Genomic DNA, 57,671 nt, shown 5'->3' on the forward strand with positions numbered 1-57,671 from the left:
GCAGCGCCGATCAGCGTCTTGGTATAGGGCTGCTTCGGCGCCTCGAAGATCGCATCGGTCTCGCCTTCCTCGACAATCTTGCCGTTCTTCATGACGATCACATAGTCCGACATCGCCTTCACCACCGAAAGGTCGTGGCTGATGAAGATGTAGGAGAGCCCGTGTGAGCGCTGCAGGTCGCGCAACAGCTCGATCACCTGCCCCTGGACCGAACGGTCGAGCGCCGACGTCGGCTCATCGAGGATGACGACCTTCGGCTTCAGGATCATGGCACGAGCAATGGCGATGCGCTGGCGCTGGCCGCCAGAGAACTCGTGCGGATAGCGGTTGCGGGAGGCGGGATCGAGGCCCACTTCCTTCAACGCTTCCGACGCCCGGCGGTCGCGGTCGGCGCGGGTGAGCTCGGGCTCGTGCACGTGCAGGCCTTCGGTGATGATTTCGCCGACGGTGCGCCGTGGCGAAAGCGAGCCGTAGGGATCCTGGAAGACGAGCTGCAGGGTGCGCCGCAACGGCCGCATCTGCCCGCGGTCGAAGCCGGAGATATCCGTCGTTCCGAAGCGGTAGTGGCCGCTGCTCGGCAGGAGCCGAAGAAGCGCGCGGCCGAGCGTCGACTTGCCCGAACCGGACTCGCCGACGACACCGATCGTCTGACCTTCCTTCAGGCGCAGATTGACGCTGTCGACCGCACGGAAGACGGACTTGCCGCCGCGGAAGAGGCCGCCACCGATCTGGTAATCGACGCAGACGTCGCGACCTTCAAGAATGATCGGCGCACTGTCGGGCGGAGACGCCTTGCGGCCGCTCGGTTCGGCGGCGAGCAGCATCTTCGTATAGTCGGCCTGCGGCCGTTCGAAGATGTCGGTCGTCGTGCCCTTTTCAACCACTTCGCCGCGACGCATCACGGCGACACGGTCGGCGAAGTGTTTGACGATGCCGAGGTCGTGGGTGATCAGCACGATCGCCATGCCGAATCGCTTCTGCAGCGATTTCAGGAGATCGAGGATCTGCGCCTGGATCGTCACGTCGAGCGCCGTCGTCGGCTCGTCCGCAATCAGCAGATCCGGGTCGTTCGCAAGTGCCATCGCGATCATCACGCGCTGGCGCTGGCCGCCCGATAGCTCGTGCGGATAGCTGTCGATGCGGCGTGCCGGTTCCGGAATGCCGACGAGCTCCAGCAGTTCGAGCACGCGCGCCCGCGCCTGCTTGAACGTGCCGCCGCGGTGGTGAACGATCGGCTCGGCGATCTGGCGACCGACTGGATAGAGCGGATCGAGCGAGGTCATCGGCTCCTGGAAGATCATGGTGACCTTCGCGCCGCGGACCTGGTTCAGGGCCTTAGCCGGCAGTCCGACGAGCTCCTGCCCGCGGTAGGTTGCCGAGCCGGTCACGGTGCCGTTCTTGGCAAGCAGGCCCATGATGCCCATCATCGTCTGACTCTTGCCGGAGCCGGACTCGCCGACGACCGCGAGCGTTTCGCCGGTGCGCACATCGAGGTCGATGCCCTTGACCGCTTCGACCGTGCCGTCAGGCGTCGAGAAGTTCACCTTGAGACCGCGAACGGCCAGGATGGTTTCCTTGGTATCTGCCATGTCAACGATCCTTCGGGTCGAGCGCGTCGCGCAGGCCGTCGCCGACGAAGTTCAGCGAGAACAGCGTCAGGACGAAGAAGATGGCCGGGAAGATCAGAAGCCATGGCGCCGACTGGATGTTGTTTGCGCCTTCCGAGATCAGCGCCCCCCAGCTCGTCAGCGGCGCCTGAACGCCGAGGCCGAGGAAGGAGAGGAAGCTCTCGAGCAGGATCACCTTGGGCACGACGACGGTCACGAAAACGATGACCGGGCCAATCGTGTTGGGGATGATGTGCCGACGGATGATCTGCCAGTCCGTCAGGCCGAGCGCCTGCGCGGCGCCGACGAATTCTCGACGTTTCAACGCCAATGTCTGGCCGCGCACGATACGGGCCATGTCAAGCCATTCCACCGCCCCGATCACCAGGAAGATCAGGATGAACGAGCGGCCGAAGAACACGACGAGAACGACGACCAGAAACACGAAGGGCAGAGAATACATGATCTCAACCAGACGCATCATTACGTTGTCGACGCGACCGCCGATGTAGCCCGATGTCGCGCCGTAGACGACGCCGATCCCGAGAGACACGAGGCTCGCAAGCAGGCCGACGGCGATCGAGATCTGGCCGCCGAGCATGACGCGAACCAGGAGGTCGCGGCCGTTGGAATCCGTGCCGAAGGGGAAGTATTCCCGGTCGACCTGACCGGTCACCTTCAGCGTCTTACCGTCGTTTTCCGTTGCCACCACCTGGGTGTCACGGAATTCGTTGGCGCGGTCGAAGTAGCGCGTGGCACGGGAATCGATCGGCTGTTCGGAGGTAATCGTCGCGGTGAAGGTTTCACCCTCGAGATTGAACTCCTTGAGCGTGACGCGTGCCCGTGTGGCGACGCCTTCCATCACGTCCTGAAGCGTCGACGTATCTGGACGCGGCTCCAGGCTCGGGCTGATCGAGACGTAGGACGGAAACACCTGATCGTAGGTGTGCGGGACGAAGAACGGGCCGAGGAACGAGAACAGCGCGATAAGCGCCAGCATGAAGCAGCCGGCCATGGCGGCGCGGTTGCGCTTGAAGCGCATGGCGGCGAGCTGGAAGAGGCTGCGCCCCTTTGTTTCCGGCGTCGCCGCCGGGGTCTGGGCGATATCAGTCATGGCGAACCCTCGGATCGAGCAGGCCGTAGAGAATGTCGACCAGGAGATTGAAAACGATGACGAAGATGGCAACGAGGATAACTGTGCCCATCACCAGCGTGTAGTCACGGTTGATGGCGCCAAGGACGAAGTAGCGACCGACGCCCGGGATGGTGAAGATCGTCTCAACGACGGCCGAGCCGGTCAGAAGGGCCGCAGCACAGGGCGCGAGATAGGACACGACCGGCAGCATCGCACCACGCATCGCATGAGTAACGACAACCGTTCGCGATGGCAGGCCATAAGCCTTGGCCGTTCGGATATGGTCGGTATGCAGCGCCTCGATCATCGAGCCGCGCGTGAGCCGCGCAAAAACTGCAAGCTGCGGCAATGCCAGCGCGATCATCGGCAGGATCAGGAAGCGCAGCGATCCATCCCCCCAACCACCGGCCGGCAGCCATGCGAGCACGATCGCAAAGACCAGTGTCAGCACCGGGCCGACGACGAAGTTGGGCACGGTGACCCCTATCGTCGAAAACGACATGATGGTGAAATCGAGGACGCTGTTTTGCCGAAGCGCGGCGATCGTTCCGGCGGTGACGCCGCCGATCAGCGCAATAAGCAACGCGTAGAAGCCGAGTTCCATCGAATAGGGCAGACCCTTGCCGATCAGTTCAGCGACGTTGTTGTCCTTGTAGACGTAGCTCGGGCCGAAGTCGCCGGTCACCGCATTGCTGAGATAGTGCGTGTATTGGCGCCAAAGAGGCTGGTCGAGCTGGTACGTCTTCATCAGGTTCGCCATCGTTTGTGGCGGAAGAGGACGCTCGAGGTTGAAGGGGCCACCAGGGGCGAACCGCATCAAGAAAAACGAAATGGTGACGACGATAAACAAGGTCGGCACCGCACTCGCCAATCGGCGAAGGATGAAGGAAATCATGGACGTGCTCCGGAGGCGACGCGCGACCTTATGACCGCGCGTCGTCTCTGTTCGTTATTCGGCGATGCTCAGGAACTTGCTGAGGTGCTCGTTCGGAGCATTGTCCGCCCAGCCCTTGACGCGGCTGGCAACCAGCCACAGGTCGGCCTGGGTCAGAAGCGGAGCGATCGGCTGTTCCTTCATCAGCAGCGCTTCGGCTTCATGCATCAGCTTCGAGCGAGCGGCCGGATCCTGCTCGTCGTAGGACTTCTTCATCAGGCCGTCGAACTCGGCGTTTTCGAAATGGCCGTAGTTGAAGGTCTTGTTGGAGCCGACGCTGAGCGCCAGGAAGTTCTCGGCATCCGCGTAGTCAGCCTGCCAGCCGGCGCGGGCAACGTTGAACTTGCCGCCTTCCTGCAGGTAGGCGTAGTGCGAGGACACGTCGAGGTTCACCAGCGACACCTTGGCGCCGAAGGTGTTCTTCCACATGTCGGCGACAGCCGTTGCGACGCGCTCGTGGTTCGGGTTGGTGTTGTAGCGCAGCTCGATGTCGAGCGGCTTGCCACCTTCGCCGTAGCCGGCTTCCTTCATCAGGGCGATGGCCTTGTCTTCGCGGTCGAGCTGCGACAGCGTGCCGAACTCGGCCTTGGACGGCTCACCGTAGCTCTCGATGCCCGGAGGAACCATCGAATAGGCGGGGAGCTGCGAACCGGCGTAGATTTCCTTGGCGAGGAAGTCGCGGTCGACGGCCATGGAGAGAGCCTGGCGGACGCGAACGTCGCTATAGGGCTCCTGGCGGGTGTCGAAGGCGTAGTAATAGGTCGCAAGCGACGGCGAGACATGGACCTGCTCGCCATAGGACGTGCGCAGACGGTCGATCTGGTCAGCCGAGAAGTTGTAGACGAGGTCCATTTCCTTGGCTTCGAAACGACGAACCGAAGCAGCCTGGTCGTCGATCGGGTAGAAGATGACCTTGTCGAGCTTGACGTTGGCCGCATCCCAGTAGTTGGCGTTCTTGACGACGGTCAGGCTGTCGTTCGGAACGTGGGCCTGCAGCGTGAAGGCGCCGTTCGATACCATGACGCCCGGCTTGACGAAGTCCGCGCCGTTCTTTTCGACGCTGGCCTTGCTGACCGGAAGTGCCGTCTGGTGTGCGAGCAGCTCCAGGAAGAACGGGGTCGGACGCTCGAGCGTGATTTCGACGGTCTTTTCGTCGATCGCCTTGATGCCGAGCTGATCGGTCGGCAGGTCGCCCTTGTTGACCTTTTCGGCGTTCTTGATCGGGAAGAGAATGTTGGCGTAGCCGGCAGCCGTCTTCGGATCTTCGACGCGGCGGAAGGAGAAGACGAAGTCTTCAGCCGTTACCGGCGAACCGTCCGACCACTTTGCATCGGCGCGCAGCTTGAAGGTGTAGACCGTGCCATCGTCCGAAAGCTCCCACGTCTCAGCAACACCGGGGACGATCTTGGCAGAGGCGTCATAGATCGTCAGACCTTCGTAGAGGTCCTTGAGGATGAACGCTTCAATGTTGATCGAGGTGTGGTGCTGGTCGAGCGTCTGCGGCTCACCTGCGTTGCCGCGATGCAGGACAGCTTCGGCAAGTGCCGGGCTTGCTCCGATGAGCAGCGAGCCAATCAGCGCGGCAGCGCGGAGGTTGAGTTTCAGTGATGCCATTTTGTTTCTCTCCTTCCCCTTGTTTTGGGTTTGTGATCGCAGGAGAGAAGTGCAAATCGTTCGCGAACGCAAGGCGGATTCTGCGGCTGTCTGCATCTTTATCTATAGGAGGGGAATCGACCTATCCCATAGGTTGTATTTTGTTTGCGATTCTTTTCGTCGCCTTTGCGACGGGCATATGACGTGAACAGGGCATTTTTGCGAAATCTACTGCAACGTTTTAGGTCCGCGCTTTTGTCGGCCGGATTGGGCCTCGAATCATCCGCGATGCAAAGTTTGTGAATTTTAGCGGCAGTTTACGTAATCTGCGCAAAGAAAGAGGGGCGTTGCCGCAATCTTCTTGCGAGACGTTCACCTCCTGTCGACAGACTGTTTCCGAGAGGGCATCCACCGCGGTGGTGTAGCAGACAAAACTAGCGCCCAATGGTTGCATTCACTGCCCTCGACTCCCCCTCCTCTCAGGCACCACCAGAAAGTGAAAACACTTCACACTGAAGGTGTTGCATCCAGTCCACAGTAAAATCGATTGAAGCGAGTTTCGACCTCTGGCAACCTGCCTTTTGCCCGGTTGTCAAACCACTTCGATGAACTATTGTGCGCCTGACTTCGGTGGGCGCGACCAATTCGCGCGCGCCGTCACGCCGCACGAAAAAGCCGGCCATCGACTTTGCCATCGATGCATTTCGTGCGGTTCAACGGCCGGATTGTTTTTGTGGTGCGCCGCATAGGTTGCACCGAGTATCCAAAGGGAGATAGCGAATGGCATTGATCACATTGCGGCAACTGCTCGACCATGCGGCGGAGAACGATTACGCGCTGCCGGCGTTCAATGTGAACAATCTGGAATACATTCAGGCCGTCATGCGCGCCGCCGATGCGACCGACAGCCCGGTCATCCTTCAGGCAAGCCGTGGCGCCCGCTCCTACGCCGGTGACGCGTTCCTGCGCCACCTCATCCTCGGCGCGGCGGAAGAATACCCGCATATCCCGGTCTGTTTGCACCTCGACCACGGCGACCAGCCATCGACCTGCATTTCGGCCATCACCAACGGTTTCACCTCCGTCATGATGGACGGCTCGCTGGAGAAGGACGGCAAGACCGTTGCCAGCTATGAATACAACGTCGCTGTCACCGCAGAAGTCGTGAAGATCGCGCATGCGGCCGGCGTTTCGGTTGAAGGCGAACTCGGCTGCCTCGGCAACCTCGAAACTGGCGCCGGCGACAAGGAAGACGGCCACGGCTTCGAAGGCAAGCTGTCGCGTGAAGAACTGCTGACCGATCCGGAGCAGGCGCTCGACTTCGTCACCAAGACCGGCGTCGACGCACTGGCCGTCGCGATCGGCACCAGCCACGGCGCCTACAAGTTCACCCGCGAGCCCGATGGCGACATCCTGTCGATCGAAACGATCGCCAAGATCAACAAGAAGCTGCCGAACACCCACCTCGTCATGCACGGCTCGTCGTCGGTGCCGAAGGATCTGCAGGATCTCTTCAACACCTATGGCGGCAAGATGAAGCCGACCTGGGGCGTTCCGGTCTCGGAAATCCAGAAGGCGATCCCGCTCGGCGTTCGCAAGGTCAACATCGACACTGACCTGCGCCTCGCCATGACCGGCACGATCCGCAAGAACTTCGCCGAGAACCCGGAAAACTTCGACCCGCGCACCTACCTGAAGCCGGCAACCGCGCTGATGACCGAAGTCTGCAAGGAGCGCTTCGAAGCCTTCCGCACCGCTGGCAAGGCCTCGAAGATCCGCACGCTGCGCCTGCCGGAAATGGCAAAGCGCTACGCGGCCGGCTGATCCGACAATCCCTCCCCGCTCCGGGCCACCGGATCGGGGAGCAGACGGCTTGCCTAGGCTCACAACACCAATCGGCGCGCGGTTCTATTCGGACCGCGCGCCGATTGCGTTCCAAATGGGAAATGCCGCGTGATCGTCCGACGATTAGAACGTCGGCGGCGTGTTGACCCACAGAAGCACGGTTTCGCCGTCATGCCGGTTCGCCCAGGCGTGCCGCCGCTTGCTTTCGAAATAGAGCGAGTCGCCGACGCCGAGGTCGTAGAACTGGTCGCTGTCGAGAATGAACTCGACCCGGCCGGAGAGGACATAGACGAATTCCTCGCCCTCGTGCCCATAGGCGCCTTCACTGGACGCGCCGGGCTCCAGCACGAAGCGGTGGCAATCCATCTGGTTGCGGCCATCGGCCAAAAGCTGCACCGTGACGCCGGGGGTCGTGCGCGGCCATGTGCGCCATTCTCCGGCCCGAACGACGGCACGCGCATCCGCCTCCTCTTCACCGGCGAGGCTGGAAACGGTGGTGCCGAAGAATTCAGCGATGTTGTGCAGCACTGCGACCGAGACGCCCTGCGACGTGCGCTCCAGCGTCGAAAGCACCGAGGCGGCGATGCCGATCTCACCGGCGACCTGCTCCAGCGTCTTGCCGGCGGCGTGCCTGAGGCTGCGCAGCTTGCGCCCGACCTGGTTTTCAGGGCCGTCGCTCGCCGCCGCCGAGGGCTGGTCGTCGGTAGTTCCTTCGGCGTCCAGCGCCTCACGGATCGCAGCCGGATTGAGACCGCGCTCGGCCCGGAACCAGGAGATGCGCTTCAGCCTGGCAAGGTCGGTCTCGGTATATTGCCGATGCCCCGTCGGCGATCGCTCGGGCACGACCAGCCCTTGCGTCTCCCATAACCTCAGCGTCGAGGCGGAAACCCCCGCCAGTCGCGCCGCCTCGGCGACCTTGTAGCGCACTGCGCCCATTCCAATTTCCTTTACCGCCCAGCGGCGCTGCCCGAATCCTTGCAATTCCGGCGTGTCCGCAACCTTAGCCGCCGCGATCGAGATCTGACAAGAACGGCGCATCAGCAACCGTGGTGTCTCGATCACCAAATTTGATTTGCAATCGACTGTGAAAGGTGTACCACTTCCACAATAAACTTGCAGAAAAAATGCAATATATTAACTCCAGACGACAGGAACGCGCCATGACCAGCCTCACCGACCGCAAGAACGCCGCCATCTCGCGCGGCGTCGGCATGACCACCCAGATCTACGCCGATCGCGCGGAAAATTCGGAAATCTGGGACAAGGAAGGCAATCGCTACATCGACTTTGCCTCCGGCATCGCCGTCGTCAACACCGGCCATCGCCACCCGAAGGTCATCGAAGCGGTCAAGGCGCAGATCGATCGCTTCACCCACACCTGCCATCAGGTCGTTCCTTACGAAACCTACGTGCATCTCGCCGAGCGCCTCAATGCGCTGACGCCGGGTGACTTCGCCAAGAAGACGATCTTCGTGACAACAGGCGCCGAGGCTGTCGAAAACGCCGTCAAGATCGCCCGTGCTTCGACCGGCCGCCAGGCCGTCATCGCCTTCTCGGGCGGCTTCCACGGCCGGACGTTCATGGGCATGGCGCTCACCGGTAAGGTCGTTCCCTACAAGGTCGGCTTTGGCGCGATGCCGGGCGACGTCTTCCACGCCCCCTTCCCGATCGAACTGCACGGCATCACCACCGAACAGTCGCTCGCCGCATTGAAGAAGCTCTTTGCTGCCGACGTCGATCCGGGCCGCGTTGCGGCGATCATTCTTGAACCGGTGCAGGGCGAAGGTGGTTTCTACCCGGCGCCCGCCGCCTTCATGAAGGCGCTGCGCGAAATCTGCGACCAGCACGGCATTCTGCTCATTGCCGACGAAGTCCAGACCGGCTTTGCCCGTACCGGCAAGATGTTCGCCATGGACCACCATGATGTCGCACCCGACCTCATCACGATGGCGAAGAGCCTTGCCGGCGGCTTCCCGCTGGCCGCCGTCACCGGCCGTGCCGAAGTCATGGATGCACCGGCTCCGGGCGGTCTTGGCGGCACCTATGGCGGCAACCCGCTCGGCATTGCCGCAGCACACGCCGTGCTTGACGTCATCGCTGAGGAGAAACTCTGCGAACGCGCCGAACAGCTTGGCGGCCGACTGAAACAGCGCCTTGCCGCAATCCGCGAGCAGGCACCTGAAATCGTCGACATCCGTGGCCCCGGCTTCATGAACGCCGTCGAGTTCAACGACGTGAAGACCAACCTGCCGAGCGCCGATTTTGCCAACAAGGTGCGCCTGATCGCACTGGAAAAGGGCCTGATCCTCTTGACCTGCGGCGTGCACGGCAACGTCATTCGTTTCCTGGCGCCGATCACCATTCAGGACGAAGTCTTCGCCGAAGCGCTCGACATTCTCGAAGCCTCGATCCTCGCGGCGCGCGCGTGATCCTCGACCGGGCGCCCGCCAACGCGGTTGCCCGGTGCATAATTCCTCAATCCGGGATCGACTTGAGGGTAAAATTATGCAGCAATTCAAAGTGCTACGGCGACCTTAGCGCGTCTTGAAAGACGCGCGGCGCTGTGGGTGCTGCGCGCCAATTTCAGACGCGCAATGCTCGGGTGCCGGGATAAGTCGGCACCCGCAAGAACAAGCAAAAGCGGGCCTGCCGTCTCGCGGCAGGCCATCGCCGGAGGATGCCCGCCATGACCTTGACCCCCGCCTTGACTAAGCACTTGCGTGACGCCGACCTGTTCGCGTCGCTTCATACCGTTCCGGAGGCCGGCAGGAACTGGGCGGGCGCGACCTTCGACGTCTTCAATCCATCGACCGGCGAAAAGCTGGCGACGCTGCCGGATATGGGCATCGACGAAGCCCATGCGGCAATCGAAGCTGCGGCCAAGGCGCAAGTTCTCTGGGCGGCAAAGCCTGCCAAAGACCGCAGTGCCGTGCTTCGCCGCTGGTACGACCTGATCGTCGCGCATGCCGACGACCTTGCAGCCATCCTGACGGCCGAGATGGGGAAACCGATTGGCGAATCGAAGGGTGAAGTGCTGCATGCCGCGGCCTATGTCGAGTGGTATGCGGAAGAGGCGAAACGCATCTATGGCGAAACCTTCCCCGCCCCGGCCAACGACCGCCGCATGCTTGTGATCAAGCAGCCCGTCGGCGTCGTCGGCACGATCACGCCGTGGAATTTCCCGGCCTCGATGGTCGCCCGCAAGATCTCGCCGGCGCTAGCCGCCGGCTGCACCATCGTGCTGAAACCCGCCGAACAGACACCGCTCGTTGCCGGCGCGATGTTCTTGCTCGCCGAAAAGGCAGGCTTCCCGACCGGTGTCGTCAACCTGCTCTATGCCGCAGAAGGCGCTGCAATCGGCCGCGAACTTTGCAGCAACCCGAAGGTGCGCAAGATCAGCTTCACCGGATCGACCGAGGTCGGTCGGCTTTTGATGCGGCAATGCTCCGACCAGATCAAGAAGGTGAGCCTCGAGCTCGGCGGCAATGCCCCCTTTATCGTCTTCGACGACGCCGACATCGACGAGGCCGTGGATGGCGCCATTCAGGCGAAGTTTCGCAATGCCGGCCAGACCTGCGTCTCGGCCAACCGTATCTATGTGCAATCGGGCGTACACGATGCCTTTGCCGAAAAGTTCGTCAGGCGCGTCGCCGAGTTGACTGTCGGCGATGGCTTCACATCCGATATCACCATCGGCCCGATGATCGACAAGCACGCGATCGAGAAGATCGAAGCCCATGTTGCCGACGCCGTTTCGAAGGGTGCCCAGGTCCGCGCCGGTGGTCACAGGATCGGTACCTCGGGCACCTTCTTCGAACCGACCGTCCTCACCGGCATCTCGACCGACATGCGTGTCGCCCAGGAAGAAACTTTTGGCCCGATCGCCCCGATCATCCGCTTCGAGACAGCCGAGCAGGTGATCGCCGAGGCCAATGACACGATCTACGGTCTTGCCGCCTATTTCTACGCCGAGAACCTGAAGCGCGTCTGGCATGTGGCCGAAGCGCTGGAATACGGCATGGTCGGCATCAACACCGGCCGCATGTCCTCGGAAGCCGCCCCCTTCGGCGGCATCAAGCAGTCCGGCATCGGCCGCGAAGGCTCGCGCCACGGGCTCGAGGACTATCTGGAAATGAAATATCTCTGCATGGGCAACATTTGACCCATGCGGACATCCGGCGGCTAGAGCGCGTCGCGATCTTTCAGGATCGCCCCGGCGCTTTAGCCGTTGATTTTCCGCATGTCGCAACCGCAAAACCGCTGCGCACTTTTGCGCGACGAGCTTAGTCGATGATGTGGTAGCCGCCGTCGACATAGAGCACCTGGCCCGTGATCAACCGTGCTGCGTCATGCGCAAGGAAAGCGGTGGCCGCGCCAACGTCATCGATGTCGATCAGCTCGCGGCTCGGCGATTTGACCTTGGTCTTTTCGAGCAGCGCGTCGAATTCCGGAATGCCGGAAGCGGCGCGTGTCGCCAGCGCCCCCGGCGAAATCGCGTGCACGCGGATCCCTTTCGGGCCGAGTTCGGAGGCAAGGTAGCGCACGGCGCTTTCGAGCGCCGCCTTGGCGACGCCCATGATGTTGTAGTTTTCCACCACCACCTGCGAGCCATGATAGGTCATGGTGAAGAGCGTGCCGCCATTCTTCATGAGCGGCTCGGCGAGATGCGCCATGCGGATGAAGGACCAGCAGGAAATATCCATGGTTTTCAGGAAGCCATCGCGCGGGACATCGACCACGCGGCCGCCGAGCGTGTCCTTCGGCGAAAAAGCGATCGAATGGACGACGAAATCGAGTTCGCCCCAGGTCTTCTCGATCTCCTCGAACACCGCCTCCATCTGACCCGGCACGGCCACGTCGAGCGGCAGGAAGATCGGCGCTTCGATTTCACGTGCCAGGGGTTCGACATGGGGCTTCGCCTTGTCGTTCAGATAGGTGACCGCCACCTCCGCCCCGAAGGCGCGGAAGGCACGGGCGCAGCCCCAGGCGATCGATCGATCATTGGCAATGCCGACGATCAGGCCCTTGCGGCCGTCCAGAAGTTTGGCCTTTGCGACAGGAATGGACATCAATTGTCTCCGATGGATCAGGCTGCGCGGGTTTTAAGCAGTGCAAGCGTGTGGCGGGCGATCATCAGTTCCTCGTCGGTCGGGATGACGTAAAGCGCAACGCGGCTCGAAGGCGTCGAAATCAGCGTCGCGCCGGCCTCGTTGGCGGCTGGGTCGAGTTCGGCCCCGAGCCAGGCGATGTTCTCGGCGATGCGGGCGCGGATCTGTGCGGAGTTCTCCCCGACGCCCGCCGTGAAAACCAAGGCGTCTATGCCACGGAGCGCGGCTGCAAGCATCCCGACATTGAGCCCTGAGCGATAGACGAAGTGGTCGATGGCGAGCTTGGCATGGGGGTCTGCGCTTGCAAGCAGGTCGCGCATGTCGTTCGACACGCCGGAGAGCCCCTTGAGGCCGGCCTCGTGGTAGAGCAGGTCGGAAACGGCCTGGGCGCTCATGCCGCGCTGCAGGATCAGATAGAGCACGACGCCTGGATCGAGCTGACCGGGCCGCGTTCCCATCGGCAGGCCGTCGAGCGCGGTGAAGCCCATGGTGCTCTCGATGCTGTGACCATCGCGCAAGGCGCACATTGAGGCGCCGCTGCCGAGATGGGCGACGATGACGCGACCACCTGCGACCGCAGGCGCCACATCCCGCAGACGCTCTGAAATGTACTCATAGGAAAGGCCGTGGAAGCCGTAGCGCCGCACACCGTCCTCATAGAAGCTGCGCGGCATGGCGTAGCAGTTCACCTCTTCCGGGTGGCCATGATGGAAGGCGGTATCGAAACAGGCGACCTGCGGTACATCCGGATTGATCGCCATCGCCTGACGGATCGGAGCAAGATTGTTGGGCTGGTGCAGCGGTGCCAGATCCTGGTAGCTCGCGAGGCGATCAAGGACGTTCGCATCGATCAGCACCGGCGCCGCATAATCGGGGCCACCATGTACTACGCGATGGCCGACCGCCCGTAAGGTGAAGCCTTCGAGCGTCATCAACCAGTCGCGTGCCGCCGCGATCGCCGCCGGCAGATCGCCAACGACGTCGGCATCATAGCTCTTGTCGATCAGAATGGTGCCGTCGGCCGCTTTCGCCTGCAGGCGGGGACGCGTGCCGATGCCACCGATCTGGCCCTTGATCTGGCGTTCGAGCCCTTGATCCGTGATCCCGAAAACCTGGAACTTCAAGCTCGATGAGCCGGCGTTGACGACGAGAAGCGCATCCATGGTCATACCGCCGCAACTTGCGAGGTCCGCCGGCGCGCCGCATAGAGCGCGGCGACCGCGCAGGAGGCGAGGCGCGTGCGCACGGAGTCCGCCCGCGACGTCAGCACGATGGGCACGCGCGCTCCAAGCACGATGCCGGCAGCGTCGGCATGGGACAGGAACGTCAGGTTCTTGGCGAGCATGTTGCCCGCCTCAAGGTCCGGCACCACCAGAATCTGGGCGCGGCCGGCCACGGGCGACGTGATGCCCTTGATCCTTGCTGCCTCCGGGTCGATCGCGTTGTCGAAGGCAAGCGGACCATCGAGCAGGCCGCCGGTGATCTGGCCGCGTTCGGCCATCTTGCAGAGTGCTGCCGCCTCGATCGTTGACGGGATCTTCGTCGTTACCGTTTCGACCGCAGAAAGAATGGCGACGCGCGGCTCGCCGAGACCGATCGTCACCCAGAGATCGATGGCATTCTGTACGATGTCGCGCTTGGCTTCGAGGTCGGGAAAGATGTTGATGGCGGCGTCCGTGATGAAGAGCGTCTCTGAATGCCCCGGCACGTCCATGATGAAGACGTGGCTGATCCTTCGATCGGTCCTGAGCCCGGTCGCTGACGCCGCGACCTCCTTCATCAGTTCGTCGGTATGCAGGCTGCCTTTCATCAGCAGCTCGCCGCTACCCTCGCGGATCATCGCCACCGCTTTCGCCGCGGCCGCATGGCTATGCGGCGCGTCGACGATCTCGCACCGACCGAGGTCGAGGCCGTGTTCGGCGGCCACGCTGCGGATCTTTGCCTCTGGCCCGACGAGAACGGGCGCGATCAGCCCCATTTGCGCGGCCTCCAACGCACCGCGCAGAGAGGTCTCGTCGCAGGGATGCGCGACAATGGTGACCGCCGGCGTTTCGTCTCGCGCGGTGGCAATCAGGAGATCGTATTTGGACTGCTCAATCGGCAGTTCGGTTACCTCGGACACGTCGATACTCCCCCATCAGGTAGCGGTGCGATTGCGAATGATCTTGCCCGCCGCGATCGGAACCGGCGGCTCGCTGTCCAGGCGGAAGAGCGCGGCAACCTGCTGCAACCGCTCGGCAGCCACGCCCGTCACGGCTCCGGATGCCTCCAGTACCTCACGAAGGGCCGTAAAGGCACTGCGACGCTCCTCGACCGCCTCCGGTAGCAGCTTCGGAAGAGCGGCGAGCGCCGCAGCCTCGTCGATCAGCAGCATGAAATACTGCTCCCGCATAACGGTCTTGAAGTCGGCCAGGCTCAGTTGCTTTGCTTCCGGATGGGAAAGCCGGAGCCGGCGCACAGCCTCGAAGCCGCGTTCGTCCGCGCCTCCGCGCGCCATGCCGACGAAGGTCAGGGCTCTGGCAAGACCTTCACAGGTTCCGCCCACGGCCATTCTGGCCTTGAGTTCGGCGATCCGCGCCTTGACGAGCTCGCGGTGCAAGAGGCTCTTCTCCGCTTTGCGCGGCGGCTGGTCTGAGTTGGTGTCGATGCCGAGTGCCGCTTGCAGGGTCGGAGCGCCGTAGATGGCGTGGAAGCTTTGCTCCGAAAGATATTCAGCCGTCCGTCGCCAGGTCTCTAACCCGTCCACGATCTGCTGCGACAGCGCCTCCTGCCAGCCGATGAACGGGTTGCCGGCGGCAGCAGGTTCGCGGTTTTCACGGACATAGTCCGCGAGCGCCGACGTCCAGGCCATGAAGGGGTTGTCGGGCCCGAAAAGCGCGTATTGCAGACGCAGCGGGTGCATGTTGCGCATCGCCTCCGCCACGGGCGGCGTTGCCGCTGCCTTGACCATCGGCTGCAGATAGGTGCGATAGAGCGCCAGATTGATCTCCGAAAGCTTCGCCGCGGTGGCGAAACGCCTGTCATCCTCGATGTCGTTGCCGCCAAGCGCGCGGATGTCCTCGAGGGTGCGCGGCTCGCAGCGCATCAGCCATTCTCCGGAGACGAGCGCCCTGCCCTCGGCCGCCTCGCTCGCCGGCGTCAGCACCGCCTCGTAAAGCCCAGGCGGCAGCACGTCGATCAACTCGATGTTGGAGGCGAATTCGTCATGTTCCTTCCGCGCGACGCCGGCGGAGACGAAAATGCCGAGATGTCCCACGGTCTCGTGGACGGTGTAGACGATCGTCTGGCCGTAGGCCCGGATTTCGTCGACGCTGTCATAGAGGTCGAGGATCCAGTCGAGCGCCTGCTGCGGCGGGGTGATGTTATCGCCCTTGGAGCAGAAGACCACGATCGGCGAGCGGATGTTGCGAAGGTCGATCGCCGTGCCGTCCGATGTTCGGATTTCGCCCGCGGCAAGCTTGTTGCCCACGAAGAGTTCGTCGACGATGAACTGCATCTCCTCGGCATTGAGCGTGACGTGGCCACCCCACCAGCGTTCGAACCCGAGGTAGCGCGCGGCTTCCGTGTCGATCTTCGAATAGAGATTGTATTGCTTGGTCCAGAGGGTGTTGGCCGGATTCTGGTTCTCGAAATTCTGCACCAGCCAGGCACCGTCGAATATGCCGCCGCCGAGGTCGCCGGTCAGCGCCGTCAGCCAGCTGCCACCGAGAAGCCCGCCGGAATAGCGCATCGGGTTCTGCCCGTGCACGCCTGCCCAATAGGACAGCGGTGCGCCGGCAATGATGATCGGGCCGAAGAGTTCGGGACGCAGCGCGGCGACGATCGTGACCGCCCAACCCGCCTGGCAGTTTCCGATCACACAGGGCTTTCCGTCCGCTTGCGGATGGCGGGTGATGACGGTTTCGAGAAAGCCGGCTTCGGCCAGTGCGATGTCCTCGATCGTCTGTCCAGGAACCGGATCCGGCAAGAAGCCGATGAAGTAGCACGGATGGCCCGCTTTCAGCGCGACACCTATTTCACTGTCGGCCTTGAAGCCGCCAATGCCGGGGCCGTGGCCGGCCCGGGGGTCGACGACGACGAAGGGACGCTTGGTCGGATCGACCGTGACGCCCTCGGGCGGAACGATGCTGACCAGCGCATAGTTCACCGGCCGGGCGAGCGTGCGCCCATCGGTAACAAGCTGGGCCTCGAACTCCAGCACGTTCGGCGCGGTCTGCGTGCGATGTTCCTCGTATTGCGCGCCGCGCTGACGCATGACATCGAGAAAAAGGATCGAACGTTGCCAGGCATCGAGCGAAAAGGAATAGGCATCTGCGAAAGTCGGGATTGTCGGGCTCGTGGAATGCTTGGGCATGATGTCCACTCCTCGGTGCGATTGAAGGTCAGCCCCGTCGCCAAGGCCAATAGAGCAACGCAATTTGTCGCGCATTGACCTTAGTCAAATCGACTGGCGGCAGAGCGCGATATGAACTCGGCATGATGACCCAGGACCATCTGTCCGGGTCGCAGGAACATAACAGCGGAGTGTTACGGCGACTTGTCGCCCTTGCGAATTCCTCGCCTTCGACCCCGTTGAAGAAGCATCGTTTCGCTGGTGTTGAGTGATCTTTCGCAGTGCAGCATTGTCCAGAAATGGGGAGTGCGCAAGTCGGGCCTTGAAATTCAGGACACAGCTTGCCAATTGGGGCGAAACCCAAAGGAGTTGCCAGGCAATGAGCGAAACCGAAATGTCCGTAGAGAAACATGTCTTCGAAGCCGATGTGGCGCGACTGCTCCATTTGATGGTGCATTCGGTCTATTCCGACAAGAACGTCTTCCTCCGCGAACTGATTTCGAACGCGGCGGATGCCTGCGAGAAGCTGCGTTATGAGGCGATCGTCTCGCCGGAGCTTCTGGCGGGCGACCCGACCCCGCGCATCACCCTGACGCTGGACGAGGAAAACAACCGGCTCATCGTCGAGGACAACGGCATCGGCATGGGTCGCGACGAGCTTGTCGAAGCGCTCGGCACCATCGCCCGCTCGGGCACACGCGCCTTCATGGAGCGCATTGAAGCCGCCCAGGGCAAGGAGGGCGCGCAGCTCATCGGCCAGTTCGGCGTCGGCTTCTATTCCGCCTTCATGGTCGCCGACAAGGTCGATGTGGTTTCGCGCCGCGCCGGCTCGGAGCATGCCTTCCTGTGGTCGTCCGACGGCAAGGGCAGCTACACCGTTTCCGCAGCCGAACTTGCGGACGCCCCGGCGCGCGGCACACGCATCACGCTGCACCTGATGGAAGACGCCAAGACCTACACGTCGCGCTGGACCGTCGAGCGCATCGTCAAGGACCAGTCCGGCCACGTGCCGGTGCCTATCTCGATTCTCGAAAAGCCCGATGCCGAGCCTGTCCAGGTCGGGGACGGCACCGCGCTCTGGACCAAGCAGAAGAGCGAGATCAGCAAGGAAGACTATGCCGATTTCTACCGCGGCGTCGCCGGCCAGTATGACGACCCAGCGCTGACCGTGCATTTCCGCGCCGAAGGCCGCCATGAATATACGGCCCTTGCCTTCGTGCCCGGCTCCAAGCCATTCGATCTGTTCGACCCGGACCGCAAGGGCCGGATGAAGCTCTACGTCAAGCGCGTCTTCATCACCGACGAAGCGGAATTGCTGCCGCGTTACCTGCGTTTCGTGCGCGGCCTCGTCGACACGTCGGACCTGCCGCTCAACGTTTCGCGCGAGATGATCCAGGAAAGCCCGCTGCTCGCCAGCATCCGCAAGGGCGTCACCAATCGCGTGCTGACGGCGATCGAGAAGCTTGCGGAAAACGAGACAGAGACCTTCGACAAGCTCTGGGAAAACTTCGGCAGCGTGCTGAAGGAAGGCATCTATGAGGATTACGAGCGCCGCGAGCAGCTGGTGGCGCTGTCGCGCTTCCGCACCACTACTTCGGATGAGAGCCAGCGCAGCCTTGCCGATTACGTCAAGGACATGAAGGACGGCCAGTCGGCGATCTATTACTTGACCGGTGACAACCTCGCCCAGCTCAAGGCCTCACCACAGCTCGAAGGTTTTCGCGCCCGCGGGATCGAGGTGTTGCTGTTGACCGATCCGGTCGATAGCTTCTGGGTCACATCCGCGCCCGATTTCGACGGAAAGCCGTGGAAGTCGATCACGCAGGGTGCGGCCGATCTCAGCGCCATCGCCAAGACCGAGGGGGCCAAGGAAGAAGCGCCGCAGGCCAGCCAGCTGGTCATCGACTTCGTCGCTTTCGCCAAGGAGACGCTCGGTGCGTCCGTCTCGGACGTGCGCACCTCCGACCGCCTGACGGAAAGCGCCGTTTGCCTGGTGGCACCCGAACACGGCCCCGACCGCCAGCTCGAAAAGATGCTGCAAGGTGCTGGCCGTCTCGACGACGCCCCCAAGCCGATCCTTGAGATCAACCCGAGCCACGCTCTGATCACCGCCATGGCAGCGAGCCCCGCCGGCGATACGGCGTTCCGCACGGACGCCGTCCAACTCCTGCTCGACCAGGCGCGCGTGCTCGATGGCGACAAGCCGCAGGACCCACGCGGCTTCGCCGAACGGCTGTCGCGCGTCTTTGATCGCGCCCTCAAGGCTTAACAAGGAAGCCCTGGAAATCTCTCCGATTTCCAGGGCTTTCGCTATTTTCTTCAGGTCACGCCTCAACGTGACACTCAGCGTCTCACGTTGCGTTAATCGCTCGTCGACGCGTCCATCCCGATTTCGGCCAACACCTCGTCCGTATGCTCTCCAAGCCGCGGCACGCCACGCTCGAGCGCAAGCTCGGCGGCCGAAAACCGGATCGGCGTCCGGACCCCGGGCGACGTACCGGCAGCGGCCCCCGAATGCGGCGTATCCACCCGCATTTGCCGATGCTCGATCTGCGGATCGGCAAAGACGTCGGCAACGGTGTTGATCGGTCCGCCGGGCACGCCTGCATCTTCCAGCAACTTCAACAGCGTGTCGCGCTCGATCTTCGCGGTTTCGGCGGCGAGCTCCGGCGTCAACGTGTCCCGGTTCTGCACGCGAAGCGCGTTGGTCAGATAACGCTCGTCGGTCGCAAGATCCGAACACCCGAGCAAGGTGCAGAACTTCACGAACTGCCGGTCGTTACCAACAGCGACGATCAGGTGACCGTCCGAGGTCGGGAAGACCTGATAGGGCGCGATGTTCGGGTGCGCATTGCCGAGCCGGCGCGGCGCCTTGCCCGAGACGAGGAAGTTGAGCGCCTGGTTGGCAAGCACGCCCGTCATGCAGTCAAGCAGGGCCATGTCGATCTGCTGGCCCTCGCCGGTGCGCTCGCGCTGGGCAAGGGCTGCCTGCACGGCAATCACGCCGTAAAGACCGGTGAAGATATCGGCGAAGGCGACGCCGATTTTCTGTGGCTCGCGATCGGGCTCACCGGTCAGGTCCATGATGCCGCTCATGCCCTGGACGATGTAGTCGTAGCCGGCGCGGTGCGCATAGGGACCATCCTGGCCGAAGCCAGTGACCGAGCAGTAGATTAGCCGCGGATTGATCTTCTTCAGACTCTCGTAGTCGAGCCCGTATTTCGTAAGCCCGCCGACCTTGAAGTTCTCAAGCAGCACGTCCGACTGGGCGGCAAGGCGGCGCACGGCCTCCTGCCCCTCCTCGGTCGTGAAGTCGAGCACCACCGAGCGCTTGCCGCGGTTGCAGGCGTGGAAATAGGCGGCGTCGAGCTTCTCGCCTTCCTCGCCCGCGACGAAGGGCGGGCCCCAGGTGCGGGTGTCGTCGCCGGCCGGGCTTTCCACCTTGATGACGTCGGCACCGAGATCGGCCAGCGTCTGGCCGATCCATGGGCCTGCCAGAATGCGGGCCAGTTCCAGGACACGAATGCCCTTCAGCGGCGTTTCCATGACGGCACCGCTCAGAAGAAGGCCTGAAGGCCGGTCTGGGCGCGACCGAGGATCAGCGCATGGACGTCATGCGTGCCCTCGTAGGTGTTGACGGTCTCGAGGTTCACCATGTGGCGCATGACCTGGTATTCCTCCGAGATGCCGTTGCCGCCGTGCATGTCGCGGGCCATGCGGGCGATGTCGAGCGCCTTGCCGCAATTGTTGCGCTTGACGATCGAGATCATTTCCGGGGCCATACGGCCTTCGTCCATCAGGCGGCCGACGCGCAGCGACCCCTGCAGGCCGAGCGTGATCTCCGTCTGCATATCGGCAAGCTTCTTCTGGAAGAGCTGCGTCTGCGCCAGCGGCCGATTGAACTGCTTGCGATCGAGACCGTACTGACGTGCCGCATGCCAGCAGAACTCGGCAGCGCCGAGCGCGCCCCAGGAGATGCCGTAGCGGGCACGGTTGAGGCAGCCGAACGGGCCCTTGAGACCCTCGACGTTCGGCAGCAGCGCTTCTTCGCCGACCTCGACATTGTCCATGACGATTTCGCCGGTGATCGAAGCCCGCAGCGACAGCTTGCCGGCGATCTTCGGGGCGGACAGACCCTTCATGCCCTTTTCGAGCACGAAACCGCGGATGGCGCCTCCGTGCGCTTCCGACTTTGCCCAGACAACGAAGACATCGGCGATCGGTGCGTTAGAGATCCACATCTTCGAGCCGACGAGGCGGTAGCCGCTCTCGGTCTTGATGGCGCGCGTCTTCATGCCGGCCGGGTCAGATCCGGCGTCCGGCTCGGTCAGGCCGAAGCAGCCGATCCACTCGCCGCTGATGAGCTTCGGCAGGTACTTCTGCTTCTGCTCCTCGGAGCCATAGGCATAGATCGGATAGATCACCAGCGACGACTGCACGCTCATCATCGAGCGGTAGCCCGAATCGACGCGCTCGACTTCGCGAGCGACGAGGCCGTAGGCGACGTAGGAAGCGCCGACGCCGCCATAGGTTTCGGAAACGGTGACGCCGAGCAGACCGAGCTCGCCCATCTCGCGGAAGATCTCCGGATCGGTCGATTCTTCGCGGTAGGCGTCGATGACGCGCGGCTGCAGCCGGTCCTGCGCATAGGCCCGCGCGGTGTCGCGGATCATACGCTCGTCCTCGGTCAACTGATCGTCGAGGAGGAACGGATCATCCCATTGAAATTGCGTCTTGCCGGCCATGTTTCTCTCCCATCGGATTATTCGGCTCACGTTATCGCAAGGGGTGCATGCCGTTTCAAACGAAATTGAGGCACCGCCTCATGCGTCCGGGGAATGGCCCCTCGTTCGCCATCGAGCAGCCCATGTTGCAAATTCGCTGGAATATGACGACAAGAACGGACGTCCTTCGCTCCGCTTCCCTCCTTGCAGAACAAAGGGCCAGTTCAACGCCAGAGATCAGAAGCAAGCCACGACCATGGCCAATGACCGCCTCGAACGCTTCGCCCACAATCTCGACTGGAATCTGCTGCGCACCTTCGTCGTGCTCGTCGAGGAAGGCAGCATCACGGCCGCCGCCAACCGGTTGCTCCTGCAACAGCCGGCCGTCAGCATGGCGTTGAAGCGGTTGGAGCAAACCGTCGGCCAGAAACTCATCGACCGGCGTCCCGGGCGTTTCAACCTGACCGACGCCGGTGCGCGCCTGCATGCGCAGTGCCGCGATATCTTCGCAGCCGTCATCCGCCTGCCGAATGTTCTTGAAACCGCCGGCGAGGAGATCACCGGCCATCTCAACATCCACTCGGTCAGCCACGCGCATAATCCCGCCTGGGACCGCAAGCTCGAAAGCTTCTTTCGCCTGCACCCCAAGGTCACGCTGTCGGTCACGGTCGCAACTACCGTGGATGTGTTGAGCGCCGTCGAGCGCAATGTTGCGACCATGGGCCTATGCGACGGCAACATTCCCGACTGGCTGAACAGGCGGTTTCACGTGCGCGAGCGCTATGCGCTCTATTGCGGCAGAAGCCATCCGCTTTTCGGGGTCGAAGGCGTCGACTTCAACGACCTCAGGGGCAATCCCTATATCGCTTTCATCGCCGACGTTTTGGGCGGCCAGCACATGAACTCGGTAACCGCCGTGCGCGCGATCGGGTCTTTTGGCCAGCAGGTCCGCGCCGTCTCCTGCAATGTCGAGGAAGTGATGCGGCTGATCGCCTCCAATGTCGGCATCGGCATGCTGCCGGATCACTTGGCATCGCCAGCCGTCGCGGCGGGCCAACTGTGGCAGCTGCCGCCCTATAGCGATCTGCCCACCACCGATGTCTTCCGCATCTCCAATCCGAATGCGATTCTCAATCCGGCAGAAGCCGCATTTCTTGCCCATGTGGCCGATACGGAGCCGCTGGACCACTGCCTCGACGATCGGGCTGACCATCAGCAGAATTGATAGCCACCTTTCCAGTTATAAATTTGAACACAGATGACGCCTTGCCTATGGTCCGGCCGACAACCAACGGAGGCGGACATGCAAGACTACGACGTGGCGATCATTGGCGGTGGAATCGCCGGCCTGTCGCTTGCCTATTTCCTGGCACCGCATCGCTCCGTCGTGGTGATCGAGCGGGAAGAAGGGCTCGGCTATCACAGCACCGGCCGCTCGGCGGCAGAGTTCGTGCTGCGCTATAACGCGCCGGAGGTCTGTGCGCTGGCGGCGATATCCAAGAGCTTTTTCGATAATCCGCCCGAAGGCTTCTCGGACGTCGCGCTGCTAAAGCAGCGCGGTGGCGTCATGATCGCCAATGCCGAGAAAGTTGCCCGGTTCGAAGAGGTGTTTGCCGCGGAGAGCCGTGCCAACGCCGCAATTGAACGGCTGACCGTCGACGAGGCGATCGCGCGTGTGCCGATCCTGCGCCGCGACTATGTGGCTGCGGCCTATTACGATCCGCAGTTCTGGGACATCGAAGTCGAGAACCTGCTGCAGGGTTACGTCCGGGGCGCGCGCCGCCATGGCGCGGTAATTATCGAGCGCTCGGACGTGCTGGCGCCGCGCCGGGACGGCGACCGCTGGGTGCTGGCGACGAGTGCCGGCGAAGTCAGTGCAAAAACGATCGTCAATGCTGCCGGCGGCTGGGCCGATCCCGTCGCACAATCGTTCGGCGTCGCCCCCATCGGCATCGTGCCGCATCGCCGTACGGCGATCACCGTCGACCTGCCCGAAGGCATCGACGCGCTGACGCTGCCCGAAATCAACGAGATCGATGAAGACTTCTACATGAAGCCCGAAGGAGGGCGGCTGCTTTCCTCGCCCGCTGACGCAACGCCGTGCGATCCGGCCGACGTCCAGCCGGAGGAGATCGACGTCGCCTGGGCTGCGCACTACGTCGAGGAGGCAACGACCGTGCCGGTGCGCCGTATCTTCAAGAGTTGGGCCGGCATGCGCAGCTTCTCGCCGGACAAGCTTCCGGTGATCGGCCTTGCCCGCGAGCGACCGGATTTCTTCTGGCTCGCCGGCCAGGGCGGCTACGGCATCCTCACCTCACCGGCGCTCGGCGCATTCGCCGCAAGCCTCCTCGTGGGCGCACCAGCGCCCGAGGCCTTCGAAGCGATCGGCCTCGATGCCGTAAAGTTCAGCCCGGCTCGATTGGAACGCTAGCCCGAGCAGAGTTGGCCGCAGGCGAGGAAGGCCACGCCCAGCACGATACTGCGGGCCGCTCCGGGGTCGAAATACGACTGTGACGAGGTCTTCGGCAATGCCGCGATCGATGAAGGCCTTCGCGCGCTCAGCCGAAGATATCCACCCGGGCGCGAAGTTGCCCGCTCGCTCGCCCGCGGCTTCGTCTGGAGGGCCCGCGACGCAGCAGCCCGCGGCGAGATCAAGCGCCGTTCTCGGATTGCCAGGCAGGCCTGTCGCTGGGCAGCGGCGGCCTGGGGCTGATCCGCTGAACACGCGCCCCACTCCGGCTGCACGCTCGGTGACGCCGTCCGCACGACGAGGCGTTGATGCGGCCGGCGAAACCTGACAGGAATACGCGCGGGAGGACGGTTCATGTATTACGCAATCTTGGCCTACCATACAGCAGGCGTCGTCGAATCCTGGACCGAGGAGGAGGACGAAGCGCTGATGTCCGACCTGCTTGAAGTTCATGACCGGTTCGTCCAGCAGAAGGCCTTTGGCCCGGCCGCACGGCTCGGGCCTACCGAAGGTGCTGTGACGCTGAGGGGCAAGGGCGAAGGCATTGTCACCGATGGCCCCTTCGCCGAAACCAAGGAGCAATTGCTCGGCCTCTACGTCGTCGACTTCCCGGCCATCGACGCGGCAGTTGACGCCGCGCGCGAATTGCGCCGCTCCAATCCGACCGCGATCTACGAGATCCGGCCGATTGCGCTCTATATTCCCGGCGCGACGCTGGGCCCCGGTCCACAGAGCTAGCAACTGCGCCGGTCCTGCGCCGCGACGGCGGCTCCGACCACAGATATCCGCTCGATGTTGATGCGCGCGCCTTGAAGTTGACGGGGAGCGCAGGCGCCTGCGCGCAGCCATTCAAATTTTGTTAACCAAACATGCGGGGCTGTGAACTGTAACAGAACTTACAACAAACTGACATTCCGGCTTCATGAAGCGCCGATATGGCAGGGTCATACCGATGACCGGTCTCCCCGGAAGAGGACCTGCTAGACATGTTTCAGTTGAAGAATGTAACCCGCCAGTTCGGCAAGAAGACAGCCGTGAGTTCGGTTACCTTCGACATACCGCAAGGGCAGATGGTCGGCGTGATCGGCCGCTCGGGCGCCGGCAAGTCGACGCTTCTGCGTATGATCAACCGCCTCGTCGATCTGTCGTCCGGCGCGATCGTCTTCGATGGCACGGAAGTTTCGTCGCTGCGCGGTGCTGCCCTTCGCACCTGGCAGCGCGACTGCGCGATGATCTTCCAGCAGTTCAACCTGGTGCCGCGCCTCGACGTGCTCACCAACGTGCTTCTCGGGCGTCTCAACCACCGCTCGACCGTCTTGAGCATCCTCAACATGTTTACCCGCGAAGAACGCATCATGGCGATCGGCGCACTTGAGCGCCTCGGCATCGAGCAGACCGCGCTCCAGCCGGCCGGCACGCTTTCCGGTGGCCAGCAACAGCGCGTCGCGATCGCCCGTGCGCTGATGCAGCAGCCGAAGGTTCTGCTTGCCGACGAGCCGATCGCCTCGCTCGACCCGCTGAACGCCAAGATCGTCATGGATGCGCTGCGCGATATCAACGAGCGCGATGGCATAACGGTGATCACCAACCTCCACACGCTCGATACCGCCCGCAACTATTGCGAACGCATCATCGGCATGGCGCATGGCCGCGTCGTCTTCGACGGCCAACCCAAGGATCTGACCGCGGCAGCGGTTACCGAGATCTACGGCGCCGACACAGGCATCGAGGAATCGATGACCTCCACCAGCATCAACATTCCGGCGGCAGTACCGCAGGAAGAAACGGCATCGGCCGGCCTCAAGCCGCTGGCACTGGCCGGCATCTGACGCCCGCCATGATCGAAAGCCCGCGTCAAGGGCACCTCTTTGAAACCCAATAGGATCCGGCCAAGCCGGACACGGGAGAACCTTATGCTGAAGAAAGCTCTTCTGGGCGCCGTAGCGCTCCTCGCCCTCGCCGGCCACGCCCAGGCTGAAGACCTGAAGGAATTCCGCATCGGCATCCTCGGCGGCGAAAACGAAGCCGACCGCCTGCGCAACTTCCAGTGCCTGGTCGACAAGCTGCCGGCCGCCATTGGCGTCGAGAAGGTCTCGCTGTTCCCGGCCGCCGACTATGACGGCGTCATCCAGGGCCTGCTCGGCGGCACGCTCGACTACGCCGAACTCGGCGCTTCCGGCTACGCCAAGATCTACCTCGCCAAGGCTGACGCCGTCGAGCCGATCCTGACGACCGTTCAGACCGACGGTTCGACCGGCTACCACTCGATCATGGTTGCCCGCAAGGATTCCGGCATCACCAAGATCGAAGACCTGAAGGGCAAGAAGCTCGGCTTCGCCGACCCGGACTCGACCTCGGGCTACCTCGTCCCGCTCGTCACACTCCCGGAAGCGATCGGCGCCCCGGTCAAGGAATTCTTCGGTGAAACCGGCTTCGGCGGCGGTCACGAAAACCTCGTTCTCGAAGTCGTCAAGGGCACGTTTGATGCCGGCACGACCTTCGGCTCGGGCGTCGGCGAATTCAAGGACGGCTACACCTCGGGCAACCTGAAGAAGATGGTCGACAAGGGCATCCTCGACATGAACGACCTGGTCGAGCTCTGGAAGTCGCCGCTGATCCCGAACGGCCCGATCGTCGTGCGCAACACGATGAACGACGACATGAAGGCGAAGTTCAAGCAGTTCATGCTGGACCTGCCGAAGACCGACGCGGCCTGCTTCTCGGCCATCCAGGGCGGCGACTTCACCGGCTACACCGAAGTCAACGCCGACTTCTACAAGCCGATCATCGACGCCCGCAAGGCGACGATCGGCGGCTGATAGACCCGCACCACTCGGGAACGCTGGCCGCCCAAACGGCCAGCGTTTCACTGTTTGAAGGGGTGCTTTCGCATCCTTCGCCGCATTGTTTTCACGCATTTCCGGGGCGGAAAACCGCTTCGCACTTTACCTGGAAATGCTCAAGAGGCCGGCGAAAGCCGGAACGGTCATGGCAACTTCCCTGCTCCCGCGACATCTGAGCGACAACGGCGCCGTCATCGAGCGTCACTGGCAGGAACTCAGTTCCCGCCGCCGGCTCTATTCCTGGCTTGGCTTCGGCGTTCTCCTCCTGGCGCTATCGGGCTCGCTCTGGTTCGCCAACGATTCCAATGCCGGCAAGTTCTTCGACCGTTTGCCGCATTTCTTCGATTTCGTCGGCGATCTCGCGCCGCGCGACGGGCTAGAAATTTTCCGCGCCATGTTCGACCTGCCCTCGCCCTATGACGATGGCAGCTTCAAGTACAACTACCCTGAGGGCCGGCTGTACCTGACCGAAAGCTTCTACATCCCCGAATACGTGCACAAGATGCTGGAGACCGTGAACATCGCGATCTTTTCGACGGTGATCGGTACGGCCTTCGGCTTCGTGCTCTGCTTCCTTGCCGCGCGCAACCTGATGCCCAATCCGTGGATCCGAGGCATCGTTCGCCGCATCATGGAAGTTCTCCGGGCCTTTCCGGAGGTGGTGATCGCCGGCTTCTTCCTCGCGATCCTCTCGCTCGGCCCCATTCCGGCGATCGCCGCGGTCTCGATCCACACGATCGGCGCGCTCGGCAAGCTCTTTTATGAAGTGGTCGAAAACGCCGACATGAAGCCGGACGAGGGCCTGCGGGCTGCCGGCGGCAACTGGATCGAGCGCGTCTGGTTTGGCATGGTGCCGCAGGTGCTGCCCAATTTCACCAGCTATTTCCTGCTGCGCCTCGAGATCAACGTGCGCGCCTCGACGATCATCGGCGCCGTCGGTGGCGGCGGCATCGGCGAATTGCTGCGCCTTTCGATCGGCCAGGGACACCAGGCCAAGACCCTTGCAATCGTCCTCCTGCTGTTTGCGACCATTTTTGCCGTCGACCAGTTTTCCGCCTGGCTTCGCCGCCGCCTCGTTGGCGAGCAGGCCTTCCAGCTTGCCCAGTAGGTGCGTACCATGACCACGACCACACGATTGAACCCGATGGAAATGGACGCGATCGCGAGCCGCCATCCCGACCTCCTCAAATCCTCGACCTCCAGCCGCGTGCGCACCGCAGCCATCGCCGGCGGCGTCGTCGTCTACCTCATCTTCAGCTGGTGGTTCTTCTCGATCGGCCACGTGCTCGGCAATGCCAATTGGGGCATCGCTGGCACCTACCTCGCCGACTGGGTTTCCTATGAGGTACGCCCGGAAATCCACGTCGCCCCCGACCGTACGATGCGTCTCAACTATCAGCGCAATTCGCCGCTCGGGCCCAATCCCAATCCGGATTGGGTGGAGCTCGACAGGCAGACGGTGACGCGCCAGGTCGAGATACCGGCCTCCACCGCGCAGGCGGTCAAGCCGAAGGCAAGCTCGTCGTTCAGCTTCATGGCGCCCGGCTCCGCGCTCGGTGGCACAGCCGCTGCCGAAACGCAGAACCGTATCGAAACCCGGACGGAAGACGTGCTGACGCGCGTCGTCGTAACCTACGACCGCTCGACCAGGATCGAGATCGCCGATGGCCTGGTGAAGGCTACCCATGGCGGTGACACGTTTGTGATGACCGTAGACGGCGTCGACACGGTGAGGCCGCAGGGCCAACTGCCCGCCTGGGCGACACAGAAGCGGCCAGGCGAAAAGATCGTGCTTGCCTTTGGCGCCACCGGGTGGGCTGAAGTGGAAGGCGACGAGGTTTCCGTCCGCAACCGCTTCTTCGGTTGGGCGAACTTCCTGTTCGACACCAACTCGCCCTTCTTCGGCAAAAGCTATGGCGAGGTCGTCGCGCTCATCACATCCGGCGAACAGATCGACCCGACGCGTTCGAACCTTTCGCTCGCCTGGAACAACATCCTCTATAACGCCGAATGGCAGCATCTGGACGTCTGGACGAAGCTGTTGCAGACGGTTGTCATGGCTTTCGTCGGCACGCTCTTTGCGTCGCTGATCGCCTTCCCGCTCTGTTTCCTTGCCGCCAGAAACATCACGCCGAGCTTCCTGACCAACCAGGTGGTCAAGCGCTTCTTCGACTTCCTGCGGTCGGTGGACATGTTCATCTGGGCACTGTTCTTCACCCGCGCCTTCGGCCCCGGACCGCTTGCCGGCATCTCCGCGATCTTCTTCACCGACACCGGTACGCTCGGCAAACTCTATTCCGAGGCGCTGGAAAACATCGATGACAAGCAGCGCGAGGGCGTGAAGTCGGTCGGAGCGACGCCGCTTGCCGTGCAGCGCTTCGGCGTGCTTCCGCAGGTGCTGCCGGTTTTTGCCAGCCAGGCGCTCTACTTCTGGGAATCGAACACTCGCTCGGCGACGATCATCGGCGCCGTCGGCGCCGGCGGTATCGGCCTCAAACTCTGGGAAGCGATGCGTACCAATTCCGATTGGGAAAATGTCGCCTATATGGTGCTTCTGATCTTGCTGGTTGTCTTTATTTTCGACAGCATCTCGAACGCGTGCCGTTCGCGGCTGATGGGCAGCAAGGCACATTGACGACAGCCAAGCATTTGCGTGTCCGCCATCATGATGTTGTCATGGAAATCGGCTAGCTGCGCATCGCATCCCCGCAAACAATCGACCCGCCGCCCTGGCGGGCCGGTCGCTACAAGAAAGTGAAGACCGTGCGTTATGCCATCTATTTCGCGCCGCCGGCGGACGACCGGCTGTCGCAGGTCGCGTCCCGTTGGCTGGGACGCGACGCCTTTACCGGTGAGGACCTCACGCTTCCGACGATCGCCGGGATTGACGAAGAGACGCAACGCACATTGACGGCTGACCCGCGGCGCTACGGTTTCCACGGTACGCTGAAGGCTCCCTTCGAGCTTGCCGAAGGCCGGGACGAAGACGAGCTCCTAAGTATTTTCGAGTGCTTTGCCGCCGACCTCGACCCGTTCGAGATCCCCGAAATCGTGCTGCACCAGTTGGGCCCGTTCTTCGCACTCGTGCCGTCCGCGCCTTGCGTCGACCTGCTGGATTTGGCCGAAGACGCCGTTCACCGCTTCGACCCGTTCCGCGCGCCGCTGTCGGACGCCGACTTTGCCCGCCGCAAGCCAAACAGCCTGCCGGAGCGCCAGAGGCGCTACCTCAAAGAATGGGGCTATCCCTATGTTTTCGAAGAGTTCCAGTTCCACCTGACCTTGACTGGCCCGGTGCCCACGGAAACCAGCGGCGTGATGCGTACCGCGCTCGAAACCACCTTTGCCGAGCATATCGGCAAGCCACTTCACGTCACGTCAGTCGCGCTCTTCGTCGAACCGGAGCGCGGCGCACCCTTTACTGTCCGCTCCCTGCTGCCGCTCGGCAGCGACACCCAACGAAAGATCGCATGAGATGAGCAAAGAACAGGTTTTGACCAACGCCCGCATCGTCCTCGAGGATAGTATCCTCGACGGTTCGGTGCTGATCCGCGACGGCAAGATTGCCGACATTTCCGAGGGCACGGTTGCCAGCGGCGAGGACTTTGAAGGCGACTATCTGATCCCCGGCCTCATCGAGCTGCACACCGACCACCTCGAAGCCCACTACTCGCCGCGCCCGGGCGTGCGCTGGCTGAAGATCGCGGCAATCCAGGCCCATGACGCACAGGTGGTCACCTCCGGCATCACCACGGTCTTCGACTGCCTGCGTCTCGGCTCCGACGAGGATGGCGGCTTCCAGAAGGGCGAGATGCGCAGCATGGCCGACGCGCTGGCCCAGGCCAAGGAAGAGGGCCGCCTTCGCGCCGATCACCTGATCCACCTGCGCTGCGAAGTTTCAACGTCCGACGTGCTCGATCACTACGAGGACTTCCAGAACGATCCGCAGGTCAAGCTCGTCTCGCTTATGGACCATGCGCCGGGCCAGCGCCAGTTCCGGACGATGGACCAGTACACGCTCTACTATAAAGCCAAGCGCGGCTTCTCGGACGAGGAATTCGCGCGCTTCGTCGAGCGGCAGCAGGCGTTGTCGGCCAAGTATGCCGGTCCGCACCGCACCGCGCTCGCCGAGGCCTGTGCGGCCCGCGGCATCACGATCGCCAGCCATGACGACGCGACCGTCGACCACGTCGAGGAATCGATCGGCTTCGGCATCAAGCTTGCGGAGTTCCCGACGAGCTTCGAGGCCGCCGAGGCGTCGCACCGCGCGGGCCTCAGCGTTCTGATGGGCGCGCCGAACATCGTGCGCGGCAAGTCGCACTCCGGCAACATCGCCGCCCGCGATCTCGCCGAGCGCGGCGTGCTCGACGTGCTGTCGTCGGACTATGTGCCCTTCAGCCTGATCCACGCCCCCTTCGTGCTCTCCGACGAACTCGACGCCGTCGACCTGCCAAAGGCAATCGCCATGGTGACGTCGACGCCGGCGCGTACCGTCGGTCTCGATGACCGCGGCCGCATCGGCGTCGGCCTTCGCGCCGATATCGCTCGCGTCCATCGCAAGGAAGGCATCCCGGTCGTGCGCTCCGTCTGGCGCGAAGGACGGCGTGTCGCATGAGCGCGAACAACCAGGGCGGCGCGCTTGTCGTCGTCGTTGGACCAAGCGGCGCCGGCAAGGACAGCGTCATGGGCTTTGCCGCCCGGCATTTTGCGGATTGTCATGACGTGCATTTCGTCCGCCGCGTCATCACCCGTCCGTCGGATGCCGGCAGTGAGGTGCATGAAAGCGTCTCGGAAGACGAGTTCGTCGAGATGCAGAAGGACGGCGCCTTCGCCGTTTTCTGGGATGCGCATGGGCTGAAATACGGCATCCCCGCCGTCGTGCTCAGGAATGTCAGGGACGGCATGACGGCGATCGTCAATGGCAGCCGTGGTGCCCTGCCGGCGTTCCGCGAAGCCTTCGGCGAGATCGCCGTCGTCGTTGTTACAGCCGAGACGCCGGTGCTTGCAAAGCGGCTTGCCGAACGCGGCCGCGAAAGTGAAGAGGAAGTTTTGCGGCGCCTCAGCCGCCAGGCTCCTGACGTGACCTCAGGCCCGGATGTCAGCGTGATCGACAACAGCGGTCGCCTCGACATTGCCGGAAATCGCTTCGTCGAGGTGGTTGAACGGCTGCGCACTAAGGCGGATCACGCGGTTTAGCGTGATCTGTTTTCGCGGCCAGGCAGGGTTCCGGGTCGCGGGCACGCGCCGCGATCCCCATTCCAAGGACACAGACAAAGGTTCCGAACCTCAGGGCTCGGGGCCTTTTCTTTTTGCCTGCCGTGATGACGAACCCGGGGAGAGAAATTCCCGAGAAATCAGAGTTCTACGGCCATCTCCTCAAAGCCCCCGCTCTGTTTCACTCGGCCGATCACCCTTTCCTTTTCCGCAGGCTCCATAAATTTCCCCTTGTGGAGCGGATTAATATGTATATACATTATATTCAGTGGAGGCGACCTGATGAAAGAACTCTCGACCCGCAGGCAGACATCCGGCATCTGGCGCAATGTGCGTCTCGTGACGCTTGGCGAAACCGTTGACGGTCTTGGCCTCGTCGAGAATGCGGCCGTTGCGGTCGTCGATGGGCGTATCGCCTATGCCGGGCCGGAGAACGGACTGCCCGCCGACCTCGCACGCAGCCTTGAAGCGACGGACTACGAGGGCCGCGTAGTGACGCCCGCTCTCATCGACTGCCACACCCATCTCGTTCATGGCGGCAACCGCGCCCGCGAATTCCGGATGCGCCTCGAAGGCGCCACCTATGAAGAGATTGCGCGCGCCGGTGGCGGCATCGTTTCCTCGGTCAAGGCGACCAATGCGCTGACCGTCGACCAGCTTGTCGAAAGCGCCCTGCCGCGGCTCGACACGCTTCTTGCCGAAGGCGTCTCGACCGTCGAAATCAAATCCGGCTACGGACTGAACGTCACGGCCGAGCTCAACATGCTGCGTGCCGCCCGCAAACTCGAAACGCTGCGGCCGGTGCGCGTTATGACGAGCTATCTCGCCGCACACGCAACGCCTGCGGACTACAAGGGCCGCAACGATGACTACGTCACCGATGTCGTGCTGCCCGGCCTCGACGCCGCCCATGCCGAAGGCCTGGTCGATGCGGTCGACGGTTTCTGCGAGGGCATCGCGTTTTCGACTGCCGAGATCGCCCGCGTCTTTGAGCGCGCCAAGGCACTCGGCCTGCCGGTCAAGCTGCACGCAGAACAGCTCTCCAACCTTGGCGGCGCAAAGCTCGCGGCCTCCTACGGCGCGCTTTCGGCCGACCACCTCGAATATCTCGACGCCGAAGGGGCTGCGGCCCTGGCCAAATCAGGTACGGTCGCCGTGCTTTTGCCCGGCGCCTTCTATGCACTGCGCGAAGAGCGCCTGCCGCCGGTCCAGGCTTTGCGTGATGCCGGCGCGCGGATCGCGATCGCCACCGACTGCAATCCCGGCACCTCGCCGCTGACCTCGCTGCTTCTCACCATGAACATGTCGGCGACTTTCTTCCGGCTGACGGTTGCCGAATGCCTTGCCGGTGCGACGCGCGAAGCCGCCCGCGCGCTTGGCCTGCTGGCCGAAACAGGCACGATCGAAGTCGGAAAATCCGCCGATCTGGCAATCTGGAACATCGAGGATCCGGCCGAGCTCGTCTACCGCATCGGCTTCAATCCGCTTCATGAACGCATCTTTAGAGGGCAAAGGATCGGTCAATGACCATCACTCTACACCCGGGCTCCGTGCCCCTCCGCGACCTCGAAACCATTTATTGGACCGGCGAGCCGGCCCGCCTCGATCCGTCCTTTGACGCCGGCATCAACAAGGCTGCCGCCCGCATTGCCGAGATCGTCGCCGGTAACGCGCCGGTCTACGGCATCAACACCGGCTTCGGCAAACTCGCCTCGATCAAGATCGACAGCGCCGACGTTGCAACGCTGCAGCGCAACCTGATCCTGTCGCATTGCTGCGGAGTCGGCGAGCCGCTCGCCGAGAACGTCGTTCGCCTCATCCTGTCGCTGAAGCTCGTCTCCCTCGGTCGCGGCGCCTCCGGCGTCCGCCTCGAACTCGTGCGGCTGATCGAAGCCATGCTCGAAAAGGGCGTCATCCCTGTCATTCCCGAAAAGGGCTCGGTCGGCGCCTCCGGCGACCTCGCCCCGCTCGCCCATATGGCCGCAGTCATGATGGGCCACGGCGAAGCTTATTTCGAAGGCCGTCGCATGTCCGGCGGCGAAGCGCTGTCCGCCGCCGGCCTCAAACCGGTGGTGCTGGCCGCCAAGGAAGGCCTTGCGCTGATCAACGGCACCCAGACGTCGACGGCGCTGGCACTCGCCGGTCTCTTCCGCGCCCATCGTGCCGCACAGGCGGCACTCATCACCGGCGCCATGTCGACCGATGCGGCCATGGGCTCGTCAGCGCCCTTCCATCCGGATATCCATACGTTGCGCGGTCATCGCGGCCAGATCGATACGGCCGCGGCTCTCCGCGCGCTGCTTGCCGGCTCGGCAATCCGCGAAAGCCACATCGAAGGCGATGAGCGCGTGCAGGATCCCTATTGCATCCGCTGCCAGCCGCAGGTCGACGGCGCCTGCCTCGATCTGCTGCGCTCGGTCGCCCGCGTGCTTGAAACCGAAGCCAACGCCGTCACCGACAACCCGCTCGTTCTTTCGGACAACTCGGTCGTCTCCGGCGGCAACTTCCACGCCGAGCCGGTTGCCTTTGCCGCCGACCAGATCGCCCTTGCCGTCTGCGAGATCGGCGCGATCTCGCAGCGCCGCATCGCGCTGCTCGTAGACCCGGCTCTCTCCTACGGCCTGCCGGCCTTCCTCGCCAAGAAGCCGGGCCTGAACTCTGGTCTGATGATCGCGGAAGTCACCTCGGCGGCGCTGATGTCGGAGAACAAGCAGCTCTCGCATCCGGCGTCTGTTGACTCGACGCCGACGTCGGCGAATCAGGAAGACCACGTTTCCATGGCCTGCCACGGCGCGCGCCGCCTGCTGCTGATGACCGAGAACCTGTTCTCGATCGTCGGCATCGAAGCACTGACCGCCGTCCAGGGCGTCGAATTCCGAGCGCCGCTCGCCACGAGCCCTGAATTGCAGAAAGCCGCTGCCGCCCTTCGCGCCGTCTCGCCGACGATCGAAGAGGACCGCTACCTGGCCAACGACCTCAAGGCCGCCGGCGACCTCATCGCCTCGGGCCGTCTGAACGCCGCCGTCTCCGCCGGCATCCTGCCAAGCCTGGAGGCCTGAAATGGCGGTCGTCGAAGTCAGACAAGGCAACTCGCCGGTCATTCTCGGCTTTCCGCATACCGGCACCGACGTGCCGGCTGCGATCTGGGATCGGCTGAACGATAACGGCCGGATCCTCGCCGATACCGACTGGCACATCCATCAACTTTATGATGGCCTGCTGCCGGAGGTGACCGTCGTTCGCGCCACCTTCCACCGCTACGTGATCGACGCCAACCGCGATCCCGAGGGCGTCAGCCTCTATCCCGGTCAGAACACGACCGGATTGATCCCGGAAACGGATTTCGACGGCAAGCCGATCTGGAAGGACGGAGAGGCACCGACCGAAGCGGATATCGCCGAACGGCTCCGGTCATTCCATGCGCCCTATCACGCGGCCCTTGCCGCCGAGATCGAGCGGGTCAAGGCGATCCATGGCGTGGTCGTGCTTTATGACTGCCACTCGATCCGCTCGCGCATTCCGTTCCTGTTCGAAGGCAAGCTGCCGGATCTCAACATCGGCACCGACATGGGCAAGACCTGCGCGCCTGACATCGAGAAGGCGACGGCCGAAATCGCTGCTGCTGCGGAAGGTTACAGCAGCATTCTCAACGGCCGCTTCAAGGGCGGCTGGACGACCCGCCACTATGGCCGCCCGGAAACCGGCGTGCATGCCATACAGATGGAGCTCGCGCAATCGACCCATCTCGCCGCCGAAGAGCCGCCTTTCGCGCTCGACGCCACACGATCCGCCCTGTTGCGAAAGCCGCTGGGTGCGATCCTGAACCGCATCGAAACCATCGCATTTGACCTCAAGACACTGACAGGGAGCGAGGCATGACCATCAACAATCCGCGCCACAATATTCGCGACGTGCGCGCCCCTCAGGGCACCGCGCTCAATGCCAAGAGCTGGCTGACCGAAGCGCCGCTGCGCATGCTGATGAACAATCTGGACCCGAACGTCGCGGAAAACCCGCACGAGCTGGTCGTCTACGGCGGCATCGGTCGTGCCGCCCGCACGTGGGCCGATTTCGACAAGATCGTAGAGACGCTAAAGGACCTCAACGACGACGAAACCTTGATGGTGCAGTCGGGCAAGCCGGTCGGCGTGTTCCGCACCCACAAGGATGCGCCCCGCGTTCTCATCGCCAACTCCAACCTCGTGCCGCACTGGGCGACCTGGGATCACTTCAACGAGCTGGATAAGAAGGGTCTCGCCATGTACGGCCAGATGACCGCCGGCTCGTGGATCTATATCGGCACACAAGGCATCGTTCAGGGCACCTACGAAACCTTCGTTGAAGCCGGCCGTCAGCACTATGGCGACAACCTTAAGGGCAAGTGGGTACTGACCGGCGGTCTCGGCGGCATGGGTGGCGCCCAGCCGCTCGCCGCCGTCATGGCAGGCGCTTCGTGCCTGGCCGTCGAATGCAACCCGGACTCGATCGATTTCCGCCTGCGCACCCGCTACCTCGACGAAAAGGCCGAGACGCTGGACGAAGCGATGGAGATGATCGCCCGCTGGACGAAGAACGGCGAAGCCAAGTCCGTCGGCCTGCTCGGCAACACCGCCGAAATCCTGCCGGAGATGGTCCGCCGCGGCATCCGCCCCGACATGGTCACCGACCAGACCTCGGCGCACGACCCGGTCAACGGTTACCTGCCGAAGGGCTGGACCATGGGCCAGTGGAAGGAGAAGCGCGTCAGCGATCCGAAGGCCGTCGAAAAGGCCGCGCGCGCCTCGATGCGCGACCACGTCGAAGCGATGATCGCCTTTCAGGACATGGGCATCCCGACCTTCGACTACGGCAACAACATCCGCCAGATGGCCAAGGAAGAAGGCCTCGAAAACGCCTTTGCCTTCCCGGGCTTCGTTCCGGCCTATATCCGCCCGCTCTTTTGCCGCGGCGTCGGCCCGTTCCGCTGGGCGGCCCTGTCCGGCGATCCGGAAGACATCTACAAGACCGACGCCAAGGTCAAGGAACTGCTGCCCGACAACAAGCACCTGCACAACTGGCTGGACATGGCACGTGAGCGCATCGCCTTCCAGGGCCTGCCGGCGCGCATCTGCTGGGTCGGCCTCGGCGATCGTCACCGCCTCGGCCTCGCCTTCAACGAAATGGTCAAGAACGGCGAACTGAAGGCGCCGGTCGTCATCGGCCGCGACCACCTCGATTCCGGCTCGGTCGCCTCGCCGAACCGCGAGACCGAAGCGATGAAGGACGGCTCGGACGCCGTTTCGGACTGGCCGCTGCTCAACGCCCTGCTCAACACCGCATCGGGCGCCACCTGGGTGTCGCTGCACCACGGCGGCGGCGTCGGCATGGGCTTCTCGCAGCATTCGGGCGTCGTCATCTGCGCCGATGGTACCGACGATGCGGCCAAGCGCCTCGAACGCGTGCTCTGGAACGACCCGGCAACCGGCGTCATGCGCCATGCCGATGCGGGCTACGACATTGCGCTCGATTGCGCCAAGGAAAAGGGCCTGCGCCTGCCGGGCATTCTCGGCAACTGATCCGCTCTCGACCGACATACTCAAGGACATACTGATTGGGGCGCCGAAAGGCGCCCCAATCACTTTTTGATGAGACTAGCGTCAGGACTGCGTCTTCCTCGCTCCGGCGCCTTGCAGCTGTTGATAGCAATGCTAGAAAAATCGAGATGCCATCGCATTGCTGGCGACGCGTTGCAGAACATCTCTGCTCGCTCACGCGAGCGCTGGTTTTTTATGAGAAGGCTTCATGCGCCAGGGCGGGTACGGGAGAAGAACCATTAGACATCTTATGTTTGCCACCGGGCTTCTTGCGAGCGTCTTTGTTGCCTCGTCTGCGGTCGCTCAAAACGTGAGTTTCTTCGGCCCTGTTCGCAACGGAGAACGGCACTTTACCGCCTTCCCGGAATTTATCGGCGTCGGAATGAGCCAAGGGGAGACCAAGAAGAGGGACGTGGTCTTCTCGACAATTCAAATGATCGCCATGGCCGCCGGAATTGAGACCAAGGCCCAACCGGGCCTCGGAAGAAACACCATCGGCGTGATCTTCAGAAAGGACGTCGTCAAGAATGGCCGGGTCGACGTCAGCAAAATTGAAGATTTTGGCTTCGACCCCTACTACAACAAACTGCTGAACGACACCGCAGGAACCGGTGCAGGGAACTGCGCTTCTGCCGTAAACTATTCTGCCGAAGGACGGTTCGACCGAGCCGTCGTCGTGGCAAACAGCGATGTCCCCGATCAGGAGCTGGCGACCTGCGTGGCGCAGGCCCAGGCGCACGCTTTGGGGATAGCCACGTTTACCTCCAGCAAGGCCGACTTTTCGCGCTTCTTCGCGAGGATCATGATCCTCGCCGATCAAAAGAAGAGATGTCTCCAGGACAACCAGACAAAGTTCACCTGCAGTTTTGTCGATGAGCCTTGGGACTAATTCACGAGCGGCGGACTGTTTTCTTCCCTGTTTTATCGCCGTCGAGCGCGAGCAGCAGCACCAGCCCGGCAAGGCCTGCGGCGCCGCCAAGCAGCGCCGTGCCCGAATAGTCGCTGATCCGCGTGCCGAGCGCAAAAAGCCCGGCGCAAAGGCCGCCGCTCAGGAAGAGGTTCACGGCGAGCAATGAGCTTCCGAGGCCCGGGCGGTCGGCAATCAGGTCCTGGAGGTAGCTGATCGGGATCGTGATCAAAGCAGCGGCACCAAAGGCACTGATCAAGGTGAGCGCGTAGATCTGCCAGGTCGCCGTCGAAAAGCCGAGCAGCACCATGTAGCCGATGTAGATCGCGGTTCCGAGCGCCAGCGCCTTGAATGGAACAAGGCTCAGCTGGATGCGCGCCCAGACGAAGATGAACACGACTTCGAGGAAAGCGACAATCCCAACGATGATGCCAATATCGGTGACGCTGCCGCCGATCTCGTCGGTCATGATCAGGGGCAGCACGGCGGCGTTGACGTGCAGCGACGAGGTGATGATCGCAACGGCGATGACGCGCAGGAAAATCCCCGGCGCCAGGATCTCCCGAAAAGACGTCCAGTAGGAAAGCCGCTTGCCGAGCGATGCGTCGGCCCCATTTTCGTTGGGCAGTTTAAAATAGACGATCAGCAGATTGGCGAGGCAGCCGAGACAGGCGAGCAGATAGGCCGGCAACATGCTGTCGCCGCCGGCGAGTGCAAAGCCGACCAGTCCTGGCACCAGAACCCAGGACACTGATATGGCCGCGCGGGCGCCCGTCGTGAGCGACGCAGCGTCATGGCCGCTCATCCGCCGGGCGATGCTGCGCACATTGGCAAAGAGCAGCGTGTAGACCGCGCCGTAGATTGGCAACAGCAACAAGACGCTAACGACGAAGCTCATCTGATGCGGGAGCACATAGACGATGCCGTAGCCGACAACGCCGAAAAAGATCGCCGTCGACATCAGCAGCCGGTAGTTGCCGACGCGATCGGCCAGAATGCCGATCGAAACACTGACGATGACGTTCACCGTCGAGGCAAGCAGGATCAGCAGCGAATAGACGGCATCGCTGAGCCCCAGCTCGTTGATGCCGACGACGGACTGGTAGGGCGAGGTGGCCGCACCGGCAAACCCGAACAGGAAGATTGCCAGCATGCTGATCCGCATGGCCGGGTTGCGCATGGCGCTGAGAATGGTGGAGGTCATGCTAGAATGTGTCCGCGAAGCGGGTGGAGGATATCGCACAGTCGCTTAAATTGTGATCGATTTAAGGACGGTGTTATGCGGAAGGCTAAGGCGTTTCAGCGCCCATGCGCGTCGAACGACGCGCGGTGCTTTGAGGGAAGCCCCTACCCGAAACTCGGGTAGGAAATGTGCGAAGCATGTCTCAGGCGCCGCTCGACCAACGCGCCGAAAAGCGGGCGACGGGTTCAAAGGAAAAGTCCTGATCGAAGGGGTAGGCCGGGCGCTGACGGCGCAGGCTCGTGAGCCCTTGGATGTCCTGATTGACGACCCCTTCAGTCAGGGCCATCAGGTTGGGGTTGGCGATCGGCGCCAGTTCGGGCGACAGGTAGCCCGATTTGACGACGAGCAGCCGCACCGCCTCAGGGTCGAGGCCCAGCCGCCGGAAGTCCTCGATGTTGTGGTAGGGCCTGCGCCGTGCCGCGATGACGACATCGATCGCGCCGACCCGCACCACCGCCTGCCGCTCTTTCGCAGGCCCGGGATCATAGAGCGTGACGACCTCGGCCAGCATCTCCGCACGGGGGCTTGCCGGATCGAGGCTGCCGCCGATCTTGAGCATCAACGTTTCGCCGACCCCAGCGGCAAAGCAGGCTTCGACCGCCGGCAGGTCCGTGATGCCGGCGATCAACGCGCCCCGCCAGCCGCGGGCGAGCAGCGCCTTCAGCACGTCTGCGCGATCACCAACGCCGCCGCCGGTCGGGTTGTCGCCGGAGTCCGCAAGAATGATCGGCGTCGTCGTCGCCCGCTCGGCGATATCCAGCATTTCGTTGAGCGGTCCGGTGACCGGACCGAAGCGGAAGTTTCGACGTTCCGACCAGTAGCCGGCGGCAATCTCTTCCGCTGCCCGTTTGGCCGCCGCCCTGTCGGTGGCCGTTACGACCGCACAGGCGGTCGCCCGCGGCTCGTCGGCCCAGACGTAGCCCACCATCAGGTTGGCATCGAGAACGCCCGGCCGCTTATCGATCTCGGGCAGTTGCACGTAGAGCGACTTTGCCGGCTCGTCCTCGGTCGAGGTGCATTCGCCGGGAAGCAGGACCGGGACCGGTGCCCAGGCGATGCCCGGGCGCGTCCCGTCTCTCAGCGCAGATACCAGCATCGACCAGGCACGGGTCATGGTCTCCGGCGTATCGATATGCGGCGCGGTGCGGTAGGCGGCAAAAATATCGAGCTGGTCGATGATCTCCTGGCTGACATTGCCATGCAGGTCGTAGCTCGCCGCCACCGGGCAATTGGGACCGACGACAGCGCGGGCGGCGGAGATCCAGTCGCCTTCGGCGTCGTCCATCCCGTCGACCTTGATGGCGCCATGCATGGCGAGATAAAGCCCGTCGATCGGCAGCGCGTCACGCAGCATTTCGAGGAACTCGGCCTTGAAGGCGTCGTAGGTTGGGCGCGACACGGGGCCGCCGGGCACGGCGCGGGCATGCAAAAGCGGCAGATGCTCGACACCCTCGGCCTTCATGAAACTGAAGTACTCGGCGTCCAGCAGCGTTTGGCCGCGCAGAACGCGAAAATCTTCCTCTGTCATCAGAACAGGCGAATAGGTGCTGCATTCGGTATGGATGCCACCAACGGCGATGCGCATGAACGTTCCTCTCAGAGGTTCGGGCTGAGCGGCGCGATGGCCGCAAAGCGCAGCCAGTCCTTCGCCGACTTCGGTGTCCATGCCGCCTCGGCGATCGCCGGAAGCCGCGGGAAGACGAGCCGGTTGAAGTAGCCGCGCGAAAGATAATGCTCGGACCAGATGCACGCCTGCACGCCTCTGAGGCGGGCCTTCAGCTCGTCCGGGAATTCGCCCTCGGCCTCGTAGCCGTAGGTGTGGGCGGGTGTCGCCGTGCCGGCCCAGCTTGCACCTGGCTCCTGCCAGGCATCGGCCTGCGCCATGTCGAGGTAATAGGCCTGGCCGGGGGTCATCACCACGTCATAGCCTTCGCGGGCGAGCTCGATGCCGACCTCCGGCCGCTCCCAGGCCATCAGCAGCGTATCTTCGGTCGAGACACCGCCGCCATGCGCCACTTCGTTCCAGCCGGCGAGCTTGCGGCCACGCGCCGTCAACATCTGCTTCACCCGCTTCAGGAAATAGGACTGCAGCGCGAAGGTGCCGGAGATGCCCTCCTGCTCCATCAGCTTCTTGGCCAGCGGCGAAGCGAGCCAAGAACCGTTCGCCACTTCGTCGCCGCCGATATGGATGTAGGCGCTCGGGAAAAGCTCGACCATTTCGTCGAGGACCTTCTCCAGAAACTCGTAGGTAAAGGCAACGGCCGGGTTGAGCGCGTTATTGGGATAGCCCTGAACCGAATGGTAGCTCTCCGGGGCCTCCTGACCGTCTGTCAGATCCGGCAGCGCCACCAAGGTCGCCGTGCTATGGCCAGGGATATCGATCTCCGGCACGACATCGACATGCAGCGCCGTCGCCTGCGCGACGATCGCCCTCACGTCCGCTTGGCTGTAGAAGCCGCCGACAGGCTCAGCGCCATTACCAAGCTGCGGCAGAAGCGGCTCATCCGGCCCGCGCAGGACGCCAAGCGTCGTCAGCTGCGGGTAGGCCTTGATCTCCAGGCGCCAGGCCTCGTCGTCGGTCAGGTGCCAGTGGAAAACGTTGAGCTTGAACCAGGCGAGAATGTCAATCAGCCGCGCCACATCCGCCGTCGGGTAGAACTGGCGGGAGACGTCGAGATGGCAACCGCGCCAGCTGTAACGCGGCGCATCCAAAATTTTGCCGCTCGCCGGAAAGCGGAACTTTTCCGGATGGTTGCGTGCCCCATCCAGAAGCTGAGCCAGACTGGTCAAACCATATTGCCGGCCGGCGCTGCCGCCAAAGCTAAGCCGGATTTCGGTCTCAGAGAAGTCGAGCCGATAGGCCTCAGCCTTAAGACCAGCGTCGGCGGTAAAGACAATCGCCCGCCCCTGCTTCGAGGCTGCCAGGCTGAAGGGGGCGTGGCCCGCAGGGAACAGCCGATGGTACATCGCCAGAACCGTATCGATGGCAGCGACATCCTCGCCCGTCGAGCCGACCGCCGGATAGAGCACCACTGGAAAACCGTCTCCAGGACGAAGCTCAAGCTTCGCTGGCCAGGGCTGCAACGCATAGGGCTGATCGAGCTTGCCGTCCGGTAGCCGCACCGGCGGCGGTTCACTGACGGCATTTTCAAGCAACAGATCGGAGACAGCGACCGGCACGTGACCACCATCGGCAAGCGTCAGATAGGCGGACTTGGCACCGTCGGTGCAGTGGCGCGCGTTGCGGTGCAGGCCGCTGACGGTGAAGGTCCAGCTCCCGCCGTTTTCGATCGTCAGCCCCGCAGGCGGCGCGAATTCGTGAAAATTGGCGTTACGGCGCAGGAACACGGCATTGTCGCAGGCCTTGGGATCGATCACCCGGGTGAGCGAGGTGTAGACGATCCTGAAGCCGGAAAGTGGCGCGCCGGAGAAATTGAACAGCGTGAAGGTAAACCGCCCGAACGGCCCGCCATCCGGCTGCCAGGACGCCTCGAGACGGTAGGAAACCGGGTGCATGCTCTTCCTCCAGAATGCTCTATGTCAGTAGTGGTTTGATTGCGAGAACGTGCGGGCCAACTCAGCCTGTCCGGCGGTCAGGCCGCAATCGACAGGCAGGCAGACGCCCGAAATGGCGGCCGCGAGCGGGCCTGCGAGAAAATGCACGGCATTGGCGACGTCATCCGGATTGACGATGCGCTGCAGCGGATACCAGCGGCGCGCCTCTTCGAAGACATCCGGGTTCGATGCCGCCCTCGCCTCCCAGGCCTGGGTGCGAACCGTGCCGGGTGCCACCGCATTCGAGCGGATGCCGAACTTGCCGTATTCGACCGCAATCAGCCGGGTCAGGTGCAGGAGCCCGGCCTTGGCGGCGCTATAGGCCGGATGGCCGAAGACGTTCATGCCGTTGACCGAGGCGATGTTGACGACCGAGCCGTGGGTCTCTTTCAGCATGTCCTCGACGGCGCGAAAAGTGAGGAAGGCCGCCTCGAGGTTCAGCGCATTGTCCATGCGCCAGATCTCCGGCGTCGTGTCGTGCAGGCTGACGGCACGGGCAGCACCAGCATTGTTGACGAGGGTGCGGACAGCGCCCTTCTCTGCGGCCTTCGCTGCCATCGCCGCCACGCTTTCGGCATTGGTGACGTCACAGGCGACTGCGACGAAGCGCTTGCCGTCGCCAAGCGCCCGCGCTGCCTTTTCGGCGGCCTCCGCATCGATGTCGACGAGCAGAACCACGTCATGGTCGTCGGCAAGCTTGCGGGCGATAGCACGGCCGATATCGCCGGCGGCGCCGGTGACGATCGCGAGAGATTGCGTCATGCGTTGACCTTTCGCGGCACGTCAGTCTCCGAGCAACTGGCGGTCGTCACCGTCGCGGTGGGTCACCAGCTGCTGTTTGATGCGCCGAAGTGTGGCTGTCGCCTGCGGCTGAACCCGATAAGCGACGAGACTGGAGAGGATGTCGAGCAGCGCCAGATAGGCGATGCGGGTGGAGGTGGGGCGGTAGATATTGTTGCCCTCCGGCAGATCGACCGGAACGGTGATGCTGGCAGCGGTGGCCACCGGGCTGCCGCTCTGCGTCAGCGCGATGGTCGGCACTTTCAGTTCGCGCGCAAGCGTGAAGGCGCGCACGAGTTCGGCGTTGCGGCCGGAAAAGGAGGAGCCGATCAGCACGTCCGTCGGCCGGGCCGCCGCCGTCATCATCAACTGCATGCTGTGATCCGAGCTCGATGTGATGCGCAGGCCGAAACGAAAGAGCCGGTTTTGAAGCTCGCCGGCGATCATCGACGAATTGCCGCCGGAACCAAAGGCGTAGATCATTTCCGCTGAGGCAATCCGCTCGACCGCCTGCTCGATCGCGGCGAGATCGAGCGAGCGATGCAGAAGAAACAGCGCGTTCTGCGACTTGGTGATGATGTCCTGGGCGACATCGCCGGTCTCCCGGCTCTTCGGCTCGGGCTTCAGGTAGCGCATGCCGATATAGGCGGTCCGCGCGAGCTGCACCTTGAAGTCGGAGAAGCTGTCACAACCCAACCGCCGACAGAAGCGGGTGACGGTCGGCGGCGAAACGTCCGCCTTGCTCGCGAGCTCGATGATGGAGGCGTTTACCGCGAACTCGAAATCGTTCAGGAGAATATCGGCGATGCGGTTTTCCGACTGGGAGAGCCGCCCCTTTTCTTCCTGCAATGTCGCGAAGATGTCCATCGCCCGCTTATGCCTTGCTTCGGATCACGAGTGAGAGCGGGATGCGGGCAGAAAACCGCTCCCGCTCCAGGATCAGCCTTCTTTCGGCTTATAGGCGACGCAGTCGATCTCGACCTTGCAATCGACCATCATCGACGACTGGACGCAGGCCCGCGCCGGCGGATGAGCACCGAAATACTCCTGGTAGATCTTGTTGAATGTCCAGAAATCCCTGGGATCGTCGAGCCAGACGCCGCAACGAACCACATGCTCCGGACCGTAGCCGGCTTCCGTCAGGATGGCCATCACATTGGCGATCGTCTTGTGGGTCTGGGGGATGATCCCGCCCTCGATGATCTCGCCGTTTTCCATGGCAACCTGACCAGAGACATAGAGCCAGCCGTCCGCCTCGACAGCGCGCGCGAAGGGCAAAGGTTTGCCGCCAGCGCCGACCTGTTCCGCACCATAGCGCTTGATCGTCATCATGAGCCTTCTTGCAAATTATTTTCTTTGATCGTTGACAAGTGACCATAGAAAGCCGAATTTGGCTAGCGAAAAACGCCATTCATGAAAAGAATTTCAATCCAGGGCGCGAATATGCGGGATCCTTTTCTCAATCCATTCCCCTCTTCCGATGCTGCACGCCACTCGATCTGGGAGATGCTGGTCTCCCGCGACATCACTGCCTTTCTGGCAGCCGACTGGTCGATGGTTGCAGACGATTTCGTCGGGGAGAGCTTCATCGGCATCGACGGCCGCCGCGAAACCAATCCGGACAATTGGCGGCTGACCTTCCCGTCGCTGGCCGCCTATCGCGAAGAGTGGCTGCGCCAGGCGCAGGATTTCGCGACACAGAGCTTCGCCGAAGACCCGCGCACGGCGATCTTCACCACGACGACGCTCGAGGACATCGAGATCAACGGTGACCAGGCGTTGGCGCGCAAGAAGTTCGATGGCAGCCTGAAGAAGACGGACGGCAGCGTCGACATCCTGAAATGGCAGACGGTCTATTACTGCCGTCTGCACGAAGGACGCTGGAAGATTGCCGGCTTTACCGGCTACCTGCCGAACCCGATGGGCGCGGCTTCCGCGTAGTTTCCTGGATCGCCATGCATCCGGGAAAAATCATGCGCCAGACTTAGAGCCCGCAGCGACCTTAGCACATCCGGCCGGATGAGCGGCGCTGCAGGCGTGACGCAATAGAAAAGGCAACGGCATTGCGGATCTTCACAGCGGCGCTTGCGACCGAGACCAATACCTTCTCCCCGATCTGCATCGACCGCCGGGCCTTCGAAGCCTCGCTCTACGCCCCGCCGGGAGAACACCCGGAAACACCGACGCTTTGCACGGCGCCGATCACCGTCGGCCGGCGCGTCTGCGTTGAGAAGGGCTGGGAACTGATCGAGGGAACCGCGACCTGGGCGGACCCGGCTGGCCTCGTCAACCGCGAGACCTATGAGGGCCTGCGCGACGAGATCCTCGGCCAGTTGCGCGCCGCCATGCCCGTCGATGCCGTGGTGCTCGGCCTGCACGGCGCCATGGTCGCCGACGGCTACGAAGACCCCGAAGGCGACCTGCTGACGCGCGTCCGTGCGATCGTCGGTCCCGATATCCTCGTCTGCGCCGAGCTTGATCCCCACAGCCACCTGACGGCCAACCGCGCCGCCGCATCGAACTTCTTCGTCTACTTCAAGGAATTCCCGCACACCGACTTCGTCGACCGCGCGGAGGACCTCTGGAAGATCGCTGTCGACACGCTCGAAGGCCGCATCACGCCCGTCATGTCGATCTTCGACTGTCGGATGATCGACGTCTACCCGACATCTCGCGATCCGATGCGCTCCTTCGTCGACAAGCTGATGCGGATCGAGAAGGAAGACGCAGACGTGCTTTCGCTCTCCGTGATCCACGGCTTCATGGCCGGCGACGTCCCGGAAATGGGAACGAAGCTGCTCGCCGTCACCGACGGCAAGCCGGAGAAAGGCGCGAGCCTCGCACGGGAATTGGGTCTGGAACTCTTCTCCCACCGCGGCACCTTCATCATGCCGCAGATCGACGAGAGGCAGGCGGTCGATGAGGCACTCGCAGCAACCAAAGGTCCCGTCGTCATCGCCGATGTCTGGGACAACCCGGGCGGTGGTACGGCCGGCGACGCGACAGTTCTGCTCGAAGAACTGCTGGCTCGCGGCGCAACCGACGTTGCGGTCGGCACGATCTGGGACCCGATGGCGGTGCAGATCTGCATGGCGGCCGGCGAAGGCGCCGACATCCCCTTGCGCTTCGGCGCCAAGTCGGCGCCGGGAACCGGCAATCCGGTCGATGGCACGGTCAAGGTGGTCAAGCTGGTGCGCGACGCCGAGATGCGCTTCGGCGAGAGCTTCGCCCCCTTCGGCGATGCGGCCCACATTCGCTTCAAAGGCATCGACATCATCCTCAACTCGACCCGCGCGCAGAGCTTCGATCCAAGCCTGTTTTCGGTGATGGGCATCGACCCGACAAGCAAGAAGATCCTGGTCATCAAGTCGACCAACCACTTCTACGCCTCGTTCTCCAAGATCGCGTCCGAAATCCTCTATTGTTCGGCCGGCACGCCTTACCCGAACAATCCCGCCAAGACCGACTACAAGCGCGCGCCGAAGAACATCTGGCCGAAGGTCGACAACCCGCACGGAACCGAGAAGGGCGCGGCCTGAGGTTTGCGGCACCGTCGCCGGGCGCAACCGACCCTTCAGCGATCGGCAGCCTCGCGAGCCATCTTGATGTATAGCGCGACTTGTTTCTCATCTATATCCGCCGGGCCCAGGAGCTTGATGTGGCGGCGAAGCTTGCCTGAACCCTCCAGGACGGCATGTGGATCGGGCAAAGCGGCGCCCCGGCTAAACTCCAGCGTCACGTGTTGGGCGTAGGAAAAGACGCCGCAGAAGCTGTCCTTGGACGAAAACAGGATGCCGCCATACTTCACCTCTTCGGTGACTGCGGGGCCCGAGGCGAGCGCGATCTCCCGTAGTCGGGTGACGATCACGAACTGATCGCCGCGATGAAGCTCGATCTCCCGCAGAAGGGTCTGGATCCGGTCATCCATCATGCCGCACCCGAAGCGATGACAAACGGCTTGAACTCCGGCGCGGGTTCGCGATTCGAGTAAATATAGAGCAGGACACCGTTCGGATCCTTTACGGCGAAGCCACGATCTCCCCATGGGTGATCCTCGATCGGCAACGCCGGGGCAAGGCCTGCTGCCCTGATCCGGCTATACTCGCCGTCGACGTCTGCGACGCAGAAATTGTAGGTGAGGCCTTCGGTGTTGCACACAGGCTGCCCCTGTTGCGGTTCCATGAACTGGAGGGACAGGCCTTGGCCGAGTTCCAGGCTGATGTACCAGCTGCAGTCAAACGTCAGCCGTGCGGCGAAATATGTCTGATAGAAGTCTCGCGACGCGCCGATCTGGTTGGTCGTGATGCAGGGCGAGGCAGTGGTCGGGCGCACAGGCGGGCTCCTCCTGAGTCATGGCGTTCGTGCGTTGCGTGGTCGGGCCGGGCGGCTAAGCGGGCGTGGCGGAACAGAGTTCGACAAGGCAGCCGTTGAGATCGCGAACATAGCCCACCACTTGCCCCCACGGCTTTTCTTCCGGCGGCTTCACCGGCGATGCTCCGGCCGAAACAGCCTTTTCATAGGCCTGGTGCGGCGCCGAGCAGACCAGCGCGATTTCGAACCCGGCGGCAAGATCGCTCCTGCGGTTCGCGCGAACAGCAAAACCATTCAGCTCCGCCATGGTTTCGCTGGCAAAGGCCAGAGCCGTCTCACCCGTCTCCATCTCCGCATAGAGGCTGCTTTCGTGTACGAACCTGCGCTTCAGACCAAAGGCAGCCTCATAAAACGAGACCGTTGCCGGCACATCGGGAACATAGAGGATTGTGTATCCGAAACGGACGGCCATGGTTCGTCTCCAAGGGTTGCTCGCCGCCGAAGTCGGCAACGCGCTAAGCGCGCTACCCGAAGCAGCGCGAACGGTTACGGGCGATCATCATTCATTGCCAGGCTCTGATCTTGAACAATTCGGACATCAGTCCGAGATCGTCACCAGTGTGACTTCGGGCAAGCGCGCCGGCGAGAACCCGCCCAGGCGCCGGAAGACCCGGGTCATGTGGGATTGGTCGGCGAAACCGGCTTCGAACGCGGCATCCGCAGGACTGAGATGGTGATCCCGCAACAGCCGCAAGGCGCGATGGAACTGGATGATGGCGGCAAACGCCTTCGGCGTGAGCCCAGTTGCGCGAAGGAGAACGCGTCTGGCGGTGCGCTCGGAGACACCGTGCATCGCGGCAAGCTCGGCGATGCGCAGCCGCCCGCCCGAGGCGTGCAGCGCGCTTATGATGTTGCGGCCGAGCGGCGCCACCTCAAAGTCGCTCTCGGCATCACGCTTGCGGACAAACCGCACCAGGCGGCCGGCAAGCTCCTGCTGGTCCGATGCCGGCACGCAAAGGGCGGCCATGTCGGGCCATTGACCCAGAGCCGCTGCGCCGATCAGGGCGTCACCGTGCAACCGGATCGGCTCCAGGCCCAGAATTTTCTGGAAATGGCCAGGTCGCAGGCGCACGCCGACGAAGGCGGCGCCGGGTTCCAGCGGAACATCGTAATAGCCCGTGGTTGGACCGGTCACGATCGGCGTCAGCTCGCGGAGTGGCAGGGCGTTCAGCGCAAATCGGAGGATGATGTCGCATCGCCCATCCGGCAGGACCCGGTAGCTGCCCTCGTTGCGACTGACAGACGCCCAGACGGCTTCGATCCCGGCATTGGCGTCGGCCAGATGGGGAAGTTCCGTATAGCGGCCAAGCGTCATGATGCTCTATCCAAGTGCGCTTGATCGCCTTTGAATAGAGGGCGTCGGCGACCGGCAATCCTTACAGGTAGAGCTGCCGGATATCCAGCCACAACGGCCAAACACTGGCCGCGCCCTGATTGGCCGCGACCATGATCCTGGCTTCGACGACGTCAGGCAGCCGCGGGGTCGAGCACGCCCATATCGATGTCGGTCAACTCGACGCGACGTTCGAGCGCGAGGCCAGCCTCGTCGAACAGGTGGCAATCGACTGCCTTGATGCCTGTCTGGATGGTCTCCTCCGGTCGCACAGCTGCTGTTCCCGGCAGCATGGCACAGAAGTTCTCGCCCTCACCACCGATAGCCGCATAGGCGACCGTATGGGCGCCGAGCCGTTCGATGACCGTTGGCGTCACCTTGAGGGTCAGGTCGCCGGACCCGAGCATGATGTGCTCCGGCCGCACGCCAAGCGTCAGCGTGCGCCCGGCAAGGCCGCTTTGCGGGGTGACGGGGATGACCGCCGTCTGCCCCTTGTAGTCGACCTCGACGCCGGCATCGCTGACGCCCTTGCAGGTGACCGGCAGGAAGTTCATCTTCGGGTTGCCGATGAAGCCGGCAACGAACGTATTGGCCGGCTTGTGGTAGAGCTCGAGCGGCGCGCCGGTCTGGGCAATCTCACCGGCATTGAGAACGACGATCCGGTCCGCCATCGTCATCGCTTCGACCTGGTCGTGCGTGACGTAGATCATCGTTGCTTTCAGTTGCCGGTGCAGTTTCGCCAGTTCGATGCGCATGTCGGCCCGAAGGGCCGCATCGAGGTTTGAGAGCGGCTCGTCAAAGAGGAAGATCTTCGGCTCGCGCACGATCGCCCGCCCGATCGCGACACGTTGGCGCTGGCCGCCCGAAAGCATGCCCGGCTTCTGCTGCAGCCGCTGGTCCAGGTGCAGGATGCGCGCGGCATGCTCCACCTTGGCTTTCAATTTCTCCTCGGCCATCTTTTCCACGCGAAGCGGAAAGGCGATGTTCTCGAAGACCGACATGTGCGGATAGAGCGCGTAGGACTGGAATACCATGGCGATCCCGCGCTTGACCGGCGGCAGATCGTTGACGCGCTTGTTCTCGATCAGGATGTCCCCCGAGCTGGTCTCGTCGAGACCAGCGATCATCCTGAGCAAGGTCGATTTGCCGCAACCGGAGGGCCCGACGAAAACGACGAACTCACCGTTCCTGACTTCGAGATCGATGCTTTTCAGCACCTCGAACGTCCCGTAGAATTTCTGAATCCGATTGAGATTGAGCTGTCCCAAGAAACTGTCTCCGGCCACCGGCGAGAAGCGGCTCATTTATAGCAGAGTTAGGTGGGGCCGCGAACCGATCTTGTCGGCGCGCGGCCCCGGTGGCCTTACTTGTACTCTTCGAGGCTGGAAGCCGCCTTCTTCAAGGCGTCGGCCGGCTCAGCCTTTCCGGTCACGACCGACTGAACCATCTCGATGATGACGTTCTGGAAGCCCTTGTAGTCGGTAAAGAGCGGCTCGGGACCACCATAGGTGATGCCGTCGATGAACGGCTTCCAATAGGGATCCTTCTTGACGAACTCATCGACCATCGGCGACGGACGCAGCGGCGTCAGGCCAGCGCCGCCCTGAAGCTCGTATTCGCCCTGCGGTCCTGGCGAGGTGATGAACTTGGCGAATTCGATCGCCTTCTCCTCAACGCCCGAGCCCTTGAAGATCGCCAGGCTGTCGGTGATGAGCAGCGTGCCCTCGCCCTTTGCTTCCGGGCCGAGCGGCAGCGGTGCTACGCCCCAGTTGACCTTGGTTTCCTTCAGGCGCGTTGCGGCACCCGAGCCCGCCTGGATCATGCCGACCTTGCCGTCAAGGAAGATGGCGCGGATTTCGTTCTGTTCGTAGGCGGTGGCGCCTTCAACAGAGAAAGGCGTGATGTCCTTGTAGGCCTGCAGCGCTGCGAGCACCTGCGGGCTGTCGATGACGATCTTGTCGCCGTCGATGACCTTGCCGTTGTTGGTGTACACCCAGTGCATGAACTGGTGCATGGTGTTGTCGAAGGTCTTGGCCGGCAGGCCGTAACCGGCAATGCCGGTCTTTTCCTTGATCGTCTTGGCGAATTCGATCTCTTCAGCCCAGGTCTTCGGCGGCGTTTCCGGATCGAGGCCGGCCTGCTTGAACAGGTCCTTGTTCCAGTAGAGCGCCTTGGTCGAGAAGGCGATCGGAACGCCCCACTGGTTGTCGTCGAAGGTCACGGTATCGACGATGTTGGGGTAGTAGGTCTTCTTTTCGTCGTCCGTCATCGGCACCGGAACGATGAGGTCGTTCTGTGCAAATTCCTTCAGCGTGCGCGACCCGACATAGGCCATGGCGACCGGTGTGCCGGCGGCGGCAAGGGTCGTTGCCTTGTCCTGGCACTGGGCCCAGCCGACGACTTCAGGCGTTACCTTCCAGCCCGGGTTCTTCTCTTCCCACTGCTTGATGTACTTCTGGTGGACCGCATCCATGGTGTCGCCGCAGTAGATCCAGCTGATCTCCTGGTCGGCCGCCTTGGCGGTCACGGCGCCCAGCGCGGTCGAGCCGAGCAGGGCAAGGGCGAGCACCCCCGTCTTGAATTGAATAGACACGTTTTTATGCTCCCGTTCTCTGGTGGTTGACTTAAGTCTTATTGTTTCACCGCGCCCGCGGTGAGCCCGCTGACGAGATAGCGTTGCAAGAGGAAGATCACGACGACGGCCGGCGCGATGCCGACGAAGCTTGCCGCCATCAGTTCGTTCCAGACCACTTCCTGGCGTCCGAAATAGGCAAACAGCCCGACGGGAAGCGGCATGTATTCGCTCTTGGAATTGAAGGTCAGCGCGTAGATAAACTGCTGAGCATAGGCGCCGATGAAGGTGGTGATCGCCACCACGGTGATGCCGGGCATGGCGATCGGCAGGATCACCCGGCGCAGCGTATAGAAGTGGCTGGCTCCGTCGACGAAGGCGGCCTCGTCCAGTTCACGCGGGATGCGCATCATGTAGGTGCGCAACAGCCAGATCGCCGACGGGATCAGGAAGGCAACGCCCGGCACGATCATGGCCAGATAGGTGTTGAGGACGCCGAAGGTGCGCATCAGCCGGAAGAGCGGGATCAGCAGCACCGCGCCCGAAAACATGTTGACGGCAAGGAATGCCCCCAAAAGCACGCCGGCGCCACGGAAGTTGAAGCGGGCGAAGGCATAGGCAGCGGGTATGACCAGCACCAGCACGATGGCCGTGACGATGGTGGAGATGAAGAAGGAATTGAAAATGTAGCGGGCAAAGCCCGGCACGCTCTCCCACATGGTAAAGTAGGCGGCGAACGAGCCGTTTTCCGGCCAGAAGCGATAGGGTGACGAGAACAGCAGCCCGAGCGGCTTCAGCGACACCAGAAAGCCCTCGACGAAGGGCGCCAGGATAAAGCACAGGAACACGAAGATACCGGCATAGATTCCGACAAGCTCGTACCAGCGGTAGCGATTGATCAGGGCAGGCTGGCTCATTTCTGTTCCCCCTGAGAAAGGCGGCTCGTCACCCGGAAATAGGCAAAGCAGAAGATCGACAGGAAGATGCAGATCAGCACGGCGCGCGCTGCCCCTTCGCCATACTTCTTCGACCCGATCGCGGTGCGATAGGTGTCGATGATCATCGTCGTCGTCTCACCGTTGGGTCCACCCTGGGTGAGGATCCAGATGATATCGAACGAGTTGAAGGTCGCGATCAGCGACAGCATCGACATGGTGATCAGCGACGGCACGAGCAGAGGCAGCGTGATGCGGCGGAAACGATAGAAACGCCCTGCCCCATCGGTCCACGCGGCCTCATAGAGATCCTGCGGGATCGCCTGCATGGCTGCCAGCATATAGAGCGTCACCAGCGGCACGCCGATCCACACGTCCGTGATGATCGTCGCCCAGAAGGCAGTCTCTCCGCGGGCGAGAAAGGCGATCGGCCCGTTCGACAACCCCATATTCTGCAGCACGCCGGAGATCATCCCGAACTGGCCGTTGTACATCCAGCCCCACATGAAGATGCCGATGGCCATCGGCACGATCCATGGCGGCATGGTGAGCAGGCGGAAAAGCGCCCGGCCGGGCACGGCCGCGTTCAGCATCGTTGCGCCGAAAACGCCGATGATCATCTTGATCGACACCGAAAAGAACGTCCAGATGAAGGTCCGGAAGATGACCTCCGCGAAGGTCTCGTTGAAGATCTTGTCGTAGTTGGTCCAGCCGACCCAATTGGTCGTCTTCTTCAGCGACGCGTCCGTAAACGACAGGATGAAGGTGTCGACCAGCGGATAGGCGACGATCACCGTGACGTAAAGAACAGCAGGAAGAAGCAGGATCCAGGCGAAGATGACTGTGCTGCGTTGAACACTCATCCGTCGCCTCCCCTTACGCCGCGCGGGAATGCAGGGCTTCGTCGAAACGGTCCCATATGGGCCGGAGGTCTATGACGCTCTTCTTGCGCCGAGCCTCGTCCATGGAGAGCGCCAGAATGCCGGCTTCCAGCGCATCGCGCGTCGAAACCGGCAGAGGTCGGCCGTCGCGGACGTGGCCGATGATGTCGGTCGCCATCTGCTCGTCGGCACCATAGTGCTGCGACAGTTCGGTGGCCTTATATTTGTTCTCGATGACCTTCTTGCCGGTCAGCATCTCGTGCACGTCGAAGTAACCGCGGATGAAATCGCCCTCGGCCATGCCGCGCGAGCCCATGATGCAGAAGCGGCGGAACTGATCCGGCACGTTGAGATTGGTGTGGAAGTTCATGCCGACGCCGTTGGCGTATTCGACGATCGCCACCTGGTAGTCGATGATGTCGCCGTCGCTGTCGAAGACCTTGTCGGACCCCATCCAGCCGCTCGGCTTGCGATGGAACAGTTCGAGGTCGTTGATGCCTTCGCGGGCCGGGTCGTTGGCAGGGATGAAGCTCTTGCGGCCGCCAAAGCTTGCGACGCGTTCCGGCCGGGCTCCGACGACGCCGTTGTAGAGGTCGAGGTCGTGGCAGCATTTCTCCAGCATGAAGCTGCCGGAATAGCGCTCGTAGCGGCGCCAGTCGCGCATGAAGAAGGCGCCATGATAGGGCTCGATATGCTCGGAAGCCTCGATCGAGACCACCTGCCCTAGCTTGCCTTCGGCAAGCGCCTGGCGGAGGTCGCGGTACATCGGCGCGTAGCGCAGCACGAGACCGACCATCAGCCGTTCATGGCCAAACTTCGCCATCAGCGCTGCGAGTTCCAGGCTTTCCTGGATCGTCGTGACGATCGGTTTTTCGCTGAAGACCTTCAGGCCGGCTTCAAGGCCGATCCGGATGTGGTCGAGGTGCATGTGGTTGGGCGAGCCGATCATCAGGAGATCGAGCTTCTCGTTGGCGATCAGCTCTTCGGGCGTCGCGTAGGCCTTGCCAGGCGAGATGCCTTTTTCGGTGAGCGTGGCCAGACCGGCCGGGTTCGGATCGACGTATCCGGCGATTTCGAAGCTCTCGTCCATGGCCTTGAAGACATAGCCGAGATAACCCAAACGGAATCCGAGTCCGATGATGCCAACTTTCATGCTCGTCCTGTTCCCCTGCCTTTTGGCGTAATTTATTTTCGCAGACTGGGACAGTTTTTTCAGGCCGTCAACTCAAATCCGCATATTTTGTAAAATTGTGAAATTCATTTTCATATCTCAGGCAAATGCCGACAAAGCAGGCATTCTACAGACAACCAAGAAGGGTGCACGCATCGCAACTCTACGGCAGGAGGAAAGCGGTCCAGACCACTGCACGTTGCGTGAGGGGTCGCTGATCCACTTAGCTCCTCCGTCGGAAACGATCGCGCAAGCGTAGCAGTGTCAGCAAGGTCCGCGCCAGAACGGGTGACGGGATCTTGGGATGATCTCCGACCGTCCCCTTGCGCGCTGCCGGCGCCCACGGATCGATCAGGAACGCGACGATCAGCGCGTTGCCGATGCCGACGAGGTCCAATGGTCCGTCCGACCGTTGGAGACCCTGATCTCCCTCGTCAAACCGGACGCCGCCGACTTCCACCGAACCGGAGAACACATAGAAGTAAAGGTGCCTCCCCTCCTTCCGGGGAAACGCCACCTTTGCCGTCGCCTCGAGCCTGAGATCGAAGAAATCGATGGCGTTGCGCACGTAGAATGGCGCTCCCTCCCCCTCGGCCCCAACGAGATGCCGCCAGCAATTGAGGGGCGCCGGCTCGATCGGACCGTACTGAATGTTTGGCGGGAGATCGACGCTGTGGGGGCGCACGAGAATTTGCAGCATGCGCAGCGGAGGATCACCAGACAAGGTTTCCTCCGAATGCCAGAAGCTTTGCCCGGCGTTCATCACCATCAGGTGCGCGCGATCGGTGACCAGTCTGCCGGTCGCCCGGTCGTCGTGGCGCATGACCCCTTCCGGCACCCATGACAGGATCTCGTCGTTCCTGTGCTCGTGCATGGCGACCAGCCTGCCAGGATCCAATATCGTTTCGACGACCATCGCGAGCGGTCCGTAGCCATGGTCGCGCGGCCATGGCAACAGCCAGCCGGGCATGTTGAGCCTGACCTTGAATCCACCCATGTCCCTGACAACAGGACTTTTGGCGCCGCGGTAGAGCATCGGCCATCCTAACACGGGTGACCGCAGTTTTCTGCGACAGCCGGCCGATTGCCCGGCTGCGCGTCTCCACCGCCTGCGCCTAGCGCCCCATCCGCGCAGCAAGCTTCCGCTCCGCCGCCTGCAACCCATCGTGCAAAAGCACCGCAAGCGTCGCGACGATCAGGCCGCCCTGAACGACGAAGGAAAGGTTGTTCGATTGCAGCCCGGCGATGATTACTTCGCCGAGTGTTTTTGCGGCGACCGTCGATCCGATCGTGGCGGTTGCCAGGCTGATGACGACCGAAAGCCGGATGCCCGCCAGGATCACCGGCATCGCCAGCGGCAACTCCACCTTGAGAAGCCGCTGGCCGCTGGTCATGCCGGCGCCGCGCGCCGCCTCCATGACGGAGGAAGGCAAGGTCGTCAGCCCCGTCAGCGCATTCTCGAAAATCGGCAGCAAGCCGTAGAGAAAAAGCGCGATCAGCGTCGGCTTTTCGCCGAAGCCGAAGATCGGAACAGCAAGCGCCAGAACCGCGACGGGCGGAAAGGTCTGACCAATATTCACCAGGCTGCGCGACAGCGGCAGGAATTCTGCTCCGGACGTGCGTGTGACGAGAATGGCAAGCGCAAGCGCAACCAGCGCGGCCGCTGCCACCGCCAGCGCCACCGTGCGCAGATGCAAAAACGTCAGCTGCAGCAGGCTTCCCTGGTTGTAGATGACAGGGGCGTTGTCCTGCACCAGCGGCCGCAGCAGCGGCTCGAACCAATGGGGCTGCAGCAGGAACGCGACGAGAACCAGGAAAACCGCGATGCGAATGAGAGTGGCGAGCTTCGGCATCAGGCTGGACCGGCCGCGCGTTTGGCCAACCCCTCCAGGCTGACCCTGCCGATCACGGCGCCGTCGGGACCTGCCACCGGCAACGCATCTCGTCCGGACCAGAGGAGTTCGGCCAGGGCTTCCCTTTGGCTGGCATCGCTCGATATCGGCGCGCCTTCGGCGGCCCCGGGCTCAACCGCGCTCGAGACCGGCGCGATCGCGAGCAGGCGGTAGGGCCGTTCGCCCGCCCCGATCAGGCTTTCGACGAAGGGCGTAGCCGGTTTCAGCAGCATTTCGGCGGGGGTCGCGTACTGCACCACTTTGCCCTTGTCCATGACGGCAATGCGATCGGCGAGGTGAAAGGCCTCTTCCATATCGTGGGTGACGAGAATGATCGTCGTCTGGAAGTGTTTCTGGATGGCAAGCAGGTCGTCCTGCGCCTTGGCGCGGATGATCGGATCGAGCGCCCCGAAGGGCTCGTCCATCAAGAGCACCTTCGGCTCGGCGGCAAGCGCCCGGGCAACGCCCACACGCTGCTGCTGGCCGCCGGAAAGCTCGTGTGGGAAGCGTGGACCGAAATCGGCGGGATCGAGTTGGAAAAGGCGCAGGAGCTCTTCCACCTTCGCATCGATGCGCGCCCGTTCCCATCCGAGCAAGGTCGGCACGGTCGCGATGTTCTGGGCGACTGTGCGATGGGGAAACAGACCGTGCCCCT

Annotated in this window: 50 protein-coding genes (1 of these 50 only partly in view); 21 read left to right on the plus strand and 29 right to left on the minus strand. The window is 62.8% G+C overall.

Annotation, left to right across the window (positions count from 1 at the left end):
- The 4 genes from ASE71_RS11605 to ASE71_RS11620 form a co-directional block, all read right to left on the minus strand.
- The coding region (locus ASE71_RS11605) for an ABC transporter ATP-binding protein (RefSeq protein ID WP_060634953.1) at nt 1-1,589 on the minus strand (1,589 nt) is incomplete at its 3' end.
- Nucleotide 1,590: 1 nt separating this feature from the next.
- Complete coding sequence (locus ASE71_RS11610) at nt 1,591-2,721, minus strand: ABC transporter permease (protein ID WP_034799617.1); 1,131 nt, start codon at nt 2,719-2,721, stop codon at nt 1,591-1,593.
- Nucleotides 2,714-3,637, minus strand: a complete 924-nt coding sequence (gene oppB / locus ASE71_RS11615; protein ID WP_034799616.1) for an oligopeptide ABC transporter permease OppB — start codon at nt 3,635-3,637, stop codon at nt 2,714-2,716. The genes ASE71_RS11610 and oppB overlap by 8 nt, the downstream gene beginning before the upstream one ends.
- Nucleotides 3,638-3,691: 54 nt before the next feature.
- The gene (locus ASE71_RS11620) at nt 3,692-5,290 is read right to left on the minus strand and encodes a peptide ABC transporter substrate-binding protein (protein WP_034799615.1); all 1,599 of its coding nucleotides are present in this window, start codon (nt 5,288-5,290) and stop codon (nt 3,692-3,694) included.
- A gap of 759 nt (nt 5,291-6,049) precedes the next feature.
- On the opposite strand from ASE71_RS11620, the gene fba reads away from it, so the two are divergent.
- On the plus strand, nt 6,050-7,093 hold the full coding sequence (gene fba, locus ASE71_RS11625) for a class II fructose-bisphosphate aldolase (protein ID WP_034799614.1): 1,044 nt from the start codon (nt 6,050-6,052) through the stop codon (nt 7,091-7,093).
- A gap of 144 nt (nt 7,094-7,237) precedes the next feature.
- Here the strand turns inward: fba and ASE71_RS11630 are convergent, their stop codons facing one another.
- The gene (locus tag ASE71_RS11630) at nt 7,238-8,050 is read right to left on the minus strand and encodes a MerR family transcriptional regulator (RefSeq protein ID WP_060518195.1); all 813 of its coding nucleotides are present in this window, start codon (nt 8,048-8,050) and stop codon (nt 7,238-7,240) included.
- 224 nt (nt 8,051-8,274) lie between these two features.
- Between ASE71_RS11630 and ASE71_RS11635 the strand changes: the two genes are divergently transcribed.
- Both ASE71_RS11635 and ASE71_RS11640 read left to right on the plus strand, forming a co-directional pair.
- On the plus strand, nt 8,275-9,543 hold the full coding sequence (locus tag ASE71_RS11635; protein WP_043613401.1) for a 4-aminobutyrate--2-oxoglutarate transaminase: 1,269 nt from the start codon (nt 8,275-8,277) through the stop codon (nt 9,541-9,543).
- 257 nt (nt 9,544-9,800) lie between these two features.
- Nucleotides 9,801-11,276, plus strand: coding sequence for an NAD-dependent succinate-semialdehyde dehydrogenase (locus ASE71_RS11640; RefSeq protein WP_060518197.1), 1,476 nt, complete (start codon nt 9,801-9,803; stop codon nt 11,274-11,276).
- A gap of 121 nt (nt 11,277-11,397) precedes the next feature.
- Here the strand turns inward: ASE71_RS11640 and fabI are convergent, their stop codons facing one another.
- The 4 genes from fabI to ASE71_RS11660 are packed head-to-tail and all read right to left on the minus strand — an operon-like array spanning nt 11,398 to nt 16,576.
- The gene (gene fabI / locus ASE71_RS11645; protein ID WP_060518199.1) at nt 11,398-12,183 is read right to left on the minus strand and encodes an enoyl-ACP reductase FabI; all 786 of its coding nucleotides are present in this window, start codon (nt 12,181-12,183) and stop codon (nt 11,398-11,400) included.
- A gap of 17 nt (nt 12,184-12,200) precedes the next feature.
- Nucleotides 12,201-13,385, minus strand: coding sequence for an acetate/propionate family kinase (locus tag ASE71_RS11650; RefSeq protein ID WP_060518201.1), 1,185 nt, complete (start codon nt 13,383-13,385; stop codon nt 12,201-12,203).
- A gap of 2 nt (nt 13,386-13,387) precedes the next feature.
- The gene (locus tag ASE71_RS11655; protein ID WP_060518203.1) at nt 13,388-14,344 is read right to left on the minus strand and encodes a phosphate acetyltransferase; all 957 of its coding nucleotides are present in this window, start codon (nt 14,342-14,344) and stop codon (nt 13,388-13,390) included.
- Nucleotides 14,345-14,359: 15 nt separating this feature from the next.
- Nucleotides 14,360-16,576 (minus strand): DUF3141 domain-containing protein, encoded by a 2,217-nt coding sequence (locus ASE71_RS11660; protein ID WP_060518205.1) that lies wholly within the window; start codon nt 16,574-16,576, stop codon nt 14,360-14,362.
- A 358-nt stretch (nt 16,577-16,934) separates the two neighbouring features.
- Here ASE71_RS11660 and htpG point away from each other — a divergent pair, with 358 nt between their 5' ends.
- Entirely contained in the window at nt 16,935-18,824 is a 1,890-nt protein-coding gene (htpG, locus tag ASE71_RS11665) for a molecular chaperone HtpG (RefSeq protein ID WP_060518207.1), read from the plus strand.
- Between the two features lie 92 nt (nt 18,825-18,916).
- On the opposite strand, the gene ASE71_RS11670 is transcribed toward htpG, so the two are convergent.
- Entirely contained in the window at nt 18,917-20,101 is a 1,185-nt protein-coding gene (locus tag ASE71_RS11670) for a CaiB/BaiF CoA transferase family protein (RefSeq protein WP_060518209.1), read from the minus strand.
- 11 nt (nt 20,102-20,112) lie between these two features.
- Complete coding sequence (locus tag ASE71_RS11675) at nt 20,113-21,300, minus strand: acyl-CoA dehydrogenase (RefSeq protein ID WP_034799596.1); 1,188 nt, start codon at nt 21,298-21,300, stop codon at nt 20,113-20,115.
- A gap of 235 nt (nt 21,301-21,535) precedes the next feature.
- On the opposite strand from ASE71_RS11675, the gene ASE71_RS11680 reads away from it, so the two are divergent.
- From ASE71_RS11680 to ASE71_RS11750, 15 genes are all read left to right on the plus strand, one after another.
- Complete coding sequence (locus ASE71_RS11680) at nt 21,536-22,504, plus strand: LysR family transcriptional regulator (RefSeq protein WP_060518211.1); 969 nt, start codon at nt 21,536-21,538, stop codon at nt 22,502-22,504.
- Between the two features lie 78 nt (nt 22,505-22,582).
- A complete protein-coding gene (locus ASE71_RS11685; RefSeq protein ID WP_060518213.1) occupies nt 22,583-23,710 on the plus strand; it encodes an NAD(P)/FAD-dependent oxidoreductase in 1,128 nt (375 codons plus the stop codon).
- 393 nt (nt 23,711-24,103) lie between these two features.
- Nucleotides 24,104-24,487, plus strand: a complete 384-nt coding sequence (locus ASE71_RS11690) for a YciI family protein (protein WP_060518215.1) — start codon at nt 24,104-24,106, stop codon at nt 24,485-24,487.
- A gap of 248 nt (nt 24,488-24,735) precedes the next feature.
- Nucleotides 24,736-25,578 (plus strand): phosphonate ABC transporter ATP-binding protein, encoded by an 843-nt coding sequence (gene phnC / locus ASE71_RS11695; protein ID WP_060518217.1) that lies wholly within the window; start codon nt 24,736-24,738, stop codon nt 25,576-25,578.
- Nucleotides 25,579-25,662: 84 nt separating this feature from the next.
- Nucleotides 25,663-26,568, plus strand: a complete 906-nt coding sequence (gene phnD, locus ASE71_RS11700) for a phosphonate ABC transporter substrate-binding protein (protein ID WP_060518219.1) — start codon at nt 25,663-25,665, stop codon at nt 26,566-26,568.
- Nucleotides 26,569-26,737: 169 nt separating this feature from the next.
- The gene (gene phnE / locus ASE71_RS11705; protein ID WP_060518329.1) at nt 26,738-27,700 is read left to right on the plus strand and encodes a phosphonate ABC transporter, permease protein PhnE; all 963 of its coding nucleotides are present in this window, start codon (nt 26,738-26,740) and stop codon (nt 27,698-27,700) included.
- Between the two features lie 9 nt (nt 27,701-27,709).
- Nucleotides 27,710-29,227 carry a phosphonate ABC transporter, permease protein PhnE gene (gene phnE / locus ASE71_RS11710; protein WP_060518221.1) on the plus strand — a complete coding sequence of 506 codons (1,518 nt, stop codon included), beginning with the start codon at nt 27,710-27,712 and terminating at the stop codon, nt 29,225-29,227.
- A 128-nt stretch (nt 29,228-29,355) separates the two neighbouring features.
- Entirely contained in the window at nt 29,356-30,063 is a 708-nt protein-coding gene (locus ASE71_RS11715) for a DUF1045 domain-containing protein (protein ID WP_060518331.1), read from the plus strand.
- Between the two features lies 1 nt (nt 30,064).
- A complete protein-coding gene (locus ASE71_RS11720; protein WP_060518223.1) occupies nt 30,065-31,204 on the plus strand; it encodes an alpha-D-ribose 1-methylphosphonate 5-triphosphate diphosphatase in 1,140 nt (379 codons plus the stop codon).
- Entirely contained in the window at nt 31,201-31,785 is a 585-nt protein-coding gene (gene phnN / locus ASE71_RS11725; protein WP_060518225.1) for a phosphonate metabolism protein/1,5-bisphosphokinase (PRPP-forming) PhnN, read from the plus strand. Before ASE71_RS11720 ends, phnN begins: the two co-directional genes overlap by 4 nt.
- Nucleotides 31,786-32,085: 300 nt before the next feature.
- Nucleotides 32,086-33,330 (plus strand): imidazolonepropionase, encoded by a 1,245-nt coding sequence (gene hutI, locus ASE71_RS11730; protein WP_060518227.1) that lies wholly within the window; start codon nt 32,086-32,088, stop codon nt 33,328-33,330.
- On the plus strand, nt 33,327-34,862 hold the full coding sequence (hutH, locus tag ASE71_RS11735; RefSeq protein ID WP_060518229.1) for a histidine ammonia-lyase: 1,536 nt from the start codon (nt 33,327-33,329) through the stop codon (nt 34,860-34,862). Before hutI ends, hutH begins: the two co-directional genes overlap by 4 nt.
- Nucleotide 34,863: 1 nt before the next feature.
- Nucleotides 34,864-35,682 carry an N-formylglutamate deformylase gene (gene hutG / locus ASE71_RS11740; protein WP_060518232.1) on the plus strand — a complete coding sequence of 273 codons (819 nt, stop codon included), beginning with the start codon at nt 34,864-34,866 and terminating at the stop codon, nt 35,680-35,682.
- A 2-nt stretch (nt 35,683-35,684) separates the two neighbouring features.
- On the plus strand, nt 35,685-37,358 hold the full coding sequence (gene hutU / locus ASE71_RS11745) for a urocanate hydratase (RefSeq protein ID WP_060518333.1): 1,674 nt from the start codon (nt 35,685-35,687) through the stop codon (nt 37,356-37,358).
- A 268-nt stretch (nt 37,359-37,626) separates the two neighbouring features.
- Nucleotides 37,627-38,265, plus strand: coding sequence for a hypothetical protein (locus ASE71_RS11750; protein ID WP_060518234.1), 639 nt, complete (start codon nt 37,627-37,629; stop codon nt 38,263-38,265).
- A gap of 1 nt (nt 38,266) precedes the next feature.
- Here ASE71_RS11750 and ASE71_RS11755 read toward each other — a convergent pair whose 3' ends face one another.
- The 6 genes from ASE71_RS11755 to ASE71_RS11780 form a co-directional block, all read right to left on the minus strand.
- Nucleotides 38,267-39,487, minus strand: coding sequence for an MFS transporter (locus tag ASE71_RS11755; RefSeq protein ID WP_060518236.1), 1,221 nt, complete (start codon nt 39,485-39,487; stop codon nt 38,267-38,269).
- 181 nt (nt 39,488-39,668) lie between these two features.
- Entirely contained in the window at nt 39,669-41,111 is a 1,443-nt protein-coding gene (locus ASE71_RS11760; RefSeq protein ID WP_060518238.1) for a M81 family metallopeptidase, read from the minus strand.
- Between the two features lie 11 nt (nt 41,112-41,122).
- Nucleotides 41,123-43,042, minus strand: coding sequence for a beta-N-acetylhexosaminidase (locus ASE71_RS11765; protein ID WP_060518240.1), 1,920 nt, complete (start codon nt 43,040-43,042; stop codon nt 41,123-41,125).
- 24 nt (nt 43,043-43,066) lie between these two features.
- Nucleotides 43,067-43,843, minus strand: coding sequence for an SDR family oxidoreductase (locus ASE71_RS11770; protein ID WP_034799561.1), 777 nt, complete (start codon nt 43,841-43,843; stop codon nt 43,067-43,069).
- A gap of 21 nt (nt 43,844-43,864) precedes the next feature.
- The gene (locus ASE71_RS11775) at nt 43,865-44,728 is read right to left on the minus strand and encodes a MurR/RpiR family transcriptional regulator (RefSeq protein ID WP_034799558.1); all 864 of its coding nucleotides are present in this window, start codon (nt 44,726-44,728) and stop codon (nt 43,865-43,867) included.
- A 72-nt stretch (nt 44,729-44,800) separates the two neighbouring features.
- Nucleotides 44,801-45,190: a RidA family protein gene (locus ASE71_RS11780; protein ID WP_034799761.1), complete on the minus strand. Its 390-nt coding sequence runs from the start codon at nt 45,188-45,190 to the stop codon at nt 44,801-44,803.
- 114 nt (nt 45,191-45,304) lie between these two features.
- On the opposite strand from ASE71_RS11780, the gene ASE71_RS11785 reads away from it, so the two are divergent.
- Together ASE71_RS11785 and ASE71_RS11790 are read left to right on the plus strand one after the other, a co-directional pair.
- Complete coding sequence (locus ASE71_RS11785) at nt 45,305-45,802, plus strand: hypothetical protein (protein WP_034799555.1); 498 nt, start codon at nt 45,305-45,307, stop codon at nt 45,800-45,802.
- Nucleotides 45,803-45,924: 122 nt separating this feature from the next.
- Nucleotides 45,925-47,400: a M81 family metallopeptidase gene (locus ASE71_RS11790; RefSeq protein WP_034799551.1), complete on the plus strand. Its 1,476-nt coding sequence runs from the start codon at nt 45,925-45,927 to the stop codon at nt 47,398-47,400.
- A 35-nt stretch (nt 47,401-47,435) separates the two neighbouring features.
- Here ASE71_RS11790 and ASE71_RS11795 read toward each other — a convergent pair whose 3' ends face one another.
- The 12 genes from ASE71_RS11795 to ASE71_RS11850 form a co-directional block, all read right to left on the minus strand.
- Nucleotides 47,436-47,789 (minus strand): DUF1801 domain-containing protein, encoded by a 354-nt coding sequence (locus tag ASE71_RS11795; protein ID WP_200949900.1) that lies wholly within the window; start codon nt 47,787-47,789, stop codon nt 47,436-47,438.
- Nucleotides 47,789-48,193 carry a VOC family protein gene (locus ASE71_RS11800; RefSeq protein ID WP_060518242.1) on the minus strand — a complete coding sequence of 135 codons (405 nt, stop codon included), beginning with the start codon at nt 48,191-48,193 and terminating at the stop codon, nt 47,789-47,791. The genes ASE71_RS11795 and ASE71_RS11800 overlap by 1 nt, the downstream gene beginning before the upstream one ends.
- A gap of 55 nt (nt 48,194-48,248) precedes the next feature.
- Nucleotides 48,249-48,644 carry a VOC family protein gene (locus tag ASE71_RS11805; RefSeq protein ID WP_060518244.1) on the minus strand — a complete coding sequence of 132 codons (396 nt, stop codon included), beginning with the start codon at nt 48,642-48,644 and terminating at the stop codon, nt 48,249-48,251.
- A 126-nt stretch (nt 48,645-48,770) separates the two neighbouring features.
- Entirely contained in the window at nt 48,771-49,547 is a 777-nt protein-coding gene (locus tag ASE71_RS11810) for a helix-turn-helix transcriptional regulator (RefSeq protein ID WP_060518246.1), read from the minus strand.
- Nucleotides 49,548-49,699: 152 nt separating this feature from the next.
- On the minus strand, nt 49,700-50,833 hold the full coding sequence (locus ASE71_RS11815) for an ABC transporter ATP-binding protein (protein WP_060518335.1): 1,134 nt from the start codon (nt 50,831-50,833) through the stop codon (nt 49,700-49,702).
- A gap of 95 nt (nt 50,834-50,928) precedes the next feature.
- Nucleotides 50,929-52,158, minus strand: a complete 1,230-nt coding sequence (locus ASE71_RS11820; RefSeq protein WP_034799533.1) for an ABC transporter substrate-binding protein — start codon at nt 52,156-52,158, stop codon at nt 50,929-50,931.
- Nucleotides 52,159-52,196: 38 nt separating this feature from the next.
- Entirely contained in the window at nt 52,197-53,054 is an 858-nt protein-coding gene (locus tag ASE71_RS11825) for a carbohydrate ABC transporter permease (protein WP_034799530.1), read from the minus strand.
- Nucleotides 53,051-53,935, minus strand: coding sequence for a carbohydrate ABC transporter permease (locus tag ASE71_RS11830; RefSeq protein ID WP_034799524.1), 885 nt, complete (start codon nt 53,933-53,935; stop codon nt 53,051-53,053). The genes ASE71_RS11825 and ASE71_RS11830 overlap by 4 nt, the downstream gene beginning before the upstream one ends.
- 13 nt (nt 53,936-53,948) lie before the next feature.
- The gene (locus ASE71_RS11835) at nt 53,949-55,106 is read right to left on the minus strand and encodes a Gfo/Idh/MocA family protein (protein WP_034799520.1); all 1,158 of its coding nucleotides are present in this window, start codon (nt 55,104-55,106) and stop codon (nt 53,949-53,951) included.
- Between the two features lie 241 nt (nt 55,107-55,347).
- A complete protein-coding gene (locus tag ASE71_RS11840; RefSeq protein WP_060518248.1) occupies nt 55,348-56,160 on the minus strand; it encodes a pirin family protein in 813 nt (270 codons plus the stop codon).
- A 79-nt stretch (nt 56,161-56,239) separates the two neighbouring features.
- Nucleotides 56,240-56,977 (minus strand): ABC transporter permease, encoded by a 738-nt coding sequence (locus ASE71_RS11845; protein ID WP_060518250.1) that lies wholly within the window; start codon nt 56,975-56,977, stop codon nt 56,240-56,242.
- Nucleotides 56,977-57,671, minus strand: the 3' portion of a protein-coding gene (locus tag ASE71_RS11850) for an ABC transporter ATP-binding protein (protein ID WP_034799514.1). It continues 244 nt past the right edge of the window; 695 of the gene's 939 nt are visible here — the last part of the coding sequence; its start codon lies off the right edge, out of view; its stop codon occupies nt 56,977-56,979. The genes ASE71_RS11845 and ASE71_RS11850 overlap by 1 nt, the downstream gene beginning before the upstream one ends.

Source organism: Ensifer sp. Root954 (assembly GCF_001429005.1).
Taxonomy (GTDB): domain Bacteria; phylum Pseudomonadota; class Alphaproteobacteria; order Rhizobiales; family Rhizobiaceae; genus Ensifer; species Ensifer adhaerens.

Bases quoted from the DNA above. Each gene is read 5' to 3' on its own strand.
- phnE (WP_060518329.1), top strand. From the start codon at position 26,738: ATGGCAACTTCCCTGCTCCCGCGACATCTGAGCGACAACGGCGCCGTC.
- ASE71_RS11810 (WP_060518246.1), bottom strand. From the start codon at position 49,547: ATGACGCTTGGCCGCTATACGGAACTTCCCCATCTGGCCGACGCCAAT.
- ASE71_RS11845 (WP_060518250.1), bottom strand. From the start codon at position 56,977: ATGCCGAAGCTCGCCACTCTCATTCGCATCGCGGTTTTCCTGGTTCTC.
- ASE71_RS11840 (WP_060518248.1), bottom strand. From the start codon at position 56,160: ATGCTCTACCGCGGCGCCAAAAGTCCTGTTGTCAGGGACATGGGTGGA.
- hutH (WP_060518229.1), top strand. From the start codon at position 33,327: ATGACCATCACTCTACACCCGGGCTCCGTGCCCCTCCGCGACCTCGAA.
- ASE71_RS11770 (WP_034799561.1), bottom strand. From the start codon at position 43,843: ATGACGCAATCTCTCGCGATCGTCACCGGCGCCGCCGGCGATATCGGC.
- ASE71_RS11835 (WP_034799520.1), bottom strand. From the start codon at position 55,106: ATGAAAGTTGGCATCATCGGACTCGGATTCCGTTTGGGTTATCTCGGC.
- ASE71_RS11670 (WP_060518209.1), bottom strand. From the start codon at position 20,101: ATGGAAACGCCGCTGAAGGGCATTCGTGTCCTGGAACTGGCCCGCATT.
- ASE71_RS11680 (WP_060518211.1), top strand. From the start codon at position 21,536: ATGGCCAATGACCGCCTCGAACGCTTCGCCCACAATCTCGACTGGAAT.
- ASE71_RS11685 (WP_060518213.1), top strand. From the start codon at position 22,583: ATGCAAGACTACGACGTGGCGATCATTGGCGGTGGAATCGCCGGCCTG.
- fabI (WP_060518199.1), bottom strand. From the start codon at position 12,183: ATGTCCATTCCTGTCGCAAAGGCCAAACTTCTGGACGGCCGCAAGGGC.
- ASE71_RS11635 (WP_043613401.1), top strand. From the start codon at position 8,275: ATGACCAGCCTCACCGACCGCAAGAACGCCGCCATCTCGCGCGGCGTC.
- ASE71_RS11755 (WP_060518236.1), bottom strand. From the start codon at position 39,487: ATGACCTCCACCATTCTCAGCGCCATGCGCAACCCGGCCATGCGGATC.
- ASE71_RS11805 (WP_060518244.1), bottom strand. From the start codon at position 48,644: ATGGCCGTCCGTTTCGGATACACAATCCTCTATGTTCCCGATGTGCCG.
- oppB (WP_034799616.1), bottom strand. From the start codon at position 3,637: ATGATTTCCTTCATCCTTCGCCGATTGGCGAGTGCGGTGCCGACCTTG.
- ASE71_RS11780 (WP_034799761.1), bottom strand. From the start codon at position 45,190: ATGACGATCAAGCGCTATGGTGCGGAACAGGTCGGCGCTGGCGGCAAA.
- hutG (WP_060518232.1), top strand. From the start codon at position 34,864: ATGGCGGTCGTCGAAGTCAGACAAGGCAACTCGCCGGTCATTCTCGGC.
- ASE71_RS11825 (WP_034799530.1), bottom strand. From the start codon at position 53,054: ATGAGCCAGCCTGCCCTGATCAATCGCTACCGCTGGTACGAGCTTGTC.
- ASE71_RS11660 (WP_060518205.1), bottom strand. From the start codon at position 16,576: ATGCCCAAGCATTCCACGAGCCCGACAATCCCGACTTTCGCAGATGCC.
- hutI (WP_060518227.1), top strand. From the start codon at position 32,086: ATGAAAGAACTCTCGACCCGCAGGCAGACATCCGGCATCTGGCGCAAT.
- htpG (WP_060518207.1), top strand. From the start codon at position 16,935: ATGAGCGAAACCGAAATGTCCGTAGAGAAACATGTCTTCGAAGCCGAT.
- ASE71_RS11640 (WP_060518197.1), top strand. From the start codon at position 9,801: ATGACCTTGACCCCCGCCTTGACTAAGCACTTGCGTGACGCCGACCTG.
- phnC (WP_060518217.1), top strand. From the start codon at position 24,736: ATGTTTCAGTTGAAGAATGTAACCCGCCAGTTCGGCAAGAAGACAGCC.
- ASE71_RS11830 (WP_034799524.1), bottom strand. From the start codon at position 53,935: ATGAGTGTTCAACGCAGCACAGTCATCTTCGCCTGGATCCTGCTTCTT.
- ASE71_RS11795 (WP_200949900.1), bottom strand. From the start codon at position 47,789: ATGGATGACCGGATCCAGACCCTTCTGCGGGAGATCGAGCTTCATCGC.
- ASE71_RS11675 (WP_034799596.1), bottom strand. From the start codon at position 21,300: ATGGCCGGCAAGACGCAATTTCAATGGGATGATCCGTTCCTCCTCGAC.
- ASE71_RS11785 (WP_034799555.1), top strand. From the start codon at position 45,305: ATGCGGGATCCTTTTCTCAATCCATTCCCCTCTTCCGATGCTGCACGC.
- ASE71_RS11610 (WP_034799617.1), bottom strand. From the start codon at position 2,721: ATGACTGATATCGCCCAGACCCCGGCGGCGACGCCGGAAACAAAGGGG.
- phnD (WP_060518219.1), top strand. From the start codon at position 25,663: ATGCTGAAGAAAGCTCTTCTGGGCGCCGTAGCGCTCCTCGCCCTCGCC.
- ASE71_RS11775 (WP_034799558.1), bottom strand. From the start codon at position 44,728: ATGGACATCTTCGCGACATTGCAGGAAGAAAAGGGGCGGCTCTCCCAG.
- ASE71_RS11760 (WP_060518238.1), bottom strand. From the start codon at position 41,111: ATGCGCATCGCCGTTGGTGGCATCCATACCGAATGCAGCACCTATTCG.
- fba (WP_034799614.1), top strand. From the start codon at position 6,050: ATGGCATTGATCACATTGCGGCAACTGCTCGACCATGCGGCGGAGAAC.
- phnN (WP_060518225.1), top strand. From the start codon at position 31,201: ATGAGCGCGAACAACCAGGGCGGCGCGCTTGTCGTCGTCGTTGGACCA.
- ASE71_RS11765 (WP_060518240.1), bottom strand. From the start codon at position 43,042: ATGCACCCGGTTTCCTACCGTCTCGAGGCGTCCTGGCAGCCGGATGGC.
- ASE71_RS11630 (WP_060518195.1), bottom strand. From the start codon at position 8,050: ATGGGCGCAGTGCGCTACAAGGTCGCCGAGGCGGCGCGACTGGCGGGG.
- phnE (WP_060518221.1), top strand. From the start codon at position 27,710: ATGACCACGACCACACGATTGAACCCGATGGAAATGGACGCGATCGCG.
- ASE71_RS11690 (WP_060518215.1), top strand. From the start codon at position 24,104: ATGTATTACGCAATCTTGGCCTACCATACAGCAGGCGTCGTCGAATCC.
- ASE71_RS11620 (WP_034799615.1), bottom strand. From the start codon at position 5,290: ATGGCATCACTGAAACTCAACCTCCGCGCTGCCGCGCTGATTGGCTCG.
- ASE71_RS11650 (WP_060518201.1), bottom strand. From the start codon at position 13,385: ATGGATGCGCTTCTCGTCGTCAACGCCGGCTCATCGAGCTTGAAGTTC.
- ASE71_RS11720 (WP_060518223.1), top strand. From the start codon at position 30,065: ATGAGCAAAGAACAGGTTTTGACCAACGCCCGCATCGTCCTCGAGGAT.
- ASE71_RS11750 (WP_060518234.1), top strand. From the start codon at position 37,627: ATGTTTGCCACCGGGCTTCTTGCGAGCGTCTTTGTTGCCTCGTCTGCG.